At 69.4% G+C, this 57671-nt stretch carries 48 protein-coding genes, 2 tRNA genes and 1 pseudogene (1 of these 51 only partly in view); 25 read left to right on the top strand and 26 right to left on the bottom strand.

Annotation, left to right across the window (positions count from 1 at the left end; all coding sequences use genetic code 11):
* Positions 1–67 precede the first annotated feature (67 nt).
* Positions 68–1291: a C40 family peptidase gene (locus AWX74_RS03235; RefSeq protein ID WP_242666054.1), complete on the top strand. Its 1224-nt coding sequence runs from the start codon at positions 68–70 to the stop codon at positions 1289–1291.
* Between the two features lie 484 nt (positions 1292–1775).
* On the opposite strand, the gene AWX74_RS03230 is transcribed toward AWX74_RS03235, so the two are convergent.
* Entirely contained in the window at positions 1776–2462 is a 687-nt protein-coding gene (locus AWX74_RS03230) for a metal-dependent transcriptional regulator (RefSeq protein ID WP_054568044.1), read from the bottom strand.
* 407 nt (positions 2463–2869) lie between these two features.
* On the opposite strand from AWX74_RS03230, the gene AWX74_RS03225 reads away from it, so the two are divergent.
* Together AWX74_RS03225 and AWX74_RS03220 are read left to right on the top strand one after the other, a co-directional pair.
* Positions 2870–3094, top strand: coding sequence for a DUF3039 domain-containing protein (locus AWX74_RS03225; RefSeq protein ID WP_091271432.1), 225 nt, complete (start codon positions 2870–2872; stop codon positions 3092–3094).
* Between the two features lie 237 nt (positions 3095–3331).
* Positions 3332–3404: transfer RNA gene (locus AWX74_RS03220), tRNA-Arg, on the top strand.
* A 149-nt stretch (positions 3405–3553) separates the two neighbouring features.
* On the opposite strand, the gene AWX74_RS39815 is transcribed toward AWX74_RS03220, so the two are convergent.
* The 7 genes from AWX74_RS39815 to AWX74_RS03185 all read right to left on the bottom strand — a co-directional run bounded on the left by AWX74_RS39815 (position 3554) and on the right by AWX74_RS03185 (position 9782).
* Positions 3554–3802, bottom strand: a complete 249-nt coding sequence (locus tag AWX74_RS39815; protein ID WP_165615452.1) for a hypothetical protein — start codon at positions 3800–3802, stop codon at positions 3554–3556.
* A gap of 164 nt (positions 3803–3966) precedes the next feature.
* Complete coding sequence (locus AWX74_RS03210; protein ID WP_091271427.1) at positions 3967–4974, bottom strand: polysaccharide deacetylase family protein; 1008 nt, start codon at positions 4972–4974, stop codon at positions 3967–3969.
* A 117-nt stretch (positions 4975–5091) separates the two neighbouring features.
* Positions 5092–5286, bottom strand: coding sequence for a DUF7507 domain-containing protein (locus AWX74_RS42375; RefSeq protein WP_423212961.1), 195 nt, complete (start codon positions 5284–5286; stop codon positions 5092–5094).
* A 257-nt stretch (positions 5287–5543) separates the two neighbouring features.
* Positions 5544–6005 carry a pyridoxamine 5'-phosphate oxidase family protein gene (locus AWX74_RS03200; RefSeq protein WP_091271425.1) on the bottom strand — a complete coding sequence of 154 codons (462 nt, stop codon included), beginning with the start codon at positions 6003–6005 and terminating at the stop codon, positions 5544–5546.
* Between the two features lie 203 nt (positions 6006–6208).
* A complete protein-coding gene (locus AWX74_RS03195; RefSeq protein WP_131799397.1) occupies positions 6209–6580 on the bottom strand; it encodes a DUF6191 domain-containing protein in 372 nt (123 codons plus the stop codon).
* A 111-nt stretch (positions 6581–6691) separates the two neighbouring features.
* The gene (locus AWX74_RS03190; RefSeq protein WP_091271420.1) at positions 6692–8236 is read right to left on the bottom strand and encodes a PstS family phosphate ABC transporter substrate-binding protein; all 1545 of its coding nucleotides are present in this window, start codon (positions 8234–8236) and stop codon (positions 6692–6694) included.
* A 388-nt stretch (positions 8237–8624) separates the two neighbouring features.
* A complete protein-coding gene (locus tag AWX74_RS03185) occupies positions 8625–9782 on the bottom strand; it encodes an alkaline phosphatase PhoX (protein WP_091272031.1) in 1158 nt (385 codons plus the stop codon).
* Between the two features lie 570 nt (positions 9783–10352).
* On the opposite strand from AWX74_RS03185, the gene AWX74_RS03180 reads away from it, so the two are divergent.
* The 4 genes from AWX74_RS03180 to AWX74_RS03165 all read left to right on the top strand — a co-directional run bounded on the left by AWX74_RS03180 (position 10353) and on the right by AWX74_RS03165 (position 17306).
* Positions 10353–11513, top strand: a complete 1161-nt coding sequence (locus AWX74_RS03180) for a GGDEF domain-containing protein (protein WP_091271417.1) — start codon at positions 10353–10355, stop codon at positions 11511–11513.
* Positions 11514–11580: 67 nt separating this feature from the next.
* Positions 11581–16524 carry an FtsK/SpoIIIE domain-containing protein gene (locus tag AWX74_RS03175; protein ID WP_242666053.1) on the top strand — a complete coding sequence of 1648 codons (4944 nt, stop codon included), beginning with the start codon at positions 11581–11583 and terminating at the stop codon, positions 16522–16524.
* Positions 16525–16678: 154 nt separating this feature from the next.
* A complete protein-coding gene (locus AWX74_RS03170; RefSeq protein WP_006538791.1) occupies positions 16679–16948 on the top strand; it encodes a hypothetical protein in 270 nt (89 codons plus the stop codon).
* A 70-nt stretch (positions 16949–17018) separates the two neighbouring features.
* Positions 17019–17306 (top strand): hypothetical protein, encoded by a 288-nt coding sequence (locus AWX74_RS03165; RefSeq protein WP_006538790.1) that lies wholly within the window; start codon positions 17019–17021, stop codon positions 17304–17306.
* A 100-nt stretch (positions 17307–17406) separates the two neighbouring features.
* On the opposite strand, the gene AWX74_RS03160 is transcribed toward AWX74_RS03165, so the two are convergent.
* Positions 17407–18213 carry a hypothetical protein gene (locus AWX74_RS03160; protein ID WP_242666052.1) on the bottom strand — a complete coding sequence of 269 codons (807 nt, stop codon included), beginning with the start codon at positions 18211–18213 and terminating at the stop codon, positions 17407–17409.
* A 63-nt stretch (positions 18214–18276) separates the two neighbouring features.
* Here AWX74_RS03160 and rpsD point away from each other — a divergent pair, with 63 nt between their 5' ends.
* Positions 18277–18882, top strand: a complete 606-nt coding sequence (gene rpsD, locus AWX74_RS03155; RefSeq protein ID WP_091271409.1) for a 30S ribosomal protein S4 — start codon at positions 18277–18279, stop codon at positions 18880–18882.
* Between the two features lie 15 nt (positions 18883–18897).
* Here rpsD and AWX74_RS03150 read toward each other — a convergent pair whose 3' ends face one another.
* Positions 18898–19452, bottom strand: a complete 555-nt coding sequence (locus tag AWX74_RS03150; protein WP_242666051.1) for a hypothetical protein — start codon at positions 19450–19452, stop codon at positions 18898–18900.
* 1106 nt (positions 19453–20558) lie between these two features.
* On the bottom strand, positions 20559–20972 hold the full coding sequence (locus AWX74_RS03145; protein ID WP_131799396.1) for a hypothetical protein: 414 nt from the start codon (positions 20970–20972) through the stop codon (positions 20559–20561).
* An 88-nt stretch (positions 20973–21060) separates the two neighbouring features.
* Here AWX74_RS03145 and AWX74_RS39810 point away from each other — a divergent pair, with 88 nt between their 5' ends.
* The 3 genes from AWX74_RS39810 to AWX74_RS03130 all read left to right on the top strand — a co-directional run bounded on the left by AWX74_RS39810 (position 21061) and on the right by AWX74_RS03130 (position 26248).
* The gene (locus tag AWX74_RS39810; protein ID WP_165615451.1) at positions 21061–25377 is read left to right on the top strand and encodes a hypothetical protein; all 4317 of its coding nucleotides are present in this window, start codon (positions 21061–21063) and stop codon (positions 25375–25377) included.
* A 150-nt stretch (positions 25378–25527) separates the two neighbouring features.
* Complete coding sequence (locus tag AWX74_RS03135) at positions 25528–26082, top strand: metallophosphoesterase family protein (RefSeq protein WP_091271401.1); 555 nt, start codon at positions 25528–25530, stop codon at positions 26080–26082.
* A gap of 93 nt (positions 26083–26175) precedes the next feature.
* Positions 26176–26248, top strand: a tRNA-Arg gene (locus tag AWX74_RS03130).
* 104 nt (positions 26249–26352) lie between these two features.
* Here the strand turns inward: AWX74_RS03130 and AWX74_RS03125 are convergent.
* Positions 26353–26772 carry a tyrosine-type recombinase/integrase gene (locus AWX74_RS03125; protein ID WP_242666050.1) on the bottom strand — a complete coding sequence of 140 codons (420 nt, stop codon included), beginning with the start codon at positions 26770–26772 and terminating at the stop codon, positions 26353–26355.
* Between the two features lie 67 nt (positions 26773–26839).
* A complete protein-coding gene (locus AWX74_RS03120; protein WP_091271398.1) occupies positions 26840–27298 on the bottom strand; it encodes a hypothetical protein in 459 nt (152 codons plus the stop codon).
* 341 nt (positions 27299–27639) lie between these two features.
* Here AWX74_RS03120 and AWX74_RS03115 point away from each other — a divergent pair, with 341 nt between their 5' ends.
* From AWX74_RS03115 to AWX74_RS03100, 5 genes are all read left to right on the top strand, one after another.
* Positions 27640–28596, top strand: a complete 957-nt coding sequence (locus AWX74_RS03115) for a helix-turn-helix domain-containing protein (protein WP_091271396.1) — start codon at positions 27640–27642, stop codon at positions 28594–28596.
* The gene (locus AWX74_RS03110; protein WP_131799395.1) at positions 28583–29779 is read left to right on the top strand and encodes a hypothetical protein; all 1197 of its coding nucleotides are present in this window, start codon (positions 28583–28585) and stop codon (positions 29777–29779) included. The genes AWX74_RS03115 and AWX74_RS03110 overlap by 14 nt, the downstream gene beginning before the upstream one ends.
* A complete protein-coding gene (locus AWX74_RS03105) occupies positions 29664–30152 on the top strand; it encodes a gamma-glutamylcyclotransferase family protein (RefSeq protein ID WP_091271394.1) in 489 nt (162 codons plus the stop codon). Before AWX74_RS03110 ends, AWX74_RS03105 begins: the two co-directional genes overlap by 116 nt.
* A gap of 260 nt (positions 30153–30412) precedes the next feature.
* On the top strand, positions 30413–31762 hold the full coding sequence (locus AWX74_RS39400) for a hypothetical protein (RefSeq protein WP_165615450.1): 1350 nt from the start codon (positions 30413–30415) through the stop codon (positions 31760–31762).
* 456 nt (positions 31763–32218) lie between these two features.
* The gene (locus AWX74_RS03100; protein WP_091271393.1) at positions 32219–33292 is read left to right on the top strand and encodes an IS110 family RNA-guided transposase; all 1074 of its coding nucleotides are present in this window, start codon (positions 32219–32221) and stop codon (positions 33290–33292) included.
* A gap of 891 nt (positions 33293–34183) precedes the next feature.
* Here the strand turns inward: AWX74_RS03100 and AWX74_RS03095 are convergent.
* Positions 34184–34519: a tyrosine-type recombinase/integrase gene (locus AWX74_RS03095; RefSeq protein WP_242666049.1), complete on the bottom strand. Its 336-nt coding sequence runs from the start codon at positions 34517–34519 to the stop codon at positions 34184–34186.
* Positions 34520–34649: 130 nt separating this feature from the next.
* On the opposite strand from AWX74_RS03095, the gene AWX74_RS03090 reads away from it, so the two are divergent.
* A complete protein-coding gene (locus AWX74_RS03090; protein ID WP_091271391.1) occupies positions 34650–36110 on the top strand; it encodes a DUF2786 domain-containing protein in 1461 nt (486 codons plus the stop codon).
* 47 nt (positions 36111–36157) lie between these two features.
* Here AWX74_RS03090 and AWX74_RS03085 read toward each other — a convergent pair whose 3' ends face one another.
* From AWX74_RS03085 to AWX74_RS03060, 6 genes are all read right to left on the bottom strand, one after another.
* Positions 36158–37150 (bottom strand): aldo/keto reductase, encoded by a 993-nt coding sequence (locus tag AWX74_RS03085; RefSeq protein WP_193209753.1) that lies wholly within the window; start codon positions 37148–37150, stop codon positions 36158–36160.
* Positions 37150–37776 (bottom strand): MerR family transcriptional regulator, encoded by a 627-nt coding sequence (locus AWX74_RS40630; RefSeq protein WP_193209754.1) that lies wholly within the window; start codon positions 37774–37776, stop codon positions 37150–37152. Before AWX74_RS40630 ends, AWX74_RS03085 begins: the two co-directional genes overlap by 1 nt.
* A gap of 313 nt (positions 37777–38089) precedes the next feature.
* Positions 38090–38473 carry a hypothetical protein gene (locus tag AWX74_RS40625; RefSeq protein ID WP_207550247.1) on the bottom strand — a complete coding sequence of 128 codons (384 nt, stop codon included), beginning with the start codon at positions 38471–38473 and terminating at the stop codon, positions 38090–38092.
* Positions 38474–38690: 217 nt separating this feature from the next.
* Positions 38691–39089 carry a hypothetical protein gene (locus AWX74_RS03070; protein WP_091271389.1) on the bottom strand — a complete coding sequence of 133 codons (399 nt, stop codon included), beginning with the start codon at positions 39087–39089 and terminating at the stop codon, positions 38691–38693.
* A gap of 144 nt (positions 39090–39233) precedes the next feature.
* A complete protein-coding gene (locus AWX74_RS03065; protein ID WP_311984102.1) occupies positions 39234–40004 on the bottom strand; it encodes an LmeA family phospholipid-binding protein in 771 nt (256 codons plus the stop codon).
* Positions 40005–40583: 579 nt separating this feature from the next.
* Positions 40584–41618, bottom strand: a complete 1035-nt coding sequence (locus tag AWX74_RS03060) for a zinc-dependent alcohol dehydrogenase (RefSeq protein WP_193209924.1) — start codon at positions 41616–41618, stop codon at positions 40584–40586.
* A gap of 268 nt (positions 41619–41886) precedes the next feature.
* On the opposite strand from AWX74_RS03060, the gene AWX74_RS03055 reads away from it, so the two are divergent.
* Both AWX74_RS03055 and AWX74_RS03050 read left to right on the top strand, forming a co-directional pair.
* On the top strand, positions 41887–43041 hold the full coding sequence (locus tag AWX74_RS03055) for a sensor histidine kinase (RefSeq protein WP_091271385.1): 1155 nt from the start codon (positions 41887–41889) through the stop codon (positions 43039–43041).
* On the top strand, positions 43029–43688 hold the full coding sequence (locus tag AWX74_RS03050; protein ID WP_091271383.1) for a response regulator: 660 nt from the start codon (positions 43029–43031) through the stop codon (positions 43686–43688). Before AWX74_RS03055 ends, AWX74_RS03050 begins: the two co-directional genes overlap by 13 nt.
* Before the next feature lie 122 nt (positions 43689–43810).
* Here the strand turns inward: AWX74_RS03050 and AWX74_RS03045 are convergent, their stop codons facing one another.
* From AWX74_RS03045 to AWX74_RS03030, 4 genes and pseudogenes are all read right to left on the bottom strand, one after another.
* The gene (locus AWX74_RS03045; protein ID WP_091271381.1) at positions 43811–46048 is read right to left on the bottom strand and encodes an MMPL family transporter; all 2238 of its coding nucleotides are present in this window, start codon (positions 46046–46048) and stop codon (positions 43811–43813) included.
* Between the two features lie 648 nt (positions 46049–46696).
* Positions 46697–47272 (bottom strand): hypothetical protein, encoded by a 576-nt coding sequence (locus AWX74_RS03040; RefSeq protein WP_131799392.1) that lies wholly within the window; start codon positions 47270–47272, stop codon positions 46697–46699.
* Positions 47273–47463: 191 nt separating this feature from the next.
* A pseudogene (locus tag AWX74_RS42245) lies at positions 47464–47703 on the bottom strand (integrase core domain-containing protein); the annotation flags it as partial.
* Positions 47704–47710: 7 nt separating this feature from the next.
* Positions 47711–48076: a hypothetical protein gene (locus AWX74_RS03030; RefSeq protein ID WP_091271376.1), complete on the bottom strand. Its 366-nt coding sequence runs from the start codon at positions 48074–48076 to the stop codon at positions 47711–47713.
* Positions 48077–48486: 410 nt separating this feature from the next.
* On the opposite strand from AWX74_RS03030, the gene AWX74_RS03025 reads away from it, so the two are divergent.
* The 3 genes from AWX74_RS03025 to AWX74_RS03015 all read left to right on the top strand — a co-directional run bounded on the left by AWX74_RS03025 (position 48487) and on the right by AWX74_RS03015 (position 51353).
* Positions 48487–49032, top strand: a complete 546-nt coding sequence (locus AWX74_RS03025) for an LmeA family phospholipid-binding protein (RefSeq protein ID WP_165615449.1) — start codon at positions 48487–48489, stop codon at positions 49030–49032.
* On the top strand, positions 49025–49663 hold the full coding sequence (locus AWX74_RS03020) for a histidine kinase (RefSeq protein WP_242666048.1): 639 nt from the start codon (positions 49025–49027) through the stop codon (positions 49661–49663). The genes AWX74_RS03025 and AWX74_RS03020 overlap by 8 nt, the downstream gene beginning before the upstream one ends.
* A gap of 187 nt (positions 49664–49850) precedes the next feature.
* Positions 49851–51353 carry a cytochrome P450 gene (locus tag AWX74_RS03015; protein WP_091271371.1) on the top strand — a complete coding sequence of 501 codons (1503 nt, stop codon included), beginning with the start codon at positions 49851–49853 and terminating at the stop codon, positions 51351–51353.
* Positions 51354–51575: 222 nt separating this feature from the next.
* On the opposite strand, the gene AWX74_RS03010 is transcribed toward AWX74_RS03015, so the two are convergent.
* On the bottom strand, positions 51576–52610 hold the full coding sequence (locus AWX74_RS03010; RefSeq protein WP_091271368.1) for a DUF2278 family protein: 1035 nt from the start codon (positions 52608–52610) through the stop codon (positions 51576–51578).
* 677 nt (positions 52611–53287) lie between these two features.
* Here AWX74_RS03010 and AWX74_RS03005 point away from each other — a divergent pair.
* From AWX74_RS03005 to AWX74_RS02995, 3 genes are all read left to right on the top strand, one after another.
* Positions 53288–54121: a hypothetical protein gene (locus AWX74_RS03005; protein ID WP_091271365.1), complete on the top strand. Its 834-nt coding sequence runs from the start codon at positions 53288–53290 to the stop codon at positions 54119–54121.
* A gap of 50 nt (positions 54122–54171) precedes the next feature.
* The gene (locus tag AWX74_RS03000) at positions 54172–54921 is read left to right on the top strand and encodes a hypothetical protein (RefSeq protein ID WP_091271363.1); all 750 of its coding nucleotides are present in this window, start codon (positions 54172–54174) and stop codon (positions 54919–54921) included.
* Between the two features lie 101 nt (positions 54922–55022).
* Positions 55023–55523, top strand: a complete 501-nt coding sequence (locus tag AWX74_RS02995) for a VOC family protein (protein ID WP_226931073.1) — start codon at positions 55023–55025, stop codon at positions 55521–55523.
* Between the two features lie 15 nt (positions 55524–55538).
* Here AWX74_RS02995 and AWX74_RS02990 read toward each other — a convergent pair whose 3' ends face one another.
* Positions 55539–57671, bottom strand: partial view of a helix-turn-helix transcriptional regulator gene (locus tag AWX74_RS02990; protein ID WP_091271359.1) — the 3' portion only. 879 nt of this gene lie beyond the right edge of the window; only the last 2133 of its 3012 coding nucleotides appear in the window; the start codon falls outside the window, past its right edge; it ends in the stop codon at positions 55539–55541.

Raw genomic sequence — 57671 nt, 5'->3', positions numbered from 1 at the left:
GCCGCCACCGCGGCCCCGGGAGAGCGGTCCGCGAGGCCGGCGCCCGGCCCTCGTCGCGCTGGTTGGCGTGCTGACCGCAGGCCCCGCGCTGACGGCTGGTCCAGGCCTCGGAGTCGGCCTCGGTATCGCCCGCGCCGAGCCAGGCACCAGCCCTCGCGCCGGCTCCGGCTCCGACTCTCGCGCCGGCTCCGGCTCCGGCTCCGGCGACCGGCCGAGGGAAGGCCACGCAGAGGACCTCGGTAGCGTCACCACGCAGATCGCGACCACCCGGGCCCGTATCGACGAGCTCGGGCACCAGCTCTCCGTGGCAGCCGAGCAGTACAACGCGGAACGCATCCGGCTCGCCGAGGCGGAACGCACCGCGACAACCGCCCGTCAGCGCCTCAGCGCGGCGGACGCAGCCGTCCGAACGGCGTCGGACCGCCACCGTGGGCTGGCGACCTCGGCCTACCGCTCAGGCGGTTTCGAACAGCTCTCCATCCTGCTTACGGGAGATCCACGGACCGCGCTCGACCGCGCCGGCGCCGTCAACGCACTGTCGCGGCGGCAGCGGGCCGCCGAGTCCGACCTGCGCCTGGCCCGTCACGACCAGACCGAGGCTAAGCAGGCCGCCGACGAGGCCCTCGCCGGTCGTCAGCACGTCGTCGACTCACTCTCCGAGCAACGGCGCGGAATCGAAGCCTCCGCGGCCGAACAGCACCAGCTGTTGGACGACCTGATCGACCGACAGGCCCAGCTGGAACGAGAGGCCCGCGAACGGGAAGCAGCCGCGCTACGTGCCCGTCAGGCCGCCGAAGCCGCGGCAGCCGCGGAAGCGGCCCGCCAGGCCGCGCTGGAACGTGAACGCCTCACCCGGGAAGCCGGGCTCGTCGCGACGGCCGGCTCAACCTTCGCCGCCGCACCAGTCGCGCCGGCGCCACCGCCCCCCACCGGCGGCAGCGGCGGGGCCGCCCGCGCGGTCCAGGAAGCACACGCACAGCTGGGGAAACCCTACGTCTGGGGTGCCGAGGGACCGGACAGCTTCGACTGCTCCGGGCTGTCCCAGTGGGTCTGGGGCAAGGCAGGCGTCGCCATCCCCCACTACACCGGCGACCAGTGGACATCCGGCCGGCGGGTCTCCCGCGCGGAGCTGATTCCCGGCGATCTCGTCTTCTTCGGCGCGGATCTTTATCACGTCGGCATCTACATCGGCGATGGAAAGATGATCCACGCTCCGCGCACCGGAGAGGTCGTGCGGATCGAGAACGTGTGGTGGTCGTCCTTCCAGGGCGGCGTACGGCCCGGAGCCTGACCGCGCCGTCCGGGGCCCCTCATCCGCGGGGCTCTGGGAACGAGCAGCGACCGTCGAAGCCCGCAGCGGTGGGCTATGGCGGCTGGACGAGACCGAGCCCAGCCCTGGCGGCGGCGAGCCCAGCCCTGGCGGGCCAGGCCGCGGCGCCGGCTCCCATCACAGCCGGAGCGCCTGCCGGCCAGAACATGCCAGGCCACACCCGGCCAACCACCACTTATGGGCTATCAGCTTGCCGGCTGCCTCCGTCCGCCAGTCGTCTGGCGCGCGCAGCTGCGCCCGATCTCTCCTCGGAAATACATCGGACCGGACCCAACGGGCCCGGTCCTCAGATACCAGCAGTGAAGTTGTTCAAGATGAGCCGAGGGACGCTTGCCGACAGACGCACCGCTGTGGCGGGCGCCACCGCTGGCTCGCCGGAGTGCCAGTGAGCCTTCTCCGTCGCACAGCCCGCGAACGCGGATGCCGAGCCGACGGTGGAAGAGGCTCAGTGATCGACGTAGACCAGGGACGCCATGCCCCGGCTGATCTCCGATTCGTCGGCGTCACCGTCCGGCTTCGCGATGTAGAGCCTGTCACCACGAGCGTTCAGCGAGATCTTCGCGCCTGGCACGACCGATGCGTCGCGCAGGGTGCGCATCGCGTTCTCGTCGGTCTGGAGGCGTTCGGAGATCCAGCTCACCGTCACGGCCTTGGGGCCACTGACATTCCGCTCAGCGGAGGTGAGCAGGCTCACCGGGGCCGCGACGGGCGGCTCGGCGGTCTCCAACGGAGCCGGGATCTCGTTGCCGAAGGGGCAACGCTTCGGATCACCCAGAAGAACCGTCAGCCGGGCCTCGACCTCGTCCGAGATCACGTGCTCCCAGCGACATGCCTCGTTGTGAACCAGCGCCCAGTCCAGGCCAATGATCTTGGTCAGGAGTAGCTCGGCGAGACGATGCTTACGCATCACCGCCGTGGCCCTGACCAGGCCCTTCTCCGTGAACTGCACCGTCCGGTCATCAGCCAGGGCCACCAGGCCCTCGCTCGCCAGCCGCGCAGTCGACTCACTCGCCGCCGGCGCACTCACATGCAGCCGTTCGACCAGCCGGGCACGCAGCGGGGTGATGCCCTCCTCCCGTAGCTCGTACAGGGTCCGGAGGTACATCTCGGTACTGTCAATCAGTCCAGTCACCGGTCTCCTTCGTCCGCAACCAGAGTACGCTGCAACGCCCCTCGGGAGGAGCCACATTCCTCTGCGTCCTGGTGTCGGATTGTGGTATGGCCAAGCCGCCCCGGAAGCCGCCCCGTCGTCACTACGCCGAACCGCTCCCCACCCACCGAGGGTACCCGACCGGGTACCCAAAGTGGGGATTGGGCCTTGCTGGAGGACGAGCGTCGCCGGCGCGCCACGCCCGCACCTCGGCCCAGCCCGGGGCGCGCACAAAAACGACATCAAGGACCGGCTTCCAGGAACACGGCGGCACCGCCGGGCAGGAGCCCAGACGGCCGCGAGCATGATCTCGCCTGCGGTCACGCAGCCACCACGGCACCCACACCGTCAGGGCGGCGCGACGCGGGCAGGTACCTACACTCAAGGGTATGAGCACCACGCAGATCGCGCCGGAGACGTCCGACACCCGCACCGACGAGGGAGATGACCACTCCCACTACGCGCGCCGCGAGGAGATCGTCCGAGCCTCCATCGAGGGTGGCCGCGTAACAGCCCTGTGCGGCTACAAGTTCGAGCCGGTCCGCGACCCGCAGCGCTACCCGGTCTGCCCCCGCTGCAAGGAACTCGTCGAGATGGCCGAGCAGTTCGGCTGAACCCCGACCCCCGGAAAGGCGCTGATCACCCAGCGCGCACGCTCAGCCAGGCCGCAGGACCATCGAGCGTGCGCGGCCCCGCGGACGGACGTCCGTCACCTGGGCGCGCCGGCGTCTGAGCCGGTCGCATCTCCGAAGATCCCGCGGCCCTCGCGCAGGTTCGTGCCGCCTGGCCGCGATGCGTGACAGACCTGGTGTGTGGTCACCGGCCAAATCCTTGTATTATCGCGGCGCAATGCCTCTGTAGCTCAGTGGATAGAGCGACCGCCTCCTAAGCGGTAGGTCGCAGGTTCGATTCCTGCCAGGGGCACCGTGTGATGTCTCAGGACATCGGCATAGCCCTGGACCTACGATCTTGGGTTCAGGGCTTCGTGGTTTTGCGGGCTGGTCCGTGGGGCCGACCGGTCGGCTGGTAGTCGCGGGTGGGGTCGAGCGTGAGCTCCCGCAGCAGTTCGCCGGTCACCGCGGCAAGGCGCGCCAGGGCCCCGGCGCTCTGTGCCAGCGCCCGCCACCCACCAAGGCGCGGCGCAGCCAGGGGGCCGGGGCGACCGACGCGGGGGTGAGGTCGGCGCTCAGCCGGGTCAGGGCGCCGAGGACGCGACTCAGCTCGCCGTGCCGCCACGGCCGGCTGGGAAGGCAGCCCTCGATCTCGGCGTAGATGCCGGCGACCCATACACCGTCGTCGTAGGAGCCCAAAAGCCGCTGCACCGGGGCCGCCGCTGGCAGGCGGGCAGTGATCGCGATTTCGCGGAGGTGGAACTCGGCAACCGCGCTTACCGCACCCTGTGCCTCCGCGAGGAGGTGATGTTCTCGCGAACGTGACAGCTTCAGTTCCGTCGGCGGTCGATGACCCGACGCGGCCGACCGGCGGGTTACCCGAGAAGGACGTCGAGGGTGACGAAGCCGTAGCCCTGCTCACGCAGCGCCTTGATAACGCCGGGCAACGCGTCGGCGTCGAGCGTCGAATGGTCCTCCGGGTGAGAGCCCAGGTGCATGAGCACGATCTCGCCGGGTGTCAGCGCGTTCAGAACCCTTGTCGTGACGGACTCCACACTGGCTCCGCCAGATGTGCCCTTCCAGCCGACGGTATCGACGGTCCACCGGACCGGGACGTAGCCAAGCTCGTTGAGCAGAGCGATGTCATGCACGTTCCGGTCCCCGTACGGGAAACGGAAGAACGGCCGCGGGTCCTGGCCGGTGGCCGTCCGGATGTCGCCTTCGGCACTCTGTACCTGGCTACGGATCTCGGAGTCGGTGAGCTTGGTGAAATACGGATGCGTTGCGGAATGGTTCCCGATCCGCCCGCCCGCGGCCGCGATGTCCTGAACCTTCGACGGGAAGTTCTTCGCGAACTGGCCGGTCAGGAAGAACGTGGCCGGAACGTTCTCCCGCCGCAGCGTCGCGAGGACCGGGGCGACGCCGTCCGCGTTGGCACCGGCGTCGAACGTCAGCGCGACGATCTTGCGGGTCGTTGGCAGCCGCTCCCAGTCCTTCCCCGCCACCCCGGCGGACAGCGCTGTGCCCGGCGTCGACGGTGGCGCGACAGTGGTGGGCCGCGATGTCGGCCCGGGCGGCGTGCCGGTCGCGCGCGGCGGATGGCTCGCGGAGGCGCTGGGTGCCGAGGAGACCGGCGAGACCGTCGTGCCGGGGAGGCCGGTGACGCTCGGCGCCGGCGCGTCCGTCGTGACACTGGTCGTCGGGCCCGCCGCCGGGCCGGCTGGCGGCGCGCCGCCACCGCCGCACCCCGCAAGCACGACGACGAGGCACACCACCGTGCACAAGGCGGCCGCGGAACCGCTGCGCGTCATGGCTGGATTGACGTTTCCCGCGCCCGCGAGGTTGCCCGTGCCGCCGCGGGCCCGACTGCCAAAACCACCCATGCCCCGATCGTGCTCCCGGTGACGGGCTGAGGAAACGGAAAGACGTCCCCGGCGTTGTGCGCCAGGTCGGTCACCAGCCGTACAGAAGCGCGAAGCGCCGTGTCGAGAACGTCGACCTCACCCGCATGGTGCTGCACCTGCTCGGCAAGAGGCACCACCCGCGGCCGACCCCGATCCGCAGCAACACCGCGCTGGCCCCGGCAGCCTGGCCTCCGTGGACAGCCCTGGCAGGCCGTCCACTACGCGGACGCCGGACAGGCCGACCGGGCCGATGTTCGTCACCAGGTAGGAGTAGTCCAGCTTCTGGCCCACGCCGACGAACTCGGCCGGCGCGGCGGACCTGGCCAGGGAGATCGCGCCAGTGGTGGGGGATGGGCCCGGCACCCACGGGCTGCAGGATGGTGACCTGGGGCGCCGTTGTGATCAGCTCGCCCGTCGGCGTGGTGCCGACAAGGCGGGCCACGTTCGCGATGAAGCCGGCGTCGATGTCAGCCTGGGTCGCGACGGTCCTGACCGTGCAGCCGAAGGTGCGGGCGGCCAAGCGGCCGGGCGGCCAGGCGGGCCGAAGGTCAGCTTTCCGCGCGCACGACCGCCCGGCCGGTCACCGACCGCGGGTCGATCCGGATCCAGAACGGCCGCTCGACGACGTCCGCCCAGGGCTCCAGCCCCAGGAGCTCCAGTGCCGCGGTCTGGGCGCCCTCGACGACAGGCCTGGCCACACCGGTGACCAGGACGCTCCATCCCGCCCTGGTCTCCGGGTCGAACCAGTCGGCCTGGAAGGAGACCGAGTCATGGTTCACCGCCGCCGACAGCTTGGAGCCGACGGCCGACCGGAAGACCACACTGTCGCCATCCATCGCGTGATTGACGGTCAACAGGACGACCTGGCCGTCCGACACGAAGGCCACCCGGCCCACCGGCACCGTCCCCAACAGCCGGATGCATGCATCGAACGGCAGCACGGCGAGGCCGGCGTGATCAAGCGCGAACTCCTCGGAGTCGATCAGCTCCTGCAGCGACAACGGGCCCACGGCAACTCCTCGACCTGACCGGCGGAAACCGACCCGCCGACCACACCGTCGGCGACCACCGCACACCCCGACCAGATTTTCGAGATCTCACGCTGGCGCACGAACCGTACCGCCCCCAGTGCCGACCGCGACCATGAGGTGCCGCGACAGTCCGTGACCGCCCGAAACAGCCGTGGCCACGCGCGGCCGGGCGGACGCCTGCGTCAATCCCGTCCGGGGCATTCTGCCCGCATCGGCACAGCCAGGCTGTGAGTCGCCCGGATGCCTGGATTCCCCGACGAACCCGGCGACACCGCCACGACTGGCAGGCGGACGATCGCCTGAGCGGGCTCCGCTCGGGGCGGGGCGCCCTCGGAGTCGTCGTCGCGGAGGATCTCCTCCGTACGGCGCTGCTCGATCTGGTGTCGCTTGCCGGCATAGAAGCAGGCTTCCAACTCGTCGAGCGCGACCGTGGACACACCGCGGCCACCGTGGCGCCGTTGCCACGGAAGCCAGCTGCGAGTGGTTGCCCACATGGCGAAGCGATCGACCGCGCTGAGGAGAACCAGGACGCAGGCGAGCCCGGGAATGGTCATGAACCAAACGAGCGCCACAGCCTGACGACGACCCGGACGACCGGCCGGTTCCCGATGTTCCAGACGCCTGCACTCGTCACCGCCACCGCGTGCGGGGGGGTCGCCGGCCGTTCAGGGTCGGTCTTCGCAGCGGCGGAAGCCCTCTGGGGTGTAGCAGGGAAGGTGCCCCTGCTCCCGCATCACGCTTTGACCGATGTCACGGGTGAGATAGGTAAGGAAGCTCGCGGTTAGGGAACCCGCGCGCGGCGGCCCATAGGTGTAGGCGAATTCCACTGCGGCGAACGGATAGCTCATTTTGCCGAGGGACTCGATCGAGGGTGAATGCCCGTCGAGGCTCACGGTATGCAGGCCCGGTACCGCCAGGGCGGCCCTCAGCTCGCTGTAGCCGATGGCTCCTGGCAGACTCGCGACCCCGGCGAGCACCTCCCCGGTGCTGCGCCGCTCACACCGGATCACCTTGCCCTCGTCCTGCGGGTAGATCTGGCGCGCGCAGTCGTACGAGGTGAACGCCGGCTCCCCTTCGGCGCCGAGTACAACGCGCCGGAACAGGTCACGGGTTCCGGAGTCGGCGTCCCGGCTCACCAGGGAGATCGGAAGATCAGGCCCGTCGAGCTGGCTCCAGTTGAGAAAATCCCCGCGGAATATTCTGCGGACCTGGTCCGTGGTGAGATTCTTCACCGGCAGGTCGTTGTTCACCACGACGGCGAACGCGGAGACACCGACCCGGGTCGAAAGGAGTTCCGCGTTCGCCTGCGGTCCGGCACCGTCGTAGATTGTGATCATCTCCGGCGCGCCCTGCGCCGGGGAACCCGCCGCGGCCAGCTTCGTCAGGCCTTCGTTACTGCCGCGCGTGTCCACCGTGACCGTTCCACCCGCGCAGTCCGCCTCATACCTCGCGGCCACCTCCCGCATGACCGGCGCGAAGGCCGTCGAACCGTTGACGGTCAGGTTTCCCGCGGCACAGCCGATCGGCTGTGGGGTGCCGTCACCCACCACGATGATGCTGGCCAACACGGTCACGCAGACCGTGAGCAGAACGGTGATCAGGCGGGACGGCTGGCTGAACAAGGGTGGCTTGTCATCGACCGTCGTGCTCCGGTTGGGCGCCACCGCGCCGTCCCGGATCCCGCCGCTGACCCGGACCGCGGAACCAACCCGACCGCCGGTGAGAAGTACCAGGAGCTTGTAGTGCTGGCCACGGTTGAGCGGCACCCGGGGCAGGTAGATGGTGTTACCGCTGTTACGCATGCCGCGGGACGCGGTGAAGTGCTCCATGAGGTGCTCGGCGTCGGGCTGGGTGACGGTGACCGCGACCCCACGGACAACGCGGCCCGCGAAGACGGCGGTGAGGCCGTGGAGGTCACGACTGGTGTAGTCGGTGTCGGCGACGCTTTCCGCACCGTCGTTCTCGATCCGGAGCAGTACGAGGGTGGCATCCGCCATGTCGGGAAGATCGTTGAAAAGGCCCAGGCGAATATCGGCCTGACCCTGCCCACTCCGGTCATCACCGCCGACGGGCATGTCCATCTGCACGCGGTATCCGATGCGCCGCCGGCGTGGCACCCGGCGCTCGTACCACACGACCGCGAACGACGCAGCAATACCGAGCAGTGCGGTGAGTATCGCTACCAGGTTCTCGGTACTCAACCATTCCACGCGTCAGTTCACCCCCGCACGCCCCTTATGACCCCTCGCACCTGTCTGATTACCGTATGACCCGTGGGGACCGGAGAGAAGATCACGGCCCAGTTGGCCACCGAAAGTTCGCCGTGAATTCATCGGAACGCTCGAAATCCCACCCCTGACCTGTTCGTCCGGCCTGGCTCTGGTGTCGCTTCGCAAAGCAGGAGGAAGCGGCGACGCAAGGCGGGACAAGGCGCATCATTTGGCGCCGGCGGGTTTCCCGGCAACCCGACGGAGCCAGGTTGCCGGGGCGGGAATGCGCGTGGGGAGCCCATCCCTTCGCGATCTCGGCCTGCCGGTGGAGCCGACGCACGCGCCGGACGACGCCGGGCTGGGCCGATCCGGGCTGGGCTCCGTCCGGTCAGACCCGGAAGGGACCGGTGACCTCGAAGGTGATGCCGGCTGTGGACGAGTTCGTCGTGCCGCGCTGTGAGGAGAAGTAGAGCCGGTCGCCGGCCGGTGTGAAGGCCGGCCCGGTGATCTCCGAACCACTGTGGCCGTCGACCCGCAGAAGCGGCGCCACGATTCCGTCCGGCGTGATGATGTTGATCTCCATGTTGCCGCCGTCCTCGGCCACGAAGAGATCCCCGGCACGCGAGCCTGTGATGTTGTCAACGCCGGTCAGTGGCGGATTCGCGCCGGCCTGAGCGGCGTCGTAGACAATGGACAGGGACTGCGCGGACGCGTTGTAGGCCCAGACCCGGTTGTCACCCTTCGTGGTGAAGTAGCAGATGTCGTTCGCGTACCAGCAGCCCTCTCCACCGTTGAAATGCGCCGCGGCCGAGACCTGGTTTCGCGTCGCCTGAAGGAGCCCGGCGGGGGTGGGTACCCGAGCCCATCCGACGGGTCCGGTCGCGCCGGTGGTGGCGGTGAGCACCTCCAGCGTTCCCGACGACAGGTCACCCCAGGTCGTCGGCCGGAAGCGGTAGAAGCATCCGTCGGTCTCGTCCTCGGTCAGGTAGACCACCTTCCGAACGGGGTCGCAGGCGGCGGCCTCGTGCTTGAAGCGCCCCATCGCCGGACGGCTTACCGCTGACGTTCCGCCCTGCGGGAAGGTTTCGAATACCCGCCCGAGCCAGATCTCCTCGCAGGACAGCCAGGTTCCCCACGGCGTCGGGCCACCTGCGCAGTTCGCGTTGGAAAAGGACAGGATGGACCCGGCCGAAACAATGGTTCCATTCGCGTCGAAACGCAGGGCCGAGGCCCCTCCTATCACCGGAAGCTCCGAGTTGGAAACGTAGACCCAGCCGCCGCCGTCCCGGGGAAAGCAGGCACCTCCGTCCGGTGCCCCGTGCCAGAGATATGAGGTGCCCGACACGGCCTGTCCGGACCTCGCCACGATTCGGCTGGTAAAGCCGCTCGGCAATGCCACTCCGTTCACATCCGCGGCACCGAGCGGCCCGTACGGGCTTGTTCCGGGCTGGGCTGAGGCGGCAAGAGCCGCGTCCCAGGCCGCTCCGGCGAAAACGGCGGTCCCCGCCCCCGCCACGGAAAGACGGAAAAGTGTCCGACGGTTGATACGAGCCTTTTCCGTCTCACGGTGCATGGTCGGGGGTTCTGCAGATGCAGGTCGACGATCGAAAAGGCTCACCCTGTGCTCCATCCGGTCGAACAGGCTGTGTTTCGACGAACACGAAACCTACTTTGCGGCCGGATCCGGCGCCACGACGCTCAGATGAACGTTCCGGGTCGACCACGCGCCGCCGACAGGCGCGCCCCCGCGGCGCGCGAAGGTACCACGCGAACGTGGCGCTGGAGGTGCGGAGCACCCGACGGCGCATCCCTCGGCGGCTCCTGGTGGGGCGCCGCAGCGACCTCCCACCCACCGGAAACCAGGTCGGGCAGATTTCGCCACCTGGATACCGGAAAACCCAAGACAACAACACCGTTAACACCATCGAAACGCATCGTTCTCACTCCGGAGAGACCTTTGTCGGGCAGGGCGCCAGCCCGCGGTCAAGGATCGCGGGCATCGGTCGGAGCACCACCACCAGATCGAAACGGGCGTCCGCACTGATCCATGACGGCCGGTGGCAGGACCGAGACAGCTACAGCCACGGCTTCCATCTCCCGGGAGGACACAGGTTCGGTGATCACCGACGATCTGGCCGCCGTGGTCCTCGACTCCCTGCCGTCCCGCATCGCCGTCCTCGGGCCGGACGGAACGGTCGTGCGCCTCAACGACGCGTGGCGGCGCAGCGCCGCCGCGGGGCTGGCGGTCGTCCCGGTCCGCCCCGGTACCAGCTGGCTCGCCGCCTGTGACACCGCCGGCCAGGACGCCGCTCCGCTGCGCCAGCTCGCTCTCCTGACCCGGCGGATGCTCAACTCACGCCGCGAGCAGGTGCACCTCGAGCTCCCCGTCTCCTCGCCCCGCGGCGAGCGTTGGGTGGATGTCCGGATCAGAGGGCTGAGCCGTGGGGACGGACTGGTCGTGGTGGTCGACGACGTGACCGAACGCCACGGCCAGGCCGTTGCGCTTCGACAACGTGCCCTGCATGACCCGGTGACCGGGCTTCCCAACCGCCTGGCGCTCCGTGATCTGATCGACGATGCCCTGGAAGCGAACGCGGCGGTCGAACCGGGCTATGTCGCGCCGCCCGGCCGGACCAGTCCCAGCGAACGACGAACACCACCCGCACGGGCGAGTAGTGCGAGCCCGCCTCCGACGCCGGGCCCCGTTCGGGCTATGCCGGCGCGAGTGACGACGACACGAGCGCCGGCGATCGGGCGGCCTGTCGCTCCGGGTACCGAGAACCCCGGGGTGGCCGTCCTGTTCCTGGATCTGGACCGATTTCGCCTGGTCAACGAGAGGTACGGCTACGCGGTCGGCGACAGCACTCTCTGCGAGGTGACGCGGCGGTTTCAGGCCGTGCTCGGTTCCGATGCACTGCTCGGCCACTGGGGCGGCGACGAGTTCGTCATCGTCATGCCGAAGACGACCAGCTCAGCGGCAACCCTTCTGGCGGACCAGGTCGGTTCGTCCCTCGCCGAGCCCATGCTTGTCGACGGACAGCAGATCCAGATCACGGTGAGCGTTGGGCTGGCCTTCGTGGGACGACTCCGATCGGGCCATGACGTCGCCGCGTCGCCCAGGCCGCTCGGTTCGGCCGCGGCCATGGGCACGGCGGGTTCAGGAACGCCGCCGTCCGACGCGGAAGCGCTGGTGAGAGCGGCTGGCGACGAAGTCGTGCGGGCGAGAGGCCGGCGTTTCGCGCCGTCGAACGATCCTCAACCGAATCAACTCTCCTGAATAGGTAACACAGAGAGAGCAGTCGCTCTCCGCCGGTATCGTGCCGGCCATGTGGATCACCTGCACCGTGGCGCTGCCACCCGAGAGCGGGCATCCGCGGGCGGCCGACGGCGAGGCGCCCGCGCAGTCGGCCGACGTCCGGACCGTTCTCATCCGTGCCGCCCCCGAGACACCGATGCGCGCGATCGCCGACGCGTTGGCGGCGTCGCGGCCGGGTGGCAGCGACAACCCGGGCTCCGGGCGGCACCCTCCCAGCAACCGCGGGCGCCCTCCCCGCGGACGCGGGTCTCCCCTCGGCGGCCGGGAGCGCCATCCGGGCACGTCGCAGCACCGTCAGGTACCCACGCCATCCGTCCAGATCGACGGCGTCGAGATCGACGCGGCGCTGCGGCTCGGCGCATCCCCACTGCGCGACGGATCGCTGGTGGGCCTCGGGACGCCACTCGGCCAGCGCAGAGAAGCCCTGGGCCTGGTCGAGCTCCGGGTCACCGGCGGCCCGGGCTCGGGAGCCGTGTACCAGCTTGCCGCCGGCGAGTACGGTGTCGGCGCGGATCCCCTCGGTGGCATCGTTCTTCCCGAACAGACAGCACCGCCACAGGCGCTGACCCTGCGGATCGAGGTCGACGGTTCCTGCGTCGTCACACCCAGGGTTCAGTCCGAGGTGTGGATCGACGGTTGCCAGCGCACCGGCCCCGTCACCTTCTCCGCGCTACGGCACGCGAGTGACCTGGCCGGGCTGGCGTTGCAGGTCGGAGCCACATCTCTGCTGCTCACCACGCCCAGTCCGCCAGACGCACTGCTTCGGCCGGAGCATGCCGGATCAGGTCTTGAGATCAGCCGGGAGCCACGTCTGGTGCGTTGGGCCGGCGACAGCCGCTACCGCCTGCCCGCACTGCCCACGGCACCGCCGGCCGCGCCGCCCCCGGTACTGGCAGCGCTCCTGCCGGCGGTCGCCGCCGGTGGCATGGCACTTGTCCTGCACGCCGCCCACCTCCTGCTGTTCGCGGCGCTGGCACCGCTGTCCCTGTTGGGATCCCATCTGGCGGGCAAACGCCGCGACACACGCGACCATCGTCGCGCGCTCGCCGAGTACCAGCGCTCCAGAGCCGACATCGAACGGGATGCCGCAGCCGCGCTGCAGCACGAGTCCGCCGTCCGGCGCGCGTCCCACCCCGACGCCGCTGCGGTGATGCTGCGTGCGGTGGGGCCTCGGCGTGGCCTGTGGGAGCGTCGCCCGGAAGATCCCGACTTCCTGCACCTTCGTGTGGGCACGGGAGACGTACCGAGCCGAGTCCGGCTGGAAGACCCGGCCGCGCCGGACCACCGCCGGACAACCCGGTGGATGTTGCGGGCCGTGCCGGTCACGGTCCCACTGCCCGACATCGGCGTCCTCGGCGTCGTCGGCGCGAGAGGTTTCGCCCGAAAGATCGGCTTCTGGCTCGTTTCGCAGGCCGCGGCGCTTCACAGCCCACGAGATCTGGCGATCCACCTTGCCGTCGACCCCGCCGCGGCGCCGAGCTGGGAGTGGACGCGGTGGCTGCCGCACTGCCGCCCAGCCGGCGGTCCGCCGGGCTCCGTGCTCGTCGGCGCCGACGGGCCGAGCCGGGCGCGTCTGGTCGATGAGCTGGTGGCGCTGACCGAAGCACGGCTGCGCCTGGCCGATCGCGGCGCCGGCAGCCGGACCGGGGGCGCTCCCGCGGTCCTGGCTGTCGTCGAAGGCGCGGCTACGCTGCGCGCCGCGCTGATCCCGGTACTGCGGTCCGGGCCTGGCGTCGGCATACACGTGGTCTGCCTCGAACACGACCCACGGCTCCTCCCGCCCGAGTGCGTGGCAGTCGTGGACGAAGGCCCGGCCGGGGTCCGGTTGCGGCAGCAGGGCCACCCGGACATCGACCGCATCCAGCCGGATCTCGTCGGTGGCGCGGACACGCCCTCCACAGCCGACCGGCCCCGCGGAGATCCCAGAGAATCGATCTCCACAAGGCTCTCGGCGACCACAACCGCCGCTTCCGAGTCCACCACCGCGGCTGGGCGATGGTGCGAGCGGTTGGCCCGTGCGTTGGCGCCGCTACGTGATCCCGGGCCCCAGGCGTCGGGCGGGACGCGGCTGCCGACGGACATCCGGCTGCTGGATCTTCTGGAGCTGGATCCACCGAGCTCACGGGTGCTCGCCCCACGCTGGATCACGGCTGGCGGCGCGGCGACGTTTCCGATTGGCGTGGGCCCGACCGGAGCGGTCAACCTCGACCTGAGCCGCGACGGACCACACGCCCTCGTCGCCGGGACCACGGGGGCGGGGAAGTCCGAGCTTCTCCAGTCCCTGGTCGCCTCGCTGGCCATCCACAACCGCCCCGACGAGATGACCTTCGTCCTGATCGACTACAAGGGTGGAAGCGCCTTCGGTGACTGCGCCCGGCTGCCGCACACCGTCGGCCTCGTCACCGATCTCGATCCGCACCTGGTCCAGCGCGCGCTGGACTCCCTTGGCGCTGAGCTGCGGCGGCGGGAGTCGCTGTTCGCAGCCGCTGGTTGCAAGGACATCGACGAGTACCGACGCGCCGTGCGTACCCGGCGAGCCCGGCCCGCCGGGTCGACCGAGTCCGATGTACCAGGCGGGATGCAGCCGGATCCGTTGCCGCGGCTCGTCGTCGTCGTGGACGAGTTCGCCGCGCTCGTCCGTGAGCTCCCGGACTTCGTCACCGGCCTGGTGGGGCTTGCGGGTCGAGGGCGCTCGCTGGGCATGCACCTGGTGCTCGCCACCCAGCGCCCAGCCGGCGTCGTCTCGCCGGAGATCCTGGCCAACACGAACCTTCGGATCGCGCTGCGGGTCACTGATCCGACCGAGAGCACGGATGTTCTGGGGCTTCCGGACGCGGCGCGTCTTCCTGTGTCGGCGCCGGGCCGCGCGATTCTTCGAGTCGGGCAGGATCCTCCGGTTGTCTTCCAGACCGCCCGGATCGGAGGCGCACGCCGACGCGACGATGCACCGCCCGCCTCGCCTTCGGCTTCGGCTTCCGCTTCGGCGGAGCCCCTCGTCATCGAGCTGCCCTGGCCGCCCGCCGGAGAGGTGCTGGCGTCGGTCATCCGGGCCGAAAGCGAGGCGCGCTCGTCACGCCAGGTGCGACTGAACCCGCCTGCGGCGGACGAGCCGACGGACCTGCGCCTGCTGGCCGACGCTCTGCAGGAGGCAGCCCGGGTCTGCCGCCTTCCGAGCCCGCGCCGGCCGTGGCTCGCACCGCTGCCCGTCCGCACGACCATCGCCGCCCTGCCCCCGATCGGCGCGCCGGACGATGGCACGCCGGAGGGTGCCACGCCCGAGGTGGGCACGCCGAAGCACAGCGGCCTGCGCGTGCCACTCGGGCTCGCCGACCTGTGCCGGGCGCAGGCCCAGCCCACCCTCGCGCTCGATCTCGAAGGCGGATCTCACCTGCTGGTCCTCGGCGCGCCCCGGTCCGGGCGGTCGACGGTGTTGCGGACCGTCGCCGGATCGGCCTCGCTCGCCGCGTCGCCAGCGGATGTCCACATCTACGGCCTGGACTGCGGGAACAACAGTCTGGCGCCGGTCGCGGACCTGCCCCACACCGGAGCCGTTGTCACCGTTGCCGAAACCGAGCGGGTGCACCGTCTGCTGGCTCGGCTGGCAGCGGAGGTGGCGCGCCGGCAGATCCTTCTCTCCCAGGGTGGCTTCGCCGACCTGGCCGAAGCGCGGCAGGCACAGCAGGCTCGGAGCACCCACGGGGCAGCATCCTCCGCCCTGCCCTATCTCCTCCTTCTCCTCGACGGGTACGAAGGCTTTCTCGCCTCCTTCGAGAACCTGGACGGCGCGGCGGCCATAGACCGACTCCTGGCACTTGCCCGGGACGGCCCGGCGGTCGGGTTGAGAATCGTGGTCACCGCTGACCGGCGCGGACTCACCGGGCAGCTGGCGTCGACCATCGATCAGCGCCTGGTGCTGCGCATGGCGGAACGCTCCGACTACGGCCTCGCCGGGCTGGCCGGCCTGCGCGTTCCCGAAGCCCTTCCGCCCGGAAGGGGGTATCTGATCGGCGGGTCCAACGGATCCACGGAGCGTGTCTGGGCCGAGTCAGACGGTCCGGTCGAAGTCCAGGTGGCCTTGCTGACCGACGATCCATCCGGCGCAGCGCAGGCTGGCATGCTGCGCCGGCTGGCAGCCGCCGGCGCAGGGCCGGCGCGCCAGCGGCCAGAACTCGGCGGTACACGGTCCGACGCGGGTTCGCCAGGGCCGCAAGCGGCCATACAGGCCGAGCCCGCCACACAGGTCGAGCCTCGCCCGTTTCGGGTCGACGGCCTACCTGCCCGGGTCGGTCGACGGACCCTGCGGACCCTGAGCAGCTCCGAGACCGATCGCGCTGTCGACGGGCAACGACTGCCGATCATTCTGGCGGTCGGGGGTGACGAGCTGGCGCCCATCAGCATCGATCTCGCCATGGATGGTCCAGGCTTCGTGATCGCCGGGCCGCCCCGATCCGGTCGCAGCACCGCGCTGCTCACCATCGCGGGTGAGCTACACACACATGGCTGCCGCACCGTTGTCGTCAGCCCACGGCCGTCGCCGCTGCGGGAACTCGCCGGAGAAGCGGCCACGCAGATCGTGGTGGACGTCTCCGACGCCGATCAGCTGCGGTGCGGGGAGGCAGCGCCGGCCGGTTCCCAGACGGTCTTTCTCGTCGACGACGTCGAATCCGTCACCGGCACTCCGCTCGGCGAGGAGCTCGCGGCCCTGCTGCGTGACGACCTTGCCGACGAGAGTCGACTTGTCGCCGCCGGTACCACCGAGGATCTGGTCAACCAGTTCCGCGGCCTCGTGGTGGACGCCCGTCGTTCCCGGTGCGGAGTGCTGCTCACCCCGAGCGGCCCCGCGGATGGCGATCTGTTCGGCGTACGGCTGCCTCGAGCGCTGTGCGGCCCGGGCCCACCGGGAAGAGGGCTCCTGATCCGGCGCGGCGAAATCACGCCAATCCAGGTAGTCAACTCACTACTTGAAGGATAAATGATGTCCACACCTTAAGAAAATGCCTCATATCTAGACGTCATCGGTACGGACGGTAGCATCCCCCTGTCGGCTGGTTCACCTCCCGGCTACTGACAGGCTGGATCTCGCCGCCGGTGCCTCCGACCCCTGCCCCCGGACGGACGGACCACCCATGCGCACGGTTACCACTCCTGCGGCCCAGAGTGCCGCCGGTCAGATGAGCCATCAGCTCACCGATCTTCAGAGCACGACAGCGAGTCTCGTCGCCCGCGGGAACGCACTCGCGGACCCGGCGAACTGGGAGGGGCCGAAAGCCCAGCTGTTCCGCACCCAGATCTGGCCCGAGGTGCAGAACACCCTGTCAGCGCTGCAGACGAACCTGGCAGACCTCGCTCGCACCGTGACCGAGGTCAACCAACGCACCGCACTGGCCGGCAGCTGACGCCGGGGCGGCACGCCGCCCCGACACGGCTTCCACTGCCCCGGAAGAGACTCAGCTTCAGGAGAATGCGATGACGACAGGATCAGGTCTGACCGTTCGGGCCACCCCACAGGCGTCGGCTGCGGTCGACGAGCTCGCCGGCCTCATCAACGGCCCACTTCTGACGCACTTCAACGGGCTTCGCGCCACCGCCCGGGTCCTCCTGGAACCGGAGAACTGGGACGGCCGCACAGCAGCGGAGTTCCGTACCTCGATCTGGCCCGCCTACGAACGAACCCTGACCGATCTGCACACCCAGCTGGACCGACTGCGGGTTCGGCTCGCCGAGATCCAGATCGACATCCAGGCAGCGGGCTGACCCGTTGTTCGAGCGGTGGCGGGACGGCACGGCCCAGCGTCCCGCCACCGGCCCCCACGGCACCGGCGCTCAGGCCGCCGCGCCCGCGGGAAGCCTCATGTCAGGCCTGCGGGCCTCGTCCCGCATCGTGTTCGCGGCCTGCGGTGTGATCGCCGTCCGGGTCACGGGCATGGGCTAGATCGTGCTCGTGCTCGTGCTGATGCAGGTGATCGTTCAGCAGGGCCACGACGTCTGCGGTGTCCAGCTGGATGCACCTGGACCTCGTCCGAACCGTGGCCTCGGCGAGATCGAGCTCCAGGAGCATCCACACGCTGCCGAGATCGAGCAGGTCCGGTGTCGGGTGCCGATCGGTGAACGCCTGCGCGAGCTCCGAAACGGCCCCGCCTGGCACCGGCGCGACCCATCCGGCCAGGGCGACCGAGACCCATTCACAGCCGTCCGCTGACACCGGCCCGCAGATCTGGAACCGGCAGGCCTGGTCCTCGGTGCCCAGCAGACGTCCGACCGAGAACGGGGCCAGCATCACGAGGCGGGTCGCCGGGACGGCCGCGAACTGCTCGAACAGGTTCGGTTCCGCCGGAACAGGGCCGGCGTGAGTGGCCCCGACCGGCGCCGGATCGGCCATGACGAGATCAGCGGGGATGGCGTCCGTGGGTGCGGCCCCGCCGGGGCCCAGGTCGTATGCCCCCGGCCCGAGCGTGGACATCCCCGCGGAGGCGATGACCGCGAAGCGCAGGCCATGCACCAGGCGCCCACCCCACAGGACAAGGCTGCCGTACGGCGCGACGCGAATCAGCTCGCGCGCTGCCCACCTGGTCGCCGCGAGGACGTCCGCAGGCCCCTCGCCCCACGTCCCGTGCGTTGCCCCGGGCCGATCAATCGTGCCGTCCGCCACCTGCTCCACCACCAGTCGATCCACTATGGTTAGGTTTGCCTAATTTAAGGGACACCTAACCTAAAGGAGGATGCGGTGCGCCACAAGCCCGTCGCCAAGCTCAGCCGCAGCATCGGGATGCCGCTGACCGACAAGGCGGCCCGCTACTTCGAGAACCGGCCCTACCCGCCCGGCCCGCACGGCCGCGGGCGCAAGACGATGTCGCCCTACAAGGAGCGGCTGCGGGAGAAGCAGCGGCTGCGCTTCCAGTACCACATCAGCGAGAAGCAGCTCCGGCGGGCGTTCGACGAGGCTGATCGTGGGACGGGACGCACCGGCCACCTGCTCATCGAAGATCTGGAGACCCGCCTGGACGCGGTCGTCCTGCGAGCCGGCTTCGCCAAGACGATCTACCAGGCTCGCCAGTTCGTCAGCCACCGGCACATCCAGGTGAACGGAGGTCGGGTGGACCGTCCCGGTTTCCGCGTCCAACCCGGCGATGTCATCACCGTCACCACCCGCAGCCGCACCATGGCGCCATTCCGGATCGTGGCCGAGACCCAGCCGACCGGGGCTCCGCCGCCCGCATACCTCGACGTCGACCGCGGCGCGCTGCTGGCCGTGCTCAGCCGGCGACCAAGCCGGCCGGAGATCCCGGTGGTCTGCGACGAACAGCTCGTCGTCGAGTACTACGCACGCTGACAAACCGCATCGCGGTCACGGCATCTCGTGGACGAAGGTGAACGTCGCGGTCACGGCGTCGAACAGGTCGTGCAGCGCCACCGCCAGGGCCGTGTTCGGACTGGCGCAGGCGATCACCGCTATCCGGTCATGCCCCGGGACCGGGACCGTCGTCCGCATCACCAGGTGGGAGATCTCCGCGCCGTCCGTCGACCGCTGCGGCTCGAGCCGCACGGTCCGGGTGGCCAGGCCGACAGCCGGCAGGTCCACGGCGCCGACGCGACGCCAGCGCCGACGCTCCCCCGCCTCGGCGTCGTCGGAGGCAGGGCGTTCCTGCCGAGGGAGGTCGGGTATGTGCCGGTCGGTCGGCAGGACGCAGACCATGACACTGGCGGACAGGCCGATGCCGCGGACGTCCTCGATCATGACGGCGCAGTAGGCCGCCCCGGCACTTTCGGCGCGGGTCGCGGCGTCATGCAGAATCCGGGCGACGGTGGGTTCCCGCCCTGCCAGCAGTGGATGGCCACGCGCCCGCTCCGTGGCCATCCGGGCGATCGCCGCCGTGCTGCGGGCGGCCTGGGTATCCAGCACGAACCAGCTGTCCGGCACGGCTATGGAGAAGCGGGGAGGTTTCCCCCGCCGCCCCGTTGTATGCCTCTGCACCCTGGCCGTCCTGCCCTCTGCTCTGCCCTGACCTGCGAGTCAGTACCTCGGTACGTACGACTCTTGCGGGATCCCGACGCTCGGAACACTCATCTGTATTGGTTTCGAACTTCAGCACGTCGGCGTCAGCCCCGCGACTCAAACGATCCAGCTGGCAAAAGCATGCATAATCACCACAAATATGGATCATTCGGACAACGGTTGACGCAGTGGTGCATCCAGTGCCTTCAGTCCCAAGAGCGCGTATCGCCTGCACACGGTGCGCCAGCACGCCGCAGCGACGAGTCGCCAGAGTCAGCAAGCCGGTGTCATTCGTGTGAACGCCGCGCCCAGCAGAGTGAAATATGACCTGTAGTGAGACCAGACGTGGTGGACTGTTACAGTGTGGGGGAGACAGGCAGTTCGCGACCACCAGCGGGCCGTGCTACGGGCCGTGTAGCAGGCCACGCCACGGGTCATCCAGCAGGTCAGGCCACACGCAGTCCAACAGGTGGCTCAGCCGGCGCTGGCGCACGCCGGGGCAGCGGTTCGGCCGCTGCGCTGCTGCTGGCTCTCGGTATTGCCGTGCCCGTCCTCCTCCTCATACTCAGCGGCACTCCGCTGTCCGCCGCCTTCGGTGATTCCGGAGCGTTCACCGGTGAGTTCGGTGCGGCCAACCTGCTGCGCCTAATGGTTCTGGCGGCATGGCTGATCTGGGCTCATTTCGTCGTCTGCGTCATCGCCGAATGGCGGGCCGAGCGGCGGGAGACGGGCCTTGCCCCACGCATTCCGTTCGGTGGCGGCAGCCAGCTGCTGGCCCGCAGGCTGGTAGGTGACCTGCTACCGCTGGCCACACCACGCGGCGCCACACCGCGCAGCACGGCACCCCCTCGCGGTCGCTCGGCTGCCCGGCGCGGCGCCGCGCACCGAGGTGCACCGAGGGTGGGAGGGCCGGCGCCCGAGCTGCCCCGTCCCGACGGTTCCGGGGCTGGCCGGCGGAGCCGTGGCTCCGGCGATGACCAGAGCTCGGTGTCGGCGGCGCAGACAGCGCCGGATCAGGTGACGGCGGGGGAGGTGGCGGCGGCGACCGGCCGGCTGCGCCGATCGGATCCGGCCGCGATCTCACGGCTTGCCCGTGGCCTCACCGCTGCCCAGCCGAACCGGAGCCATCCGGCGACACCCCAGGCGCGCCCCGCGCTGCCCGCAGCGGCACCCGCATCGACACCTACAGCCCCGACGGCCACGGCTGCGGCAACTCCCTCGTCGACCTCCACGTCACTGCCCGCGCAGAAGCCGTCCACGCAGAAGCCGTCCGCGCAGCCACCGGCGTCGCGGCCGTCGGCATCGCAGCCACCGGCGTCGCGGCCGCCGGCATCGCCACCCGCGGTGGAAAGCGCAGCTGGTACCGGGGACGGGCACAGCAGGCCGAGGAGCGGATCCGGATCACTCGCCCCCCGGAGCCGCGCCATCGTCAGCACCACCGGGTCGGCCTACGCCGCGACCACCGGGTCGGCCCACGCCGTGCCCTCCCCGGCTTCGACCGGGCCGATGCCGATCATGCAGCGCCCGACCGGTGACGTGGCCGGGGGCCCCGCGTCCGCCACGGTCCCGGCGCGGCGTTTCCGGTGGGATGAGCATGCGTCCGCACCACGCGAGCTGACCGCGGGCGAGGAGAGTCCCGCCGATCTCTTCCCGGACGGCGTCGACGTCAAGTTCTGCGAGGTTCGCCCGGCCGACGGGCGCCAGCACGACACCCTCTGGGCGATCGCCCGGCGGTTGCTCGGCGACAGCCTCCGCTACCGCGAGCTCTTCACCCTCAACGAGGGTCGCATCCAGCCGGACGGGCAGGTGCTCAGCGCGCCCTCACTCGTGGCCCCCGGCTGGGTGCTGCTGCTCCCCCCAGACGCCGCGGGCGAGGAGGTCCGGACGATCCGGGTCCCACACCGCGAAGCCTCCTGGGTCCACGAGGTCCATTCTCATTTCGCCGCCCAGCGCGAGGCCGAGACGAGCCAACCGACGGCCCACACCGGGCCCACCGCCCCGGGTACCAGCGGCAGTGGTGCGGCAGGGGCAACCGGCTCCCAGCAGACCGGGCCCGTGGGCACGGGCTGGCCGGGCGCCACGGCCGGCGGGCCGAGCACCGCGGGCGGCTGGACCGGCGCACCAGGTCCGGCTGACCATCGACCGGGCCAGCACTACGGCCCCGGCTACGAATCCCAGGCCGCAGCCGCCGGCGGAACCACCGCGCCGGCGGCCTCGACCGGCCCCACAACCGCACCAGGGCCAGCGGGAAGGACGGCAACGACCGGGCCCGGGGGCCAACGCGGCGGTCACGACGACCGAACAGGTGCGGCATCGGCCTCAGCGGCCAACCGCGCGGCTTCGGGCCGGATCGGCGGCGGGCGGGGAATCAGCGGTGCCGCACTGCTCGCCGCCGGCGTTCTCACCGCGCTGACCAGGCGCAGATCGAGCGACGCCAACGCCGACCCGTTCTCCGCCGAGGTCGAGCACGCCCTGCGGCTCGCCGCGGACCTGCCCTCCGCCCGATTCGTCGACCGGTCACTCCGGCTGCTTTCCGCCGGGCTGACCGCCCGCGGCCGAGAACTGCCACCCGTGTACGCGGCGATCCTCACCGACTCCGCTCTCGTCCTGCACATGGCGCCCGCCGTCGCCAAACCCCCGCCGAGTCCCTGGCAGGTCGGCAACAACCCCGGCTCGTGGCGCATCGAACGCAACCCCGACGCACCGGACGGGCTCCCCTTCGAGGCCAGCGCCAGCCTGTCAGCGGACGTCCCGGCGCCCTACCCGGCACTCGTCACCGTCGGGCGTGACGACACCGGCTGCCGCATCCTCGTCGATCTCGAAGGCGCCCCCGGCATGATCGCCCTCACCGGGGATCCGGCGGTGGCCAGCGAGGCCGCGATCTCCGTCGCGGTCGAGCTGGCGACGAACATCTGGTCCGACGACCTGCGGGTCTGCCTCGTCGGCTTCGCCGACGACCCCAGCCCGATCGCGCCGGGACGGCTGCGTACCTCGTCCAGCCTGGCCGACATCCTGGACGAGCTGGAAGCCCGCGAACCACGGGACACCGCCTGGGGCGCCGAGCCGGGCGCCGCCCTGCGTGGGCGGCAGTCGCCGACCGCCCCGTCGGAGTGGTCGCCGGACCTGCTGGTCCTGGCCGGCCCGCCGGCGCCGGCCCATGCCGAGCGGCTGGCCAGGCTCGCGGGCGGGCGCGACCACACCGTCGGTGTGCTGATGGTCGGTGACAGCCCGGCGGCACGCTGGCGCTTCGACGTCCGGCCCGACGCCCGGATGTCGCTCGGCGTGCTCGGCGTCGAGGTCAACGCCCAGACCCTTGCCGCGGCCGAGTACGCGGCGATGCTGGCGATGTTCCGCATCCAGGCCGGAGGATCGCGCGGCACCGCAGTCCCGCGCCCGCCCTGGGCAAGCACCCCGTCCTACAGCCCGGCCGGCTACGACGACCATGACGACGATCATGGCGACGGGCCAGCCGGCTACGAAGACCACGGCCACGGCTACGAAGACGGCCACGACGAGGGGCCGGTCGACGACGGCTCCGGCGAATACGACGGCTACGACACCTACGACGGCTCTGGCGAATACGACGGCTACGACACCTACGACGGCTCTGGCGAATACGACGGCTACGACACCTACGACGGCTCTGGCGAATACGACGGCTCCGGCAGCCACGACAACTACGGCGGCTACGACGACGACCGCCGCTGGCCGGCGTCCGACCCCGGCACCGGTACGTACCGCACCCCCGCGCAGCACCACGGGCACGCCACCGGGCCGGTGCGTCTGCCCATCCCAGACGCTGCGCCGACCTCGCCGGATGCCCGCGCCGAGCCCGATCACCCCGAAAGGGCCGCGGCCGCCTTCCCGGTGGCACCGCCACCGCACTCAGCTACGCCTCCCCCACCGACGCCGGTCCCGCCCGCACCGGCCAGGCCGGCGCCGCCTCTGCCGCCGTACGCTCCGACCTCCGGCCCGGCCACCGGCCATGGGAGCACAGGCCCCTACCAGGTGCCCGCACCCGCGCCGAAAACCTCACCTCCGCCGTCGCCGTCTCCGTCAACGCATCCGGAGGGCACCCGCCCACCTCGGGACGCCGATTCGATCCCCGGACCCGTGCCGTGGGTGCCTCCGCCGAGTTCGGCGCCTTCCGTCATCCGCATGCCCATCGGCCCGCGCCCCGGGGACGACCTCGCCGCTGCGCACACGCAGCCGCCCGCCGCCCCGCCCGTCCCACCTGCCCCGGACAGCTACATCCCAGCCGGCCACGTCACAGCCGGCCCCGTGCCCGATGGCTACGTCCCGGATGGCTACGTCCAAGCCGGATACGTCCCGGATGGCCGTGATGGCCAGATCCCGGACGGCTACATCCCGGCCACGCCGCCGTCTTCGCCTCCGGCCCCGCCCGCACCGCCCTCGCAGGGACCGACCTGGCCCCCGCCCCCGGCGCCTTCGGCGGCGATGCCCCCGCCCGCACCACCTCTGCCGGCACCGGCGGATCATCCACCGGCATATCTGACGCCGGCGGACCAGCCGGTCCTGCGGCCTACGGACGTCCCGAGGGTTCCGCGGACGCTGCTCGTCCCCCCGCCGCATGGCCAGCAGCCGGCACCAGGCCATCGCCAGCCATCGCCTCATAGCCCCGAGGAAGCCGCGGCCCAGCGACCGCGGGAATACCAGGAGGCCACAGAAGCCTGGGCCGAGGACTACGTCCAGTGGGGCGGTGGTTCGCCGCCTTCGCCCCCGCCTCCCCCGTCGTCGCCGCCACCGAACGAACTTCCCGCCCACCCGTCGACACACCCGCACGCCTACTACGCCGAGCCGGCCTACGGTGCCGCCCCACCGAGTCAGCCCAATCCCGCGAGCCAGACCGCGGGCGCGAGCCAGACCGCGGGCGCGAGCCAGACCACGGGCGAGGCCGGGAACATGGGCGGGAGCGTGACCGGGGCGGCGCAGCCGCAGGACGCGCGCCTCCCCCGGCCGGACTCCGCCGCCGATGTCCTGGCGACCCTGCCGCAGCTCGAACCGCACCCCGCCGGGCCCACGGAAGCCGAGGTCCATGTGCTCGGCTACCCCTACATCGGCGCACCCGGACCGATCCAGCGCGAGCAGGCCGACCTGCTCACCGAGATCATCGTCTTCCTCGCCCTGCACCGGGACGGCGCCTATCCCGAGGAGCTGCGCGACTTCCTCGGCCTGGCGAACCCGTCGGACCCAGCGGACGGACAGACCACACAGGGGTCAGCGATCCTGCCCGCGCTGATCGCCGCCCGCAACTGGCTGGGCGTCGACGCTGACGGCCGGCCCCGCCTGCAGCCCGCTCCGGACGGACTCTGGACCCTCAGCTCGGACGTCCGCTGCGACTGGGAACTCTTTGTGGCCTACAGCCACCGCGCCGCTCGCCCCGATGACGCCAGCAACCCCCAGGCGGACCTGCGCGACGCCCTGAACCTGATCGGCGGACCACTGTGGTCCGACCGAGCCGACGGCAGGTACCAGTGGGTGGAGACGACCCCGGTGGCGCGCACCATGCGCGGCGCCGTCATCGACGCGGCGCACCGCCTCGCCGCCATCACCCTCGAACGAGGCGACACGATCACCGCGATGGCCGCCTGCCGCACCGGCCTGCGCGCCGTGCCGACCGCCGAGGCCCTGTGGCGTGACCTGCTACGCACCGTCGCCGCCCGCGGTGATCGCAAGACCCTGGAAGCCGTCGCCGGCGAGCTGTACCGGGCCATCGCCGCTCCGCCAGGCCGCCCCAGCCGGGCCGCGGAACCGGAGACCGACGCCCTCGTCCAGGAACTCCTCCCCGGCTTCCGCCGGCGCCGCCACTGACATCCCCGTGCCTGAGCCCAAACCGCACGCCCGCCACCCACCGGACCGCACGCCAGATGACTGACCAGCGCAGGTGGCCGATCGCGCACCGGACCGCGTTCAGGCGCGGGCGACATCGCGAAGACCGGCGCGATCGCGAACACTGGCTGAATGCGTCTCGTTCTGCTGGCTGACACGCACGTCCCGGCTCGGGCCCGTGACCTGCCCGCGCAGGTCTGGTCCGCCGTCGACGAGGCCGATGTCGTGATCCACGCCGGCGACTGGGTCAGTATCGACCTGCTACACAAGCTCACAGCCCGATCCCGACGGCTCGTCGCCTGCTGGGGCAACAACGACGGACCCGACATCCGCGCCCAGATACCCGAAGTCGCCAGGATCACCCTGGACGGACTGCGCTTCGTCGTCGTCCACGAGACCGGCCCGGCCACCGGCCGCGAACGCCGCCTGGCCGCCGCCCACCCCGACGCCGACGTGCTCGTCTTCGGCCACTCCCACATCCCCTGGGACACCACGACGCCACGCCCCGGCGACGCACACCCCCTGCGGCTGCTGAACCCGGGCTCGCCCACGGACCGCCGCCGCCAGCCCCACCCCACCTACCTGACCGCGACCATCGCGGCCAGCACCCTGACCGACGTCGAACTACACCAACTCCCGACCGCGACATCGACACGCCCCCACCGAGAGCCCATCCGACGATCATGAATGCCAGAACCTCGGGGATCAGGAGGCCGCGGTTCGTAGCACCCGCTCCGCGTGCTGTAAGCTGGCGAAGCCGAACACGAGAGTGATCGGCAGGCGCTCGTAGCTCAACGGATAGAGCATTTGACTACGGATCAAAAGGTTGGGGGTTCGAGTCCCTCCGAGCGCACGCACGGTTGAGACAGGCCAGAGCCCCGCAGCCCCCATCCAAGGCTGCGGGGCTCTGCCGCATTCCGGGTCAAGTACTGCAGTTCGTACTGCAGTTGGAAACGATCACGTTTTCACGGCTTGATCACCCTCCCCGTTTTCGTCACCGTCCGTAGCTGACGGCCGGTGCAGCCTGGCGAGGATGTCGTCCATGCTCCGGGCCGTCGAGCGGCGCACTTCGTCCAGGATGTCCACGTAGATGTCCGCCATCGTGGCCAGCCTGGTGTGCCGCAGCAGGGCCCGGATCTCGTTCAGGTCGACGCCGGCCGAGAACAGCAGCGACGCCGCGGTGTGGCGCAGGTCGTGAACGCGGGTGTGCGGGATTTCCGCCCGCTCACACGCCTTGTCCCACCAGCGATTCACGTTCCGCGGGTCGATCCGGTTACCCGTCGCCGAGGTGAACACCAACCCGGGATCCGCCCATTCGTACGCCTCGAGATCCTGACCAGGCTCGCCGCTGCCGAAGACGCCGTCAGCACGACCCACGACTCCCCGACGAGATCCGGCCCACTGGGTGGAGCGTGTACGGCGTCAGCTCAAGGACGGAGGTGTCCTACACGCGGCGGGTCCGACGACGGATCGCGTGACGGCGCAGCACGTCCACCAGCAGCTCTGACGGGCCCGTCTCATCGGCACCGTTCTCGCCGGAGGTCAGCCACCGCCCGTCGCTGTTCCCCGCCGCGGCCGGGTCACCCCCGAGCATCTGCCGAAGCAGCGACCGCGGAGCGTCCCGCCGCGACACCCTCACCCCCGCCGCCGCGTTTACGAGGACCACATCCACGTCGCCGAACGCCTCCACGAACCGCAGTCCGTCCGGCATCCCGACCATCGCATCCGCCAGCGCCGAGGCCGACGAGCCCGCCGGAATCACCAGCGCCCAGGCATCGTCACCCCAGGGCAGCAGCCCCACACCCGGGTCACCGGCCACATCGGCCGAGCCGTGGGTCCAGCGCATCGCGAACCCGGGGGTCCGCCGCACGCTGTCCCGACTTTCCCGCACCTCATCGGCCACGCCGCCGCACCCCCAGTTCGTCCGTTCACGCTGTCTGCCGGTCTGGACGCCACCCCGCCCCGCGGAGGACGCCCGTCTCAGGCGCGGAACGGGGTGGCTTGCCGATCAGCCTGCCGCTACCCGGATGTGTCACGAAACGTCAAGTTGGCAATGCACGGTGTGTATGGACGAACCGGTGGGGTTCCGTTCAGCGAGCGGTTGGCGAGCGCCAGCCGAGGGCCTGATCCTCACAACTACGGCGAACAGGCCATACCAACGTCGCATGGCCGGGTTAGTCTCTGCGTAGCGACATGACCACCCGCTGACCCTGGTAGTCGGCCCGGACCCGGAGGAGATGGCGGATGGCCCAGCCCGCCCCTCCCCACACCGTCTCGCCCGAGCTACTCGCCCGAGACGACTTCCGCGCCGCCTGCGAAGCCATGGACTTCGGGACGATCTTCCGCCTCATGCGCAAGTACGACGGAGCCAGTCAGGACCGCGTGTCCTCGCCCGTCCGTGGCCTCACCCAAAGCCGGGTCAGCCGGGTCATGCCCGGCGAGACCCGCATCACCACGCTTGACCTGGTCGAGCGCATCGCCGACGCCCTACGCATCCCCGGGGCGTACTTCCGTCTCGCCCCGCGCCCGTGGGAAGCCACCAGCCCAGCGACGGTTGCCGAAACAGCGGCCCCCGCATCGCCCACGCCGGTCATCCCCGGGCAACCCGCCGGGCCCGTTCCCGCCGTGGCTTCCGGCGACATCGAGGACCGCAGCCTGTCCATTGACATCGACGTGGCCGACGACGGATGGGCGACTCTGACCTATCGGCACGAGATCTACAACGGCACCGACACGGCCTTCACCCGTCTGAACCGTGAGCTGTGGTTCGAGACGACCCGCGGCCCGCTGGACATCGAGGCCCTGCCGACGCCGGACCGGAACATCATCATTCAGCGCGTCCACGACACCGCGTTGTCCGCCCGTTTCGCCTGCCAGATCTTCCCGGCCATCCAACCCGGGGAATCCGCGACGGTCGGCTACCGCGGCACGGGTGGCCGGTTCGTCTACGACCACTACTGGCGACAGTCGATCGTCCGCCCCACCGGCCTCTTCACGATCCGGCTGCGCCACCAAGGCGTTACCGCCCTCACCCGATGCTCCGCCACCGAGGACCGGCCGGACGGGTCGGAGGTCACCGCGACCGAAAGCCTGTCCATCGCCCGGGACGAGAACGGCATCGTCATCGAGCTGACCCGCCGCAACCTGCGCCCGAACCAGTTCGTCACGCTCCGGTGGGACACCCCGCATGCGTCTACGTGACGCCATCGAGCAGGCCCTACGAGCGTGGGACGCCCACGAAACCGCCCGCGGCGCCGCACCCGTCATCGACTTCGACTGCGCACCCGTCGACGAGCCGGTCACCGCAGCCCCGAGCCGCCTAGACGTCTACGAAACGCTCAGCAGGCTGAGCGACCGCGCCGACGCCGAGAACGACCAGGTGTGCGCCGAGCAGCTCCGGGCGCACCTGGCCTACCTGGCCGCCTTGCTCGGCGAACGGCCCCCGATCAACTCCTACCTGAGCGCCACCCAGGGATGCCCCGCTGGCGGATGGCCCGACAAGTACGTCACCGCTGTCGGAGACCGCGCCCGCGCGGCACTTGCCGACCTCGGCATTTCCTGGGGAACAGACACCGACCGCCAGCTCCGCGATGCCGAAGGCCCCGTCGACACCGCCGACGCACCCGACCTGATCCGGGCCGCCGCGGACGAGCTGGAGCCAGCCGTCCGGGCCCTTGCCGAAACAGATGCGCCGTACACCCTGGACATCACGACCGCCGACGTCGACGCCTACTGGGCCTACTGGCTGGACGGCGCCGGCCACCAGGTCCGGCTACGGTTCAACCTCCGCAACGCCACCTTCACCAAGACCCGGCTACGCCAGTTCGCCCTGCACGAGATCCTGGGCCACGCGCTTCAGAGCGCCAGCTACACCAGCACTACCGAGCGCGCCGATGTTTCGTGGCCGCGCCTGTTGTCGGTCCACGTGCCGTACCAGGTGCTGTTGGAAGGCATCGCCCAGGCCATGCCGCTGTTCGTCATCCCCGACGACACCGCGGTAACCGCCCGCGTCCGCCTGGACCACTACCTTCAGCTCGTCCGCGCCGAGCTACACCAAGCCATCAACACCGGCCACGCCGTTGCCGCGTGTGCCGAGCACGCCCGCGCCCGTGTCCCATTCTGGACCGCGGGCACCATCGCCGACATCCTCACCGACCGCGGTAACGACCCCCAGCTACGCAGCTACCTGTGGGCCTACCCCGCCGGCATCGACTGGTTCGTCAACCTCGCCGACACCGCCGACACCGACATCGTGGGGAAGGTCTTCCGTGCCACCTACACACAGCCCCTCACCCCGAGCCAGCTCACCAACCTCTGGCCGACTGGCCCCCGCATCGGCGGACCCGGCACCCCTCTTCGTCTACGGAAGCCTTCTCTTCCCTGACGTCCTCCGCGTCCTCATCGACCGCGACCCCCACCGCACCCCGGTCACCGTCACCGGATGGCGCGTCATCGCCCTACCCGAACGCATCTACCCCGGCCTCATCCACGACGAGGCCGCCACCGCCGCCGGGCACCTCTTCGACGATCTGACCCCGGCCGAGTGGGTCACACTGGACGCGTTCGAGGCCGACTTCTACACCGTCGGACGCATCACCCTAGACCATGATCGCCACGCATGGGCCTACGTCTGCGCCGAACCCGCCGAGTTCCTCCCCGCCACGGCATGGAGCCCGGACGACTTCGCCCGCGAGCACCTACCCGCCTACGTCGAACGATGCGCCACATGGCGCCGCCGATACGAGGCAACCGCATAGGCCGCACGTTGCCGAAACCGCCGTTTTAGGATCAAGACCCGTACCCACCCGCAGCGCCGCGCGTGTGAGGCGCCTCAGCGGCCGCGCCGCGTAACGGGTCCGCGCGGCGCTAGCGCGCCGTGCTCCCCGACCCGTCGCGGCCAATGGAACTCACACGACCGGCAAGATCCATCGGAGAAGTACAACGGTCTATCCAAATCGGAATTGAAACCGTATACTTTCTCACAATAATACTCACTATGCGACACAAGGGGGACCGGTTGGCCGAGACCTCGCCGGCGATGCACATAATTCGCCAGGTGAACACGTTCTTCAGCGAGATTCGAGCAATCGCCGATTTGGTCAACTTCGTCGCGGGTGCGGAAGGAGATATTGACAGCACGAGATTCTCGGACATCTTTGGCGACCTCCCGGATCCAAATTTTGAGCAGCGCACCGCAATGGTCGAGCTGCTCGCCTTTTATTCAAGCATTCTAGAGGGCGAAGCAAAGCTCCCCAATAATTCCGAGGAAGCCATTTCTGCCGCGGGATTAGAGTATTTTTATCATGAAGGAAGAGTTCAGACAAGAGTGAAGTCTGAGTCGGATTTCGCCCATGCAGGGCCGTACCTCAGTGCTGTTGCTGGAGCTCTTTCAAAGCCACTACCACCCGAGCGGTCTGAGATCGTCCGAAAATCACTTCTGACGCAGATCGTCAGCGCTTTTGAGGTCCATCTCGGCGCTCTAATGCGAATCCATCTCTCTGTCCACCGGAAGGCCCTCGGTGCCGATGAGAAGGAATTCTCCCTCGCAGATCTCCTAGCCTACGGAAGCATTGAGGAGGCCGTCGAAGACTTGGTCGACCGCAGGGTGGAGGATTTCACTCGTCGAGGCTTGGAGCACTGGGCTTCTCAATTTGAGCGTCTCGGTACTCCGAAAATGCGCGACCTCGCGATTGACTGGGACACGTTCGTGGAAGTGCTTGAGCGTCGAAACGCAGTAGTCCATCATAATTCGACAGTAAGTAGACAGTATGTCGCCAGAGTCCGAGAGGCTAAGCGGAACAACATACAGTTACGATCAATTTTGCGGATCGACGTACCCTACCTTAATTCTGCACTCCCATCGGTACTGGCCGTTGGTGTCGGCGTCGGATGTTCTCTTGCACTGAAGCTGGAGAAGAGTGAGCAGAGTGAAATTGGCAACGAAATTGTAGATATACAGTACTCCGCCATGACTCAAGGCTGGTGGTCGGTGGCCGAAAAGATGGGCGGCGTCTTACCTGCAAATATGCGCGCCGGCATTCGACTCCGCTGTCAGGTAAATAGTTGGATCTCAGGCCAAGAGCTTAATGGTCCGAATTCTAATAGAGCAGAGATTGAGCGGTGGGACACGTCCGCACTCGCGCCGATCTACAAAATCGCCCAGCGATGCCTTCTCGGCGATTATAATGCAGCCGTACCTGAAATAATTGAAATCATGAAAAGCGGGGATCTGTCGGAGATCGACCTGCGGCGCTGGCCACTATTCAAAGGCCTTCGAGAAAACGTCGATCTCGCGCAAATTTTTCCACATGAATCCGGGAACGGGCCAGCAGAAGGACCAGAATCGCTTCAGCAAAACCCCAGTTAGCAGAGGGCCGACGATAGAGAGTGACAGTAGGGGCCACGAGCACCGATCGGCCGGGCTGACAGCCAAGTTGACAGCCGAGCCATCGGACGGCGGCGGACGTCAGCGGATGGAGCGTCCCAGGCCAGCGGACGCGGCGGACGTCCACGGACGTCAGTGGAAGTTCCAGATTCAACTACGGATCTGTGAGTGTGTCGTTGCGGTGCTCCCGGGTGGAGTGCCCTCAGGCTCGGTGCCGGTGACCCCGGCGTGACTCGCTACGGATTCGGCCGCTGCGGCGTGCCTTGCATTTGACCTGTCCGTCGTGGTCGCCGGTACCGGCCTGGCCCACCAGTTGGCCTGATCAGAAGCCTGTCCGCCCGTGGGCGTGACCCGTCACAGATGTGCCGCTCGGTGACTCCACCCAGGCCGGTACCGACGTTGACCCGTCCGCCGTGAGGAAGGACCAGGCCGGTGCCCATGCTGGCAGAACACTGCGACGCCGCCGTCGGTATCGACACCCACCGCGACACCCACCAGGCAGAACTCGCCCTGCCGACCGGTTTCCCGGTCGCGACCTGCACCATCAGCAACGACAGCACCGGTTTCGCCCGCCTCCTTGCCTGGATCACCGACCACGCCCCCGGACCACGTGTCGTCGTCTCCATCGAGGGAACCCGCAGCTACGGCGTCGGTCTGACCCGCGTCCTGACCGCCGCCGGCCTGTTCGTCATCGAGTGCGAGCAGCCCCACCGCACCGTCCGGCGCGGCACAGGGAAATCCGACCCCGTCGACGCGCACCTCGCCGTCCTGGCCGCACTCCGTCTCGACACCGGCAAGCTTCCCGTTCCTCGTGCCGACGGCGACCGTGAGGCCCTGCGGATCCTGTTGGGTGCCCGCCACGACCTCACCGTCACCAACACCGCGCAGACGAACCGGCTGCGTGCCCTACTGCTGGGCGGAGACGACGCCGACCGCGAGCTCGCCCGTGGGAGCCTCACCGCCGGCACCCTCGACTGGCTCTCCCACCGCCAAGAACCCCGGAATCCCACCCGCGAACAGACCGTGCGTCATGCCGAGATCCGCCGGCTCGCTACCGCGGTCCGGGAGAACACCCGCGCGCTCAAGGCCAACGCCGCCCAGCGCCAGCAGATCGTGGACGACCTCGTCCCCGGCCTGACCGAACGCCGCGGGTTCGGACCCGTCACCGCCGCCCAGGCGGTCGTGAGCTTCTCCCACACCGGACGCTGCCGCAACGACGCCGCGTTCGCCGCCCTGGCCGGCACCAGCCCACTCCAGGCCAGCAGCGGACGCACCGTCCGCCACCGCCTCAACCGCGGCGGAGACCGCACCCTCAACAGCGCGATCCACACCATCGCGCTCGTCCGTATGCGCTGCTGCCCCACCACCCGCGCCTACGTCACCCGCCGCACCGCCGAAGGCAAGACCACCCGAGAGATCCGCCGCTGCCTCAAGCGCTACATCACCCGAGAAATCTACCGCGCCCTCACCGCCGCACCCGCCCTCACCATGACGATTGCCCCAGCCCCTTGACAGACATAGAAGCGTCAAGTGGCACGATCACCGTAGCCAAAATTATCGCCCAACTACCGTGCGTGCCGCCGACTCAAACTGAAGCAGCGACCGATAGAAGGCCCGCTCGGTCTCTTGCCAGACAACGTCATCGGTTGAATACGATTCAAGCAGCTTTTGGTAGTGATTTATCATGGCCGAAGCTTCATCGGCGATCCGTTCACTTCCTGGGGTGATGTAGAAGCGCGTAACAACTTCCCAGCGTTCAGGCCTTGATGTTGAGATCTCATCTAGGTGTACCCCCTCACCTCTCGCGTCGATCAGCTCACCACTCAAGCGATTACACAGGGAAGCCAGGGAAGCACTTGCGTTAGCCAGATTCCGCGCAAATTCGCGACGCCCTTCATCCCGCCGCCGGAGAAAATCACCCAGGAGGACAAGAACTCCTCCCACAATTGTCCCAGCTAGAGCGCTTAACGCATCCACTCTTGCCCCCTCCAGAAGGACTCCCGGCTCCCGCTACGTCCTGTAACGCACACGAAAGCCATCCGGTACTGCAGTTGTACTGCAATCGGGGTGGACGTTCGTGGATATCGGTGGACATCGCTGAGCCCGCGACCTGCACCGATGGACGTCGGTAGACGTCCAGGGACGGTGCGCCGAGGGCTACGGATCAAAAGGTTGGGGGTTCGAGTCCCTCCGAGCGCACATCCTTGCTCGTCGCCCTTTCGGGCGACTCGCCAGGGCCCGCAATTCTGCCCCGGGGCCGAGCCCCGGACCCCACGACCTGGAGCTTCGCTCCAGCTACCGCCCGTGGATCTTCTTCTCGGGTGGACCCTGAGATGTCTGGTTGAGACAGGTTCAGAGCCCCGCAGCCGATCACACGGCGCGGGGCTCTGGGCTTTCCGGGGCTCAGGTACCGCAGCCGGGAACGATCACCACGTTCAGGTCGACACCGGCAGAGAACAGCAGCGAGGCTGCGGTGTGGCGTAGGTCGTGAACGCGGGGGTGCGGGATTTCCTCGCGTTCGCACACCTCGTCCCACCACCGGAGGACGTTGCGCGGGTCGATCCGGTTGCCGGGCGCCGAGGTGAGCACCAGCCCCGGGTCGGCCCACTCGTCCGCTTCCGGACGCGGACATCGGAGACGCTGGCCAACCTGACCAGGTGCCACCGGCCCCGGCTTCGCGAAGGTGCCGCCGCTGACCTCGGCGCCGGAGGGCATCGGCCGACCGGTCCGCACCGTCACGGCCGCTTCGCCACCTTGTCCACCTCGGCCAGACCGATTGCTTCTCAGGCGACTCCTGAGCGGTTGGCATACTCGGCAGCAGATGCCACCACCGGAACCAGCCGGCCGGACGAACCATTGCGAGGCGACCATGGGCACTCGCAACCGCGAGAACCGCGAGAGGCGCCAGGCCAAGCAGCAGGCACGCGAGGCGCGGGCACGCGCGCAGGCCGACCACACAGCCAAGGCCGGTGACACTGGGCCTACGGGGGATCCTGCGGGTCATGCGGGCTGGTTCGATCAGGAGCGTGACCACCGGACGATGCTCCGGGAGACCGCCGACATGATGATCGCCGAGGCGGTGAACGCGTACGTCAACGGCCTCGCCGCCGCCGTGGCAGCACAGGTGCGGAACCTGGCCGCGGCGCCGGCCGGGTCGAGCGGGCACCAGGTCGTCAACCAGGCTCTGACCGGCTGGCTCGAACGCACCGTCAGCGCTGCCTGGCGCCGCGGCTGGCAACCGGCGGACCTCCATCGTTTCGCCAGTCGCGAGATCGGCAGCCGGTCGGCGCGCATGACCATCGACTTCGTGGCCGAGATGATGCGTGGCTACGACGCCGCCACCGTTGACGAGCGGTGGGATGCGCAGTTGCAGACCCTCGACGCCACCGTCTGGTGGGGCGATGACGAACTGCTGAACGCCTGGGGAACGTACGAGGGCCGTGGGCGAGCCGAAGTGATCCACGACGTCATCGAACTGATCGTTCTGATCCACGGCCTGCCCACGATCCAGATGCTGGGGCCCCTGCCGGGAGCCGCCCGGCGTGGTGCCCGCGGCCCCGTCGGCGATCCCCGTGTCCTGGACAGGGTCCGCGCGCTGCTGGCCAAGGCCGAATCGACCACCTTCGCGGAGGAGGCCGAGGCCCTGACCACCAAGGCCCAGCAGCTGATGGCCCGGTACAGCATCGATGACGCGCTGCTGGCGGCTCGCGGCTCGTCCGCGTCCGCGTCCACGTTCACGTCCGCCGACGAGCCGGGCGCCAGTCGGATCGGCATCGGCAACCCTTATGAGGAGCCGAAGGCCATCCTGCTGAACGTGATCGCCGAGGCGAACCGTTGCCGCTCGATCTGGGTGAGGAACCTCGGGTTCATGACGGTGATCGGGTACCCGACGGATCTGGAGGCTGTGGAGCTGCTCTACACCTCGCTGCTGGTGCAGGCGACCGCGGCGGTGACGCGGGCCGGCGGCCGCCAGGACCGGTACGGCCGGTCCCGGACCCGCGCGTTCCGCAAGTCCTTCCTCATCTCCTTCGCGACCCGGATCGGCGAACGACTCGCGACCGCGACGGAGCAGGCGGGTGCCGACGCCGCTGCCGCCTCGGGCGACAGCCGGCTGTTGCCCGCACTCGCCGCCCGCAACGACAGCGTCCGGGAGGCGGCCGAGAGGATGTTCCCCGAAGTCGTGGCAAAAACCGTGAACGCCGCCGATGTGGAAGGCGGCGTCCTCGGCCGGGCCGCCGCCGATCTCGCCTCGCTCAGTGTCCGGGACGAGGTGGCCGACGCCAGTGCCAACGTGGCCGACGCCAGTGCCGACACCAACGCCGGAGCCTGAGCAGGAGGAAGCGGAGGCAGCGACGGTCCAGGCTCAGGTCCTTCGGCCTACAGGTCGATGCTGGACATGTCCGGATACCGCTCGCCCCGGACGCTCTCGCCTGCCTGTGCCAAGGTCTCGAGCTCCCCGTCGCTCAGCTCAAGATCTGCAGCGGCGGCGTTCTGCTCCAGGTAGGTACGTCGCTTCGTCCCGGGGATTGGGACGATGTCGGCGCCCTGGTGGTGTACCCAGGCTAGGGCGACCTGTGCCGGTGTGTATCCCCGCGCCGCCGCGATCTTTTCGATCTCCGCCACCAGCGCGAGGTTCGTCTCCAGGTTCTCCTCGTTCATCCGGGGCAGGGAGCCACGGAAGTCCCCGGCCTCGAAGTCCTTGGCGCCGCGGAAGCTCCCGGTGAGGAAGCCCCGCCCCAGCGGGCTGTACGAGACGAAACCGATACCGAGCTCGCGAACCGTCGGGAGGATCTCCTTCTCAGGGTCGCGGGACCAGATGGAGTACTCGGTCTGCAGCGCGCTGATCGGGTGCACGGCATATGCCCGGCGGATGGTGGCCGGGGCCGCTTCCGAGAGTCCGAGAAAGCGCACCTTCCCCGCCGCGACCAGCTCGGCCATGGCCCCCACGGTCTCCTCGATCGGCACGTCGGGGTCGACCCGGTGCTGGTAGTAAAGGTCGATGTGATCGACCCCGAGCCGGGAGAGGGATGCGTCGCAGGCCGAGTGCACGTACTCCGGCCGGCCGTTGACACCGCGTGCGAGCGGGTTGGCCGGGTCGCGGACAATCCCGAACTTGGTGGCGATGACCACCTCGTCGCGGTGGCCGGCGATGGCCCGCCCGACCAGCCTCTCGTTCGTGTGCGGTCCGTACATGTCAGCTGTGTCGAGAAACGTCACACCCAGGTCGAGCGCCCGGCGGATGGTGGCCACCGACTCCTCGTCGTCGCGGGTGCCGTAGAAGTCGGACATGCCCATGCAGCCCAGGCCCTGGGCGGAGACCTGAAGGCCCTGGGCGCCGAGCGGTATCTGGCGCAGGGTGGAGGTTGGCATCAGTCGTCGACCTTCTTCCGGTAGATATCGATCTTGTTGTCGATGGCCGTGAGATGACGGCGGACTTCCTCCAGCCGCTCGGCGACGAGCCGTCGGTGCGCGGCCAGCAGGTCGAGTCGCTGCGCCTCGTTGCCGTCGCCAGCCCGGACCAGCGCCGCATACCGGGCGATTTGCCGGATCGGCATGCCGGTGCGGCGCAGTGCGGTCAGTGTCCCGACCCAGCGCAGGTCCTCATCGTCGTATCGGCGATGACTCGACGGCGCTCGGGACACGCGCTCGAGCATCAGATCCACGCGCTCGTAGTACCGCAGCGTGTGCGCGCTGACGCCCGTCACCTTCGCCGCCTCTGCGATCGTGAGACCGGTGAGCGGAGGGGCGACGGTGTGCTCGACGTCGCTGCCGCTGTCGGCGCTGCCGCTGTGGGTGCTGCCGCTGTCGGCGCTACCGCTGATGTCAGCGATGCCGGCCGTGTCAGCGATACCGGCGGCGTCGAGTCGGAAATCCGGGCCCGCGAGGAGGACGGGGGATGCATCGGAGTCGGCGTCCGGCTCGGTGGGCGTGACATCCGGCCGGCGCGAGCCCGAGACTCCGAGATCGCGCTCATCGAGCCCGTCGATCGTGACCATGCCCCGACGCTAGAGCTTAGAGTGCGCTCGAAGTCAAACCCAGACCGCGCTCGAACCGTCCGGTGCCTCCAGCGACGTCAAGCGATCGGACAGCTCCGCTGGACGGACGATCGACGGTCGACGAGTCCTGGTGAACGAGGGCGGACGCCAGCGGACGTCTATCGACACATCACCTCCGGCGGGAACCGGAACCCCGCGGACTCCGATGTCGGAACCGGTGGACAGCCACTACGCCGACGCAGCACCCGATCATGGCCGGATAACGGCCACTGGGATGCCGGGCTGTCGACGCGACAGCGCCAGACAGAGCGCATTATTCCGGCCGGGCGGCGGACCGGTTCGGATGTTTCAGCAGGCCAAGACCTGCTCCGAGGGCGACCAGTCCCATCCCAACAGCAAGACCGATACCCTTGTTGCCGTCAACGAAGAAATAGGAACCCACGGCGATGCTGCCGTTGAAAAGAAACAAAAACCATTGCACCTTGGTCGATCTGAGGAGCGATCTCAGGGGCTCTCGCCGTGCCAGAAGCGATCCCACCAGGAGAGAGAGGGCGATCGAGCCGTAGCTCACCGCTTTGCCTTGCGCACCGTCGAGATCGAGGATCTTCGCTCCGGCGATCGTTCCTGTGATACTTACCGCGAAAGCCGCCCAGAGCGTGCAGGACCAAACGAAGGACGCAGTTCGCCCCGCGGCCATCCGTAGGGCGCCAGCGATATTCGTCCCTTTGCCGGGGCAGGACGTAGGAAGCTTCCTGATCGGAGTGCTCCGAGATCGACGTCGACGGGCATGCGTGGGGGCGGGACTTCCGCTCCGCGGCCGGGTCACCAGAATGGCGGTGTGGATTCTCGCAGCTATCCACCGAGCGAGCGATCGTCGTGGCATCAGCGCCCCTCCAACTGTGCGTCGCTATTCGTCAGACGGTCTGGCAGATTTCCACCATGGTGAGTAGCGCGATGTTGTGCAGAGTGAACTGGTCAGCTTTCGATCCACCGAGCCCGTAGCGTCGCCCCATCGACGGAGTGGTTATATCCATGGCGTCCGCCATGTCCGAGCAACTACTGAAGGCATCCTGGATGATCTGCTGGTCCGTCCTGCCTTCGGCGACCTCCGGGAAATCCCGGCGGAACTGTGCAACATATGCGGCGGTGTCTGCACTGTCCGGTGCGGCGCCCGGGCTCGGTGACATCTGCGCCGAGGCGCTCGGCCCGGAGGATGCGCTACCGACGCCGCCCGCCGAGTCGATTGGATCTTGACATGCGGTCAGTACAGTAAATGCGACGGCGAGGGAAACAGCAATTCGCTTCACGTCCATCCTCCTCCTATCTCGGAAATTTCTGGGCGCGGACATTCTTCCGTGGGAGATTTTTTTCATGGGTGCGAAATCCTGGAACGCATTCGCGGGTGTCGCGGTGGTGGGCCGAGCGCGACACGGATACGGCGGCTTCTGTTCGGTCACTCAGGACCGGTCGGTGTCCGCCGCCGGGCAGTTCCGAGGCTTCGTGTCGGCCTCCGGGAGCGTGATGTCCCTGGCCGTGGCGGTCAGGGAGAGACCTGTCGCGTCGGTCGCCGCCTTGACAACGCTGACGTCGAACGGCAGGGCGCCGACCGGAATCGGTATGTCGGGAAGCAGGTTCCCCAGCCCACCCGGAACGGGGATACTGATGTTCAGCGTGCCACGCAGCGAGATCTCTGAAGGTACGAGAGTGAGCTTGTTGTCCCGGATCTCGAAGGTGGTGATGCCGCCGACCTCCTGGGAGCCGACTACCGGGATGTCGGCGATTCCGGAGACCTCTACCTGGTCACCGCCGTCCACCGGGTTAATCTGCACCGCGCCCGGCTGGCCAGCCAGGTAGGTGTTCACATCCGTGTAGTCGAGGTGAACTGTCGCCTCGACCTCGTCGACCGGCACCTCACCGACGCTGTTGGTGAGCATCTTCGTGACCGGGATGTGCAGGCCGCGCAGGTGTGCCTCAACTGCGGAGATACGGGGCCCTGGCGTGGGTACCCCCTCCACAGTCACCCCGATGTCCTTGAACCTGCCGAATGCGACCTGAGTCAGGAAGGGGAACCCTCCGATACTGACGTCGCTCACCGTGGGTGGGGTGACGTCGCAGTCGAGGTTCTCGATGATGCTGGCTTCGATCTGGCTGACCATCTGGTCTTCCGCGGCGGAGACCGCGAATCGGTCACCGGCCGCCAACACGACGAGTTGGATGACTGCCACCATCGCGATGATCCGCCGCCGACGACGCCGCTTCGCGTGTCGTGCTGTGTCCACAGAGGCCACGGATGGCGGTTCCCCGTCGAATGCCGGTCGGGCGCCTGCATCATTCCCGGCGTCGCGGTACGCCACCGGGTCTTCCTCACGGCCCTGCTGATCATCACCGCGAGGGCAGGCATGGCTTTCGCTGGAGACGTCCGGCTGGGTGCGACGGGTGGTTGATTGCGCCTGTGGGACGGGGTAACGAGCCTGAATCCGTTCTCTCCACAGTGCCTCGGGCGGGACGTGGTCTTGTCGCGGGGGTTCGACCGACTCAATGCGGCTCTGTTCGGCGCTGTTCTCCACTTCCTCGTCGAGGCCGCCGACGCCGTCAAAAGGGTGGGTGCCGGTGCCGGGCTCGCCGGCGTCGGGTCGGTGATTCACCGCACATCTCCATCTCATGCGCTGCTGGCGGTGGCGGGGTGCAGCCAGAATGTGCACCGCGCTGCTCGATTTCCGCCTCGGATGGAGGCAGCCATTTTCGACTACTGCAGGCTGTCCGCACCGGGCTCTCGTCCGGACGCGACAGCGGTGCCGTTTCTTCGGTCAGTCGTCGAAGGTGACGACGATCTTCTCGGCGGCGCCGGGCGTGAGGGCCCACTCGAAGGCACGGTCGGCCTCGGCGAACGGCACTCGGTGGCTGATCAGCCTGGCGAAGCGGTCCTCGTGCTCGACGAGTTCGGGGGTGACCTCGAAGATCTCGGTCGGGTAGCCCTGCGACGCGATGAGCGTGAGCTCGCTGCGGAGCATTCCGCCGAGGTCGATCTCCGAGCTCTTCTTCTGTATGGCGACCATGACCAGTTTGGCGCCCCATTTGGCGTTGCCCACCACGGTGTTGAAGACCGCCGCTGCGCCGGCGGCATCGAAGTAGATGTCGGTGCCGGGCCGGGGCTGTCCGAGGGCGTTGCTGGCCTGCCCGTGCAGCTCGGTCAGGCGCCCGGTGACGTCCTGCTCTGCGGAGTTGATGACGGCGTCCGCCCCTATGGCCAGCGCCTTCTCCAGCCGGGACGGAATGACGTCGGCGACCACCACGTGCTCCACGCCGCGCAGCTTGAGCCAGATCGCCGCGCCCAGGCCGATGGGCCCGGCACCGAAGACGACGACCTTGTCGGCGGGCTTTGCCTCGGAGCGGTTGACGGCGTGCCGGGCGACAGCCATTGGCTCGTTGAGGGATGCGACGTCGAACGGAACGTGGTCGGGGAAGACGGCCAGGCTCCTGCCGACGGCGGCATTCTCGACGAGCAGGTACTCGCTCAGCGCGCCGTGTCGCGCACCGCAGCCGATGACGCCGCTCGGCCCCTGCGGGTTGACCACGACCCGGTCGCCCACCTTCAGTCCCTCCACCTCGGCGCCGACCTCGACGACCTCACCGGCTGGTTCGTGGCCCAGCGCGACGGGGACGATCTCGCCGCCCAGGTGAGCGTGGGCAGGGATACCGCCCAGGTGCAGAAACGACACGTCGGTGCCGCAGATGCCGCAGGCTCGGATCCTGACCAGCGCGTCGCGCGGGCCTGGGACAGGGCGGTCCACCTCCAGGATTTCGACGGTGTCCGGGGTGGTGCCGGTGTAGAGGGACTTCATCCTGCTCACGGTGGTGCTCTCCTCCGGTGGATGAGGGGGTGATATGGGGCGCAGGTCCCGGGCACGTGCCGCCGCGGGGTTCGCCGTCCGTGAGGCGCCCGGCGAACGGTGCGGTGCCCGTGCAGGAGTCTTCGACCTTCCGCCGGTTCCAGCGTCTCCCGGCACGGGTGCGCGGGCCAGGGAGCGCACTCCCGAACGAGTGGTGTAGCGGGCTACACCTTCTCGGCGTCGGCCCGGTCCGCGGAATCCGATCCCCTAGCGTGGGCTCATGTGGAAGGCGATGCGGCTGGCCGGGCGGGCGACGGTCCAGCTGAGCGGGGCCGCGGTGATGGCCTTCGGGCTTTACCTCTTCATCACGGTTCTGCTGATCACCGCCATGGGCACGCTCGCGGTGGTCGGGGCGTGGCTGCTGCCGGAGACGGTGTTGCTGATCCGCCGTATCGCCGGGGCCAAACGGCAGATGACGGCGGCGTGGACGGGCCGGGAGATCCCCGAGGCGTACCAGGCGATCACCGGCCCGCTGCGGCGGCGGCTACGTATCGCGGTCCAGGACCCTGGGACCCGCACCGATCTGCTGTGGATGCTCGCCTTCTACTTCTACGGTGCTCTGATCCTCCTCGCTCTGCCACTGTGGCCGCTCGGCCTGGTCGTCGACGGGGTGCGGTGCGGGTTGCTGCGCCGCGAAGCCGTGGTGCTTCCGCTGATCACCCGGCTCGCCGACCTGGAGGCCCGCTGGTCGCAGGCCCTGCTCAGACCCTCCCCACGGGCACTCCTCGCTGCCCGGGTGGAGGAGCTCGCCGCCACCCGCACCGACGCGATCGCCGCGCACGAAGCTGAACTGCGCCGCATCGAACGCGACCTGCACGATGGCGCTCAGGCCCGCCTGGTGGCCCTCTCCATGCGCATCGGTCTGGCCCAACGCGCCTACGACCGTGACCCCGACACCGCCCGCAGACTGCTCGCCGACGCCCAGGACCATGCCCAGGAGGCTCTTACCGAGCTGCGGCACGTGGTGCGCGGCATCCACCCACCGATCCTGACCGACCGCGGTCTGGTCGGCGCTGTGCGGGCGCTGGCGGCGAGCAGCGGGCTGGACGTGACCGTTCACGTCGTGGGTGGTCTGGAAGAGGGGCCCCGTCCCCCGGCGGCGGTGGAGGCGGCCGCGTATTTCGCGGTGGCTGAGGCGCTGACCAACGCGGCCAAGTACAGCGGCGGTAGCCGGGCTACCGTGCGGCTGGAACGCCTGCGCGCGGGACTGCGTGCCGTCGTCCGCGACGATGGCGCCGGCGGCGTGGACGAGCACCGCGGCTCGGGCCTGCTGGGCATCCGCCGCCGCGTCGCCGCCCTGGACGGCGAGGTGACCGTGACCAGCCCGACCGGGGGCCCGACCGAGATCGAAGTGGAGCTGCCGTGCGTGTGGTGATCGCCGAGGACAACGCCCTGCTGAGAGAGGGGCTCGTCCTGCTGCTGAACTCGGCCGGGCACGAGGTTGTGGCCGTCGCCGGCAGCGGGCCCGAGATCCTGCCCGCTCTGCTTCGATACAGGCCGGACATCGCCGTACTGGACGTGCGGATGCCACCGCACTTCCGCGACGAGGGCCTGCGCGCTGCCCGCGAGGCGCGGGAGACGATCCCGGGCCTGCCGGTCCTGGTCCTCTCGCAGTACGTCGAGGGGTCCTACGCCGCCGAACTGCTGGGCGGCGGGGCGAGCGGGGTCGGCTACCTGCTCAAGGACCGTGTCGGGCGGGTCGACGAGTTCCTCGACGCGCTGGAACGCGTCGCTGCGGGCGGCAGCGCCCTGGACCCGGAGGTGGTGACCGAGCTGATGACCCGCCGCCGCGACACGCCGATCGACTCGCTCACCCCGCGTGAGCGCGAGGTGCTGGAGCTGATGGCGGAAGGCCACGACAACAGCACCATCGCCAGGACGCTCGTCGTGACCGAGCGTGCGGTCCACAAGCACATCGGCAACGTGTTCCTGAAGCTGGGCCTGCCGCCCAGCGACAGCGGTCACCGACGGGTGCTCGCCGTGCTCGCCTACCTCAACAGCCCGCAGAACATCCAGCCCTGACCGGCGTCAGAGCCCCGGCCCCAACTCTCCTCGGGGACCGGGGCTCCGTCAGGTTCATCGGATAGTGCCCAGGACGCGCAGAACAGCGTCGGCCATCCCCTGCTCGCCGCGTGCGTTGGGGCTCAGCGGATGGGGAGGGGTTGTACGACTGGCTGGTCCGGCACGGTCCCCATCACGTCGTTGGGCGGCGCGACCTTGTGGCTGAGCTTCTCGCCCTCGACGTCGATGTTCGGCAGCAGCCGGTTCAGCCACCGCGGCAGGTACCAGGCCTTGTCGCCCAGGAGTGACAGCACGGCCGGCACGATTGCCATGCGGACGACGAAGGCGTCGAAGAGGACGGCGATCGCGAGACCGAAGCCGATCATTTTGATCATCGACTCCTGGGCACCGATGAAGCCGGAGAACACCGCGATCATGATCAGTGCGGCGGCGACCACCACACGGGCGCTGCGCCGGAAGCCGGAGACCACCGCCGGCTTGGCCGCATCTGCGTGGACGTAGGACTCGCGGATCCGGGAGACGAGGAAGACCTCGTAGTCCATCGCCAGGCCGAAGACGATGCCCACCAGAAAAATCGGCATTATGCTCATGATCGGGCCGGTGGTCTCGACACCGAGCAGGCTCGCGCCATGGCCCTGCTGAAAGACCAGGACGACCGCACCGAGAGCGGCGAGCACCGAGAGCAGGAAGCCCAGTGCCGCCTTGACAGGCACGAGCAGTGAACGGAAGACCAGCAGCAGGAGCACGATCGCCAGTCCGACCACGACCGCCAGGTACGGGATGAGCGCGCCCTGCACCTTCTCGGCGACGTCGATGTCGAGCGCAGTCTTGCCGGTGACCTCGAAGCTCGCGCCGTCGGTCTTCGCCTCGATACCGGGCCGCTGGTCACGGATGCTCTTGACCAGGTCCTTGGTCCTCTCGTCCGTGGGGCTGGTGGACGGGATGGCGGAGAACACCGCCGTGTCACCGGCGGAGTTGAAGCGAGCCGAGGACACCGACACGACTCCGTCGGTGGCCCCGATGTCCGTGGAGATCGCCGCCACGGCTGCCTTCGGGTCCGTGGCTCCGCTGGCGTCGACGACGATGGTCAGCGGGCCGTTGAAGCCGGCTCCGAACCCCTTGGCCAGATCGTCGTAGGCGCGACGCTCGGTGGTGGAGGCGGGTCTGGCCTCATCGCCGGGCATGCCCAGCTGGAGGTTCATGACCGGGGCGGCGACGACACCCAGGGCGACAACGGCCAGCAGCAGGACGGGCCACGGGCGGCGTACGACGATCCGGGCCCAGCGGGAGCCGCCGTTGTGCTGCTTGAGTTGCTTCCGGCGGTAGCGCTTGGAGTTCCTGCGGGCTCCGCGCGAGAGCACGGCATTGGGCCAGAAGCCCAGCAGGGCCGGGACCAGCGTCAGGCATACCAGCACGGACAGCAGCACCGCGCCGGCGGCAGCCAGCCCCATCTTGGTGAGCATCGGAATACCGACCACGAACAGCCCGGCGAGGGCGATGACCACGGTCAGCCCGGCGAAGACGACAGCCGAACCGGCCGTGCCCACGGCCAGCCCGGCCGCATCCCTCGGCACATGTCCCTTGGCGCGCTCCTCCCGGTACCGGGAGACGACGAACAGGGCGTAGTCGATGCCGCAGGCCAGGCCGAGCATGGTGGCCAGGGTGCCGGTGCTGTCGGACAGGCCGAACGCGCTGGAGAGCGCCAGGATGCCGGTCATGCTGACGGCGACGCCAAGGATCGCCGTCAGCAGCGGAAGCCCTGCCGCGGCCATCGACCCGAAGGTGATCAGCAGCACCACAGCGGCCACGGCGATGCCGATTGCCTCTGTCGCCCCTCCCGCCCCGGGCTGCTCGGCCAGGGCGTTCCCGCCGACGTCGACGGTCAGCCCGGCCTCGCGGGCCTGTTCGACGGCGTGCTCCAGGTGCTTCTTGCTCGCGTCGGAGAGGTCGTCGGCGGTGACTTTGAAACTGACGGTCGTATACGCCGTCGTGCCGTCGTCGCTCAGCGCCCTCACCTGGAAGGGATCCACAGCACTGGCGACCTGCGTGCCGTCGGCCGTCTCGTCGACGAGACGCTCGATGGCCTTCCGGTTCTCTGCCGCGGTGACCTTCTCACCGCCGGGCGCGACGAACACGATCCGGGCGCTCGCGGCGTTCGCGACGGAGCCGGGGAAGCGCTGCTCCATCAGGTCGAATGCCTTCTGCGACTCGATACCTGGCGTGGTGAACCCCTCGTCCCTGGCGGTGGACGCCTGCGAGGCGGCGAAGCCGACGCCACACAGCACGGCCACCCACAGCAAGGCGACGAACCATCGCCACCGGAAGGAGACATGGCCCAGGCGATAAAGGACAGTTGCCATGGCTGGAGCAGCCTCCGCATCAGCGCATCGAGTCGAATACAGACTCGAAGAACCACCCCACGCACGCATCCGGCCAGCTGAAGTGCCGGTGAGGAGTGTCCTTCGTCGTCTCACACGATTCCGCGAGACGGTCTTCGCCACGAGGGTGAGGACTCCCCAACCGGTGGTGTAGCCCGCTACACCACCGGGCACTCACGACGCTTCTGATTACGAGGCTTCCAACAAGGGTTGCCGAGCACACCTCAAGCAGTGTAACGCTTACTCACATTCGATCGTCCCGTCGGGGTACTTGTAGCACTCGGACGGGGGCTTCGCTTCAGCCGACGGTGAGACGACCGTAGCGGCGAAAGTCAGCATGGCCGCGGCGAGCAGAAAAAGGAGAATCATCGCCTGGTACCTGGCATGACAACGGATCATTCGAGCGAACACTGGGACCGCCTCCTTCTGAGTGGCGGGGCCGTTGACTCTCGGAATCAGTTGATCGGCGCCAGTTCGACTGGCCGTCACGCCGTTCATCGGAATCAACGACGGAACCACGGGAGCGGGATTCGATACCCACTCGGACCCAGTTCGACGTACCCGTTCGGCCGTGAATCATGCGTTCACCGTCGGCATGACGGACCCCAGGGAAACCCGAGGCCCACGGACTCATCCTCCGTCCAGCACCCGGAGATCGTAGTCCTTGAGGTCTTCGAGTTTGAGCGACCTACTGTCACAGTTCGTGAACGTCCATATCGCCACACGATCATCACACTGAAGAACAGCCGCGAAGTGTGCCTCCGGATCCTTCGTGCCCTTCGGTTTTCCCTTGGGATGGAACTGAATAGAAACCGCAAACGTGTTACTGCCATCCTTGGACACGTCGAGAATCGACGGCCTCTGCTGATTTGCCCAGAACTTTCGGAAGTTCCGATAGGGAAGACTGGAGTACGTCTGGAAGGTTTTGGTCGTCATGTTCTGCCACGCCGCATGAATCTTCGCAGGATCGGAGATCTCCCGGTAGAACCGGCCGATATACACAGTCGCCGCATCAAGGGGAATGCGTGGCTCGATCGTCTTGGCAGCGATGATCCAGGCTCCCGCAAGACCGAGGAGGGCAGCCATTACCTGCGCGACGAGCTTCCGCCCCAGCGGGTTTCCGTGTTCACTCAGCCAGCCGACAAAGCGATCCCAGAAAGGGATTTTCCTACTGTCCGAATTGGTGCTTTTACTCGGATTTTTCATAGTCCGAACCCCGCAGAGGACGTAGCGGCACCACGGTCCCTGCCGACGTTCCCCCCGGCAGATGGAATTATCCGGCCCGAGGTCGGGGAAAACGTCGGAAGATGCCGAGTGGCACTCTGGATGCATGGGCGGATCCCTCGACGGAGGATTGTGGGGTGTCAGAACTCGGCCACCGGTGTCGACCTGGGGTTTTAAGCGGCTCGTCCGTATTCGTTGATCAGGCCGCCGAGGACAGGCCGACGTTTGATCCGTTCCTGGGTCAGTTCCACGACGGGGTGGTCAGGCCGTGGTGGCTGAAGGCCCCCACCGCGGTGGGGTCGTCGTCCGTTGTGGTGCCGTGCGTACTCGGCCACGACGGTGCACAGGTGCCGTTCGCCGAAGATCAGCATCCGATCGGTGACCTCGATCCGGACATTGCGGACGAACCGTTCGCGGGGGTCACTCGCAGAGCCGCTTCCATGTCGTCGCGCCGGGTCGCAGTGTGAAGGTCACGCGATGCCCGGCGTCATCCGTGAAGACGACCTCTGTCTCGCTCACAGGTGTCAGGACGCCGATCTGGGACGGGTTACCCCAGCCGTCCGGCGGGTTGAAGTTGCCGTCGTGCAGCGGCGGGACCAGCTCGTAGTAGCGGTCCTGATAGTGCGCCTCGCTGATGCCGCAGTGCGTGGAGAGCCCGTAAGGCACCGCCGGGCCCAGTTGCTCGGGTTCCGCGGGCGAGGACCCGCAGCCGCCGAGCAGCGCGGTCAGGCAGGCGACGGCGACCGCACTGGCCGCGCGCGTCCGTATCGAGGCGAGGACATACATTTGCTCTCCGTCGGGTTTGAGAGGAAAAGGCTTCCCGTTTCGACGCAGTGCGCGCTCCCCCGGTTCCCAGGAAGCTGCCGGGAAACAGCGTCCGGTCTCGCCCCTGCTTGGGCCACCCCCCGGTGTCTCTGAGGTGCTCCGTCGTCCATCCCGGAGGGCAGGCCGCAACGGACGGCAGCCAGGGTGGCAGCCAACGTGGTGACTTCGGCCGGCCGGCGGCCGTGCAACAGTGCCCGCCCGCCAAACCCGTACGCCGCTCGCCTCTGGTTCACATCATTTCCGCATGAACGCGCGGTCTTCTCGGTCCTATGCGGAACCTGGTCGCTGTACCCCGATCGCAGACCCGCCCGCTCCGGCCGCGGGCGGGCGGCGTGGATGGCCGAGCGTGGTGGCAGGACCGGTGGCGATGGGTGGCTGCGGCGCCGTTTGTCGTCATAGCAGCCCTCCTGGTGACCGACCGCCTGCTCGTTCGGGTCGTCGAGCACCGCCTGACCGAGCGGTTCGGCTGCACGGGCACGTTTGTGGGCACGCGGTCCGTCCACATCGGCGGCTTTCCGTTCCTGACCCAGCTCGCTGCGGGGAATCTCCGGACCGTGACAGCCACGGCCGCCGGGATCGGCCCGGCCGGCAGGTTGACCGACGTCGCGGTGACCTTCCGTGACGTCCGTGTGCCCGTCTGGTCGGTTCTTCTCGGCCGGGGGCGCTCCAGCTCGCTCACCGTCGGCTCGGTCTCGGCGGCAGCCGTCCTGCGGTTCGGGTCAGACGATCGGCCGGTTCTCGCCGGCTCGGGCGGCCTGCTCAGCCGACCACTGGCGGCGGGGTCGTCAGCGGAGCCGGTCCTGCCGCCGGGCACGCACCTGGACTCCGTCGAGCCCATGCCGGGTGGGCTGCGGGTCACGGTCACGATCCCGGGTGGCGTGCTCGCCGAGACCGGCGGACGGCTGTGCCGTGGCTGACGGACGGGACGCAGAGCTCGCCGAGACCGGCGCCGCCCGGCGCGTCGCCGTGCGCGTCGTTGGGCGCGTCGCCGTGCGCGTCGTTGGGCGTCTCGCCGTCCGGCGTGACCTGTCGGCACGGAATCGCGCGACCAGGCTGCTTTTCGTTCTCGCCGCGCTGCTGGTGCTGCGCGTGGTTCAGGCCGCCGTCGCCGGGCTGACCGTGCTCGCGGTGACCGTCTCCGGGCTCGAGCACCCAGCTCCGGGCCTGCGTATGGCTCGCCTGGCCGAGGTCGAACCGGAGCCGACAACCGGGCTGACCACACTGGCCATGGTCCTGATCTCGGCGGGCCTCGCCACCATCCTGCTTCCCCGCGCGCACGTGCTGGCGGCGTTCGCCGGAATCAAGGCATTCGCGATGGTGGCGGCGTCGGCGATCGCAGTCATGTTCACGGCCGAGCCGGTCGGCATCCAGGCCGCTGTTGCGGGCTGCGGCGTCAGCGTCGTGCTGCTGTTGTGGCCGAAGGCCCGGGAGGCAGCCACCCGTGTCCTGGCAGCGATCGGACTGCCCCACGTGTCCGGTCCCGCCGGCGACCTCGTCCTCGCCCTGAAGATCGCCCTGCTGGTGGCGTTTGTCCTCCTTCCCGGCTGACGGACGTCCGGATGACCGTTGGGACGACCGCCCGCACCTTGCCGGCCGCGCCGGTCGGGAACCGCCCGGCCTACCCACGGCGGCCGTGCCGCTGCCCGCACGGACCCAGGTCCGCCCGTGTCCCACCTCGACAGTCCCGATCCGCCTTCCCTACGTCCTTCCCTACGTCGTGACAAGGAGGCGCCGCATGACGCGCCCGACGGCATCCGAACCCGACCACCCGCTGGTTCCTTCTCCCCTGGTCAGACCGGCCACCGCAGCGGCTCCGGCGTCCACGCGGGAATCGGCCCCGCGGGCGTCGGCCCCGCGGGCCGCGACCGAGGTGCCCGGCCCGGCCGGCGGGCCGATGGCGGCCGTGCGGCGGCTGCGGGCCGACCCGCTGACCCGGCTCGCCGAGATCCGCCGTGGGTACGGGCCGATCGCGCGGCTGGCAAGCTGGCCGGTGTCCGCCTTCCTCGTGTCCGACCCGGACGCGATCGCCGACGCGCTGGTCAGCGGTCACCGCCTTTACGCCAAGGGGGCCGTGGTCCGTGGCCCCGGCTCGCGGGCAACCGTCACGCAGCCGCTCACGCTCCTGCTCGGCCAGGGCCTGCTGACCAGCGCCGGCGAGACGCACATGCGCCAGCGCCGGCTGATCCAGCCCCTGTTCCACAAGAAGCAGATGGCCGGCTACAGCGGCCAGTTCGTCGCCCTCGCCGAGGCCACCGCCGCGACCTGGCGGGACGGCCAGTCCCTGGACCTGCACGCAGAAATGACGGAGATGACGCTGGCGATCGTCGCCAGGACGCTGTTCGACGTAGACATCTCCGACCACGTCGTCGACGTCGTGCGGACCGCCGTCAGCGAGAACATGCCGGTCGCGCGCCGGGCCGGCCTGCCCGTCCTCGAACGGCTGGAACGCCTCCCGCTGCGAGCCGCACGGCGGCGCCAGGGCGCCAGGGCAGCGCTCGACCGCACCGTCCACGAGATGATCACCGGCCGTCGCGCCGCCCAGGCACAGGGCACGAGCGCAGGAGCCGGCACCGACCTGCTGTCGCTGCTGCTGGCCGCCCGGGATCCCGACACCGGCGAGCGGATGGACGACATCCAGATCCGCGACGAAGCGATGACCCTGCTCCTCGCCGGTCATGAGACGACCGCGAACGCGCTGGCGTGGACGTTCCACCTGCTCGGTGGCGAACCGGCGGTGGCGGCGCGGCTGCGGGAGGAGCTCGACACAGCCCTCGACGGCCGGCCGCCCACGATCGAGGACCTGCCGAGGCTGACCTACACGAACGCGGTGTTCTCCGAGTCGATGCGGCTCTATCCTCCGGTCTGGGCGATGGGCCGCCACCTCGTCGCGGACCACAAGGTAGCCGGCTACCTGCTTCCCGCAGGGTCGACGCTGGTCTTCAGCCAGTGGGTGATGCACCGCCACGAGCGCTGGTGGCCCGATCCCGACCGCTTCGATCCCACCCGCTGGCTGGGGGCGGCGGACAACCGGCCGCGTTTCACCTACTTCCCCTTCGGCGCCGGGCCCCGCCAGTGCATCGGAAACAGCTTCGCGGTCGCCGAGGGCGTGCTGACACTGGCGGCGATCGCTCGCCGCTGGTCATTCACCCCGGCGTCCGACACTCCGGTCGTGCCCGAACCGCTGGTCACCCTGCGCCCCAGGGGCGGCCTACCGATGGTGGCCCATCGCCACCGCTGACGGCCCTGACCGCCGATCGTCGGCCGCTGGCCGCTGGCCGCTGGCCGCCGAGCGTTCCACGCCGAGCCGGGCACGGTCATCGTCCAGCCACCGTCGCCTGTCCTGCCGCCGCTTGTCCTGCCGCCGCCTGTGCTCACGGAGAACGGACGACCGTCGTGGGCAACGCGAGGGCACCGTGTGGCCCCGGAGTAAGTCCGGGGCCACCGGGCATGCTTCGCCGGGTCAGAAGACGACGGTGCGCCCTTCCTCGGTGGCGTCCGCGGCGGTGTAGGCGACACCATCGACCTTGAGGCCGACCGCGTCGAGCAGAGTGATCGTCCCACCGTGGTTTCCCAGCGCGACAGGTGGTATGAGCGGGATCCGGATCGTCTCTCCCGCCGCCAGCGTACGGGCAGGCAGCGACACCTGGTGCTGGTCTCGGTCGGCGATCGCCCAGCCGGCCAGGTCAACCGACTCGGTCGTCGTGTTGATCAGTGTTACGGACTCGTCCTCGGGCGAGGCGCCGACCGCGTTGACGAGCGCTCCGACGATCCGCAGCCGCTGGTCGGGCTCGCCCTCCGCCGGTTGGCCACCCGGACGGGCCTGCGGAACGTCCGGCAGCGCACCGCCGGTGCGGTCATCGGTGTGCCACTTCTGGCTCTGGAACGCAAGGAAGATCGCGACCCAGCGATCCGCGGCAGGGAAGTGGAACAGGAGCGCGCCGTCCTGCCACACCCCGTTGTCGCCTTTGAACCGGCCCGCGTTCCCCTGGTTCATGTGGATGTTGTGGATACCTCGGCCCGGCTTGAACCTGAAGATCTTGTCGGCTTCCTTCTCCGCCGACCACGGCTCGCCGAAGGCGTAGATGCGGCTACCGTTGTTCGCCTGTGCTCGGGTCACGTAGTGGTCGAGCACATCGGCGAGATCGTTGTCCTCGCCGGGCTCGTGCGCGGGCAGCGCCCGCAGGTCGGTGCGGTCGAACAGACTGCCGCGGATGTAGTCCAACGCCAGCCCGCCGGGCTTCCGGTCGAGCTCCGTGTACCCGTCCTTCAGTTTCTCGAGATCCGCAAGAATGGGATGTTGGAAGTCCTCCACGGCAACATAGAGCAGTTCCGACATCTTCGGATCCGACTCCTGGCCAGAGGAAAGAACGTTGACGGCCGCGCGGGCGGAACCGTCACCGTCGATGAGGATCTGGTAGTGCGGCGTGTCATCGTCGGGTTCCCGGCGGTGGTCAAGAACCCGGCCTTTTAGAACACCGTATCGATCCAGAGACATCAGCGGTACACCCGTTTCTTCTCAACCGAGAGAAAAGCTCCGAGATGTACTCCTTGTCGTCGCGGCCAGGCGACGTTCAGGGGCACATGTCAGGAGGGAAATGGCCTGTTGACACGGGAGCGCGATGAGGACCGGGGCACCTCACCGGTATCGAGCCTGGGAAGCAGGAACCCGCCGACCCAGGAGAATTCCACAGAGTCGGCCACGATCCCCGCATTCTCACTGCCCGCTACTAACCCGTCACGCTAGCCGCCGCAGTGGGTCGGACGCGCGTCGACGCGCCATCCCCCCGAACGCATCCGATATCTGAACGGCACCGTCCGACTCCTGAACAGCAGCGTCCGGCTTTCGACGCTTTTCGCCGGGTAGCAACGATCCGCGCCCGAAGCGGGGTGCGGACCGAGGTGCCGGCCCCCGCCCTCGGCAACGAGCGCCACGAACGCCACAAGGCCCGGCGATACGTAGGTCCGATACGTATTTCGGCGGATTCCCGCGCCACCCGGCGGCGGCCATGATCCTCCCGGACGCCCTGACCGGCATCCGTAAGTGAGGAAAGGCGAACTCGCACCGCCCTCCCCCGGCCCGTTCTCCGCGAGAGCGCGAGCTGGAAGCGGGAAGACGCGAGGCGCCGTCTCAGAAACCAGCACCCGCCGCCACACCAGTTCAGGAGCGCTCCCGTGACGTCCCCCCATGTTTTCCGCGTCGTCCGCCACGGCGCCGCGGCTGTGGTCGCCGCCGCGGCCCTGACCGCGGCCGCTGCCTGTTCCTCGGCCTCCGACGAGCCGGCTACCGCCACGGCCACCAGCCCGACCGCCGGCCCGCCGACCGCCGGCCTGACCACCGTCGCCGCGGACGCAGGCGACGTGCGGGCCGCATGCGCAGCGGAAGTCGCGATCAACAGCCTCGGCTTCCCCGGGTCCGATCCCGCGGCCCCGACTCCGACCGCCGCGGAGCTGCGGGCCTTCGCGACGGCCGCCGAACCGCTGGCCGCCACGCTGCGCGCGAGCGTCCCCGCCGAGCTGACCAGCAAGGTCGACGTCCTGATCTCCGTGGTGAGTTCCGCCAGGCAGGGCCAGCCGATCGACTACGAAGGCAGTGGGCTGTTCGCCGCGGGCCAGATCGTCGACGCCTGGATGGTCGACAACTGCGGTTATCCCACGCTCGCCGTGACCAACGACGCCGGGACGCTCACCGGCCTGCCGGAGACCGCTCCCGCCGGCCCGGTCGCCATCACGTTCACCAACGCAGGCGACGACCCAGAGAAGGCCGGGTTCGTCCTGCTGTTCGCCAAGGTCAAGGACGGGGTCACCGCGACCGCGGCCGGACTCGCGGACGGGTCGACCAGCCTGGAATCGGCCACCGACATCGTCTCCGCGGTTCAGCCACAGGGTGACTCTCCCGGTTATGGCCTGGCGGAGCTGCCCGCCGGTCGCTACATCGTCGCCAGTCCGCTCGGCAGCCCGCCGGACTTCGCCGGTGGTTTCGCCGCCCGCGAGCTCCACGTCCGCTGAGCCGCCGACGTCAGCGTCGATCCCAGTCGATCCCATCCGAAGGGGACCCCATGCTCACCCGCGTCTCGGGCCGCGTTCTCGCCGTCGTCTGCCTGGTCATCGTCGCCGTCTGCTACGGAATGTCGGTAGCGGTCCACCCGGCGCCCGGCGGTGGCGGCGGCTCCGCCCTCGCCACCGTCGAGAACTTCGCCGTCCATCCCGGACGAGCGAACGCCCTGCTCGTCCTCGATCTCGGCGCCCTGCTCCTCCCCGTCGCCATCGGCCTCGTCGCGCTGCTCGCCCGGCCCGGCGCGCGGGCGCTGTCCACCTGGGCCGGCCTGCTGGGAACGGTCGTCGGCGGGGCGACCGGTGTTCTGGTGGCCATCGACATCATGTGCGCCGCCGCCGCGCACACCGCCGACCGCGAGGCCGCCGCGGAGGTCGTCGCCGCCTTCTTCGAACGACCGGTCGTGATCGTCTACCTCGCCGTGGGCGTGGCGGGTGGCCTGGCGGCCTTCGTCCTGCTCGCGATCGCGCTGATCCGCGCGAAGGTCGTCGCCTGGCCGTTCGCGGTCGCGTTCCCCCTCGGCTTTGTCGTGGGCGGACCGTTCGCGGCGCCTGTCACCGGCGTCATCTCCACCGGCCTGCTCCTCGCCGGTTTCGGCGCCTGCGCCGCGTGCATTCTGCGCTCCGGCCTTCCCGCCGTGCCCGTGCCCGCGACCGCCGCCACGACCACGACCACAACCGTGCCCGCGTCTATGCCCACGCCCGCGCGCGCAACCAAGGCCGCACCCGGGCCGGGCACCGCCCAGCAACAGTGATCCGCGCCGGCGGGACGTCCATTCATCCTCGTCAACCTGAAGGAGGAACAACAATGGCGCTGGAACAGCTTCCGGAGGATACCGACGGACAATCGGGGAGATTGCTGAACGGTCTGGACCACGTGGCGGTCATCACGGGTGACACCGAGCGGCTGATTGCCTTCTACGCCGAGGTGTTCGACGCCACCGTCCGCTATCAGGTTCCCGGGCCCGGCGGTGGCCGGATCTCCGTTCTCCAGATCGGCCCGGCTACCGCGCTCAACATCTACGAGATTCCCGGCAACACCGAGGCCCGACGTCAGGCACCGATGTTCGGCCGCGGCCGTCTCGATCATCTGGGCCTGCGGGCCGCCTCCCGGGAGACGTTCGACCTCATCCGAGATCGGCTCATCGCCCGCGACGCCTCCGACGGATTCGTCACCGATTTCGGCCCGACCCTCAGCCTGTTCTTCCGTGACCCGGACGGACTCGAGGCGGAGGTGTGCGTCCCGAATCCCGCCGGCCGGCCGGGCGTCCACAACCCGCCCGGCACACCAGCGCCCGGCTACCAGCCGGGAGTCCCGTCCCGCTCCACCACGGACGGTGCAGGGGCCGCAGGGTGATTTTCGGTGAAGCGGTCAGCGTGGGGCCTGCGCATCCCGCAGGCGCGAGCCCTCGGTGTCCTGCGGTTGGTGGCGGGCAGTGACCCAGGCGGCGATCTGAGCCCGGGAGGAGAAGCCGAGCCTGGTCAGGATGTGCTGGACGTGAGTCTGCGCGGTGCGCTCGGAGATGAACAGCTTCACGGCGATCTGCCGGTTCGTCAGTCCCTGGGCCACCAGTTCGGCGACCTCGCCCTCCCGGGGCGACAGCGGGCTGACGGCCGGCGTCCTGGCGCTCGCCGCCGTGGACGTCGCGGAGGTCGCGGCGCGCAGATCACGGGTTCGGCGGGCCCACGGTTCCATACCGAGCTGGACGGCGGCCGTCTCGGCATGGTCGAGGAGCTGACCGGCCCGGTCGAGGTCGCCGAGGTGTGCTCGACGGGTCAGGGCGGCGGCGAGCTCGCATTCGGTTTCGACGGTGAACCCGGCCGCGCCCGCGGCGCGACAGTAGGCGAGCGCGGTGTCGAGGTCCGCGACGGCGTCGTCGAGACGGCCCAGGAAGACCGCCGCCCTGCCGAGGTGGAGCTCGACAGGGCCCAGATAGTTGGCGGTCCCGGCACCGCCGACCACGAAACGCCCGCGTTCGGCGAGCAGCCGGTCGTACAGGAACTCGACGTCACGGCGTTCGCCGACCGCAACCGCGACCGCGGACCCGAACGCCCAGGTCGGCACCCGCCAGTACGGCGGCGGGCGCCAGCTCTGCACTGGCCCGGCCTCCCGGTAGGCACCGAGGGCCTCGGCCTTCCGGCCGGCGAGGACGAGCATGTGCGCGGTCCCGAGAGGCCCGCGGAAGATCCCCACTCGTGCCTCGCCACCACCGGCCGATCGGCCGGTCCGCGGGTCCGGCGAGCCCGCGGGGTCGGAGGGGTCCGGCGGGTCCGACGGCTGGCTGGCCGCCACCCGCTCCTGGCCGATGTGGGCGGCGATCATGCACTCCAGTGACCGGTAGGCGCCTGACGCGGTCGGGTGGCTGTCGGCGGGGAGTGTTGCGAGGGCCGCGCGGCCGAGCTCGAGCGCCTCGCCGTAGCGGCCGAGCGCGCCGGCGAGCGCGGCACGCACGACGAGCAGGTGCCAGCGGGCGATCGGGCCGCCGACCTGGTCGACGCACCAGCCCAGCCGGGGCAGCTCGGCCGTGACAGCCGCCAGGTCCCCACGCTCCCAGTAGGTGTCGATCCGCCACAGCCGGCCCCACATCTCCTCCCGGGGGCGGAGCAGCGTACGCCCGATCTCGGTCATCCGGTCGGCGAGCCCGGCGCGCTCGTCCACGTGTTCCGGACCGCTACGACACAGCTGGCGGGACCTCAGAGCAGCGATCACCGCAGCCGGATCGGTGACGTCGGCGGCGATCTCCAACGCCTGCCGGCTGCTCTCCTCCGCCGCGGTGACGTCGTTCAGATACACGGAGCTCTCGGCCGACCTGGCGAGCAGGCGCGCCCGGCGGGACAGAACGGCCGGGTCAGCCAGAGCAGCCGGGTCGGCCGGGTCGGCCGGGTCGGCCGGGTCAGTCAAGGCCGCCAGGTCGAGCCCGGCGAGCGCCTCGTCACACAACCGGCGCAGCTCCAGGTCCCAGGCCATCGCGCCGATGGGCTCGATACCGAGGGCGGCCCGGGCGATCAGGTCCACCCGGCCGATCCGGCGGGCGAGCGCAACTGCCTCCGTCGTCGCGGTCCGGCACGGCTCGATGTCCCTGGCCCTCCAGCGGGCACCAGCGAGGTCGATCAACAGCCGGCATCGCAGCTGTCGGTCGACCGTCGGCCCGCCCGCGTCGAGCGCGAGCTGGTAGAGCCGCGCGCTCTCCTCATACGCGAGGGAGCGCAGGGCTGCGTCCGCGGCCCGCCGGGCCCAGGCCACGGCAGGCCGCGGGTCATCGAGCGCGGCCGCGGCCCAGTGCCGTGCGATGTCCGCCAGCCGGTCATCGATCTGCCCCGCGTGGACGCGCTCGAGCGCCTCGGCCGCGGACCGGTGCAGCCGCAGCCGCTCCTGGGCCGGCGTGTCAGCCTCGATCGCCTCGCACACCAGCGCGTGGACGAACCGCCAGGCCCCGGCGGTGTCAGCGGCAGCGATCAGCCCGGCGTCGGCTGCTTCCTCCAGCGGTGGCAGGCAGTCCAGCGG

This window comes from Parafrankia irregularis (assembly GCF_001536285.1).
Taxonomy (GTDB): domain Bacteria; phylum Actinomycetota; class Actinomycetes; order Frankiales; family Frankiaceae; genus Parafrankia; species Parafrankia irregularis.
Note: the sequence above shows the minus strand (reverse complement) of the source record. Positions and strands in the feature narration are given on the sequence as shown.

Bases quoted from the DNA above. Each gene is read 5' to 3' on its own strand.
- AWX74_RS03225 (WP_091271432.1), top strand. From the start codon at position 2,870: ATGAGCACCACGCAGATCGCGCCGGAGACGTCCGACACCCGCACCGAC.
- AWX74_RS03210 (WP_091271427.1), bottom strand. From the start codon at position 4,974: ATGGGTGGTTTTGGCAGTCGGGCCCGCGGCGGCACGGGCAACCTCGCG.
- AWX74_RS03195 (WP_131799397.1), bottom strand. From the start codon at position 6,580: ATGACCATTCCCGGGCTCGCCTGCGTCCTGGTTCTCCTCAGCGCGGTC.
- AWX74_RS03170 (WP_006538791.1), top strand. From the start codon at position 16,679: ATGCGCACGGTTACCACTCCTGCGGCCCAGAGTGCCGCCGGTCAGATG.
- AWX74_RS03165 (WP_006538790.1), top strand. From the start codon at position 17,019: ATGACGACAGGATCAGGTCTGACCGTTCGGGCCACCCCACAGGCGTCG.
- AWX74_RS03145 (WP_131799396.1), bottom strand. From the start codon at position 20,972: ATGGCGCGGCTCCGGGGGGCGAGTGATCCGGATCCGCTCCTCGGCCTG.
- AWX74_RS39810 (WP_165615451.1), top strand. From the start codon at position 21,061: ATGCAGCGCCCGACCGGTGACGTGGCCGGGGGCCCCGCGTCCGCCACG.
- AWX74_RS03135 (WP_091271401.1), top strand. From the start codon at position 25,528: ATGCGTCTCGTTCTGCTGGCTGACACGCACGTCCCGGCTCGGGCCCGT.
- AWX74_RS03115 (WP_091271396.1), top strand. From the start codon at position 27,640: ATGGCCCAGCCCGCCCCTCCCCACACCGTCTCGCCCGAGCTACTCGCC.
- AWX74_RS03110 (WP_131799395.1), top strand. From the start codon at position 28,583: ATGCGTCTACGTGACGCCATCGAGCAGGCCCTACGAGCGTGGGACGCC.
- AWX74_RS03100 (WP_091271393.1), top strand. From the start codon at position 32,219: ATGCTGGCAGAACACTGCGACGCCGCCGTCGGTATCGACACCCACCGC.
- AWX74_RS03090 (WP_091271391.1), top strand. From the start codon at position 34,650: ATGGGCACTCGCAACCGCGAGAACCGCGAGAGGCGCCAGGCCAAGCAG.
- AWX74_RS03085 (WP_193209753.1), bottom strand. From the start codon at position 37,150: ATGCCAACCTCCACCCTGCGCCAGATACCGCTCGGCGCCCAGGGCCTT.
- AWX74_RS40630 (WP_193209754.1), bottom strand. From the start codon at position 37,776: ATGGTCACGATCGACGGGCTCGATGAGCGCGATCTCGGAGTCTCGGGC.
- AWX74_RS40625 (WP_207550247.1), bottom strand. From the start codon at position 38,473: ATGGCCGCGGGGCGAACTGCGTCCTTCGTTTGGTCCTGCACGCTCTGG.
- AWX74_RS03070 (WP_091271389.1), bottom strand. From the start codon at position 39,089: ATGGACGTGAAGCGAATTGCTGTTTCCCTCGCCGTCGCATTTACTGTA.
- AWX74_RS03065 (WP_311984102.1), bottom strand. From the start codon at position 40,004: ATGGTGGCAGTCATCCAACTCGTCGTGTTGGCGGCCGGTGACCGATTC.
- AWX74_RS03060 (WP_193209924.1), bottom strand. From the start codon at position 41,618: ATGAAGTCCCTCTACACCGGCACCACCCCGGACACCGTCGAAATCCTG.
- AWX74_RS03055 (WP_091271385.1), top strand. From the start codon at position 41,887: ATGTGGAAGGCGATGCGGCTGGCCGGGCGGGCGACGGTCCAGCTGAGC.
- AWX74_RS03045 (WP_091271381.1), bottom strand. From the start codon at position 46,048: ATGGCAACTGTCCTTTATCGCCTGGGCCATGTCTCCTTCCGGTGGCGA.
- AWX74_RS03040 (WP_131799392.1), bottom strand. From the start codon at position 47,272: ATGAAAAATCCGAGTAAAAGCACCAATTCGGACAGTAGGAAAATCCCT.
- AWX74_RS03030 (WP_091271376.1), bottom strand. From the start codon at position 48,076: ATGTATGTCCTCGCCTCGATACGGACGCGCGCGGCCAGTGCGGTCGCC.
- AWX74_RS03015 (WP_091271371.1), top strand. From the start codon at position 49,851: ATGACGCGCCCGACGGCATCCGAACCCGACCACCCGCTGGTTCCTTCT.
- AWX74_RS03010 (WP_091271368.1), bottom strand. From the start codon at position 52,610: ATGTCTCTGGATCGATACGGTGTTCTAAAAGGCCGGGTTCTTGACCAC.
- AWX74_RS03000 (WP_091271363.1), top strand. From the start codon at position 54,172: ATGCTCACCCGCGTCTCGGGCCGCGTTCTCGCCGTCGTCTGCCTGGTC.